At 60.6% G+C, this 56,329-nt stretch carries 58 protein-coding genes, 1 tRNA gene and 1 pseudogene (2 of these 60 only partly in view); 18 read left to right on the forward strand and 42 right to left on the reverse strand.

Going from position 1 to position 56,329, the window contains the following annotated elements:
• The 4 genes in view from HWX91_RS39040 to HWX91_RS39055 are tightly spaced (at most 24 nt apart) and all read left to right on the forward strand, a layout consistent with a single transcriptional unit that may run on beyond the window.
• Window positions 1–633, forward strand: partial view of a branched-chain amino acid ABC transporter substrate-binding protein gene (locus tag HWX91_RS39040; protein WP_028200581.1) — the 3' portion only. 567 nt of this gene lie to the left of the window's left edge; 633 of the gene's 1,200 nt are visible here — the last part of the coding sequence; its start codon lies beyond the left edge, outside the window; its stop codon occupies window positions 631–633.
• Between the two features lie 24 nt (window positions 634–657).
• A complete protein-coding gene (locus HWX91_RS39045) occupies window positions 658–1,557 on the forward strand; it encodes a branched-chain amino acid ABC transporter permease (RefSeq protein ID WP_028200580.1) in 900 nt (299 codons plus the stop codon).
• 3 nt (window positions 1,558–1,560) lie between these two features.
• Entirely contained in the window at window positions 1,561–3,363 is a 1,803-nt protein-coding gene (locus tag HWX91_RS39050) for a branched-chain amino acid ABC transporter ATP-binding protein/permease (RefSeq protein ID WP_028200579.1), read from the forward strand.
• On the forward strand, window positions 3,351–4,082 hold the full coding sequence (locus HWX91_RS39055) for an ABC transporter ATP-binding protein (protein ID WP_028200578.1): 732 nt from the start codon (window positions 3,351–3,353) through the stop codon (window positions 4,080–4,082). Before HWX91_RS39050 ends, HWX91_RS39055 begins: the two co-directional genes overlap by 13 nt.
• Before the next feature lie 255 nt (window positions 4,083–4,337).
• Here the strand turns inward: HWX91_RS39055 and HWX91_RS39060 are convergent.
• From HWX91_RS39060 to HWX91_RS39105, 10 genes and pseudogenes are all read right to left on the reverse strand, one after another.
• Window positions 4,338–4,541, reverse strand: a pseudogene (locus HWX91_RS39060) (PAAR domain-containing protein); the annotation flags it as partial.
• 147 nt (window positions 4,542–4,688) lie between these two features.
• The gene (locus HWX91_RS39065; protein ID WP_127837909.1) at window positions 4,689–5,045 is read right to left on the reverse strand and encodes a DUF2235 domain-containing protein; all 357 of its coding nucleotides are present in this window, start codon (window positions 5,043–5,045) and stop codon (window positions 4,689–4,691) included.
• Window positions 5,042–5,494 (reverse strand): DUF3304 domain-containing protein, encoded by a 453-nt coding sequence (locus tag HWX91_RS39070; RefSeq protein WP_081833271.1) that lies wholly within the window; start codon window positions 5,492–5,494, stop codon window positions 5,042–5,044. Before HWX91_RS39070 ends, HWX91_RS39065 begins: the two co-directional genes overlap by 4 nt.
• Before the next feature lie 546 nt (window positions 5,495–6,040).
• Window positions 6,041–6,520: a hypothetical protein gene (locus tag HWX91_RS39075; RefSeq protein WP_028200574.1), complete on the reverse strand. Its 480-nt coding sequence runs from the start codon at window positions 6,518–6,520 to the stop codon at window positions 6,041–6,043.
• A 20-nt stretch (window positions 6,521–6,540) separates the two neighbouring features.
• Window positions 6,541–7,701, reverse strand: a complete 1,161-nt coding sequence (locus HWX91_RS39080; RefSeq protein ID WP_028200573.1) for a glycoside hydrolase family 19 protein — start codon at window positions 7,699–7,701, stop codon at window positions 6,541–6,543.
• Between the two features lie 305 nt (window positions 7,702–8,006).
• Window positions 8,007–8,321, reverse strand: a complete 315-nt coding sequence (locus HWX91_RS39085) for a hypothetical protein (protein WP_127837908.1) — start codon at window positions 8,319–8,321, stop codon at window positions 8,007–8,009.
• Between the two features lie 135 nt (window positions 8,322–8,456).
• Entirely contained in the window at window positions 8,457–8,747 is a 291-nt protein-coding gene (locus tag HWX91_RS39090; protein ID WP_028200571.1) for a PAAR domain-containing protein, read from the reverse strand.
• Window positions 8,748–8,767: 20 nt separating this feature from the next.
• Window positions 8,768–10,075 (reverse strand): SEL1-like repeat protein, encoded by a 1,308-nt coding sequence (locus HWX91_RS39095; protein WP_028200570.1) that lies wholly within the window; start codon window positions 10,073–10,075, stop codon window positions 8,768–8,770.
• Window positions 10,076–10,077: 2 nt separating this feature from the next.
• The gene (locus tag HWX91_RS39100; RefSeq protein WP_028200569.1) at window positions 10,078–12,111 is read right to left on the reverse strand and encodes a phospholipase D-like domain-containing protein; all 2,034 of its coding nucleotides are present in this window, start codon (window positions 12,109–12,111) and stop codon (window positions 10,078–10,080) included.
• Window positions 12,108–14,966: a type VI secretion system Vgr family protein gene (locus HWX91_RS39105; RefSeq protein ID WP_102857320.1), complete on the reverse strand. Its 2,859-nt coding sequence runs from the start codon at window positions 14,964–14,966 to the stop codon at window positions 12,108–12,110. Before HWX91_RS39105 ends, HWX91_RS39100 begins: the two co-directional genes overlap by 4 nt.
• Before the next feature lie 471 nt (window positions 14,967–15,437).
• Between HWX91_RS39105 and HWX91_RS39110 the strand changes: the two genes are divergently transcribed.
• Entirely contained in the window at window positions 15,438–16,034 is a 597-nt protein-coding gene (locus tag HWX91_RS39110; protein ID WP_028200299.1) for a recombinase family protein, read from the forward strand.
• Between the two features lie 647 nt (window positions 16,035–16,681).
• On the opposite strand, the gene HWX91_RS39115 is transcribed toward HWX91_RS39110, so the two are convergent.
• The 14 genes from HWX91_RS39115 to acs all read right to left on the reverse strand — a co-directional run bounded on the left by HWX91_RS39115 (window position 16,682) and on the right by acs (window position 29,681).
• On the reverse strand, window positions 16,682–17,167 hold the full coding sequence (locus HWX91_RS39115; protein WP_028200300.1) for a hypothetical protein: 486 nt from the start codon (window positions 17,165–17,167) through the stop codon (window positions 16,682–16,684).
• A 39-nt stretch (window positions 17,168–17,206) separates the two neighbouring features.
• Entirely contained in the window at window positions 17,207–18,094 is an 888-nt protein-coding gene (locus tag HWX91_RS39120) for a DUF2971 domain-containing protein (RefSeq protein WP_028200301.1), read from the reverse strand.
• Window positions 18,095–18,227: 133 nt separating this feature from the next.
• A complete protein-coding gene (locus HWX91_RS39125) occupies window positions 18,228–18,803 on the reverse strand; it encodes a hypothetical protein (RefSeq protein ID WP_028200302.1) in 576 nt (191 codons plus the stop codon).
• 33 nt (window positions 18,804–18,836) lie between these two features.
• The gene (locus HWX91_RS39130) at window positions 18,837–20,123 is read right to left on the reverse strand and encodes a caspase family protein (protein WP_028200303.1); all 1,287 of its coding nucleotides are present in this window, start codon (window positions 20,121–20,123) and stop codon (window positions 18,837–18,839) included.
• The gene (locus HWX91_RS39135; RefSeq protein ID WP_028200304.1) at window positions 20,120–20,758 is read right to left on the reverse strand and encodes a hypothetical protein; all 639 of its coding nucleotides are present in this window, start codon (window positions 20,756–20,758) and stop codon (window positions 20,120–20,122) included. Before HWX91_RS39135 ends, HWX91_RS39130 begins: the two co-directional genes overlap by 4 nt.
• Before the next feature lie 61 nt (window positions 20,759–20,819).
• A complete protein-coding gene (locus HWX91_RS39140; RefSeq protein ID WP_028200305.1) occupies window positions 20,820–21,395 on the reverse strand; it encodes a recombinase family protein in 576 nt (191 codons plus the stop codon).
• 76 nt (window positions 21,396–21,471) lie between these two features.
• Window positions 21,472–22,155 carry a hypothetical protein gene (locus HWX91_RS39145; RefSeq protein ID WP_052660838.1) on the reverse strand — a complete coding sequence of 228 codons (684 nt, stop codon included), beginning with the start codon at window positions 22,153–22,155 and terminating at the stop codon, window positions 21,472–21,474.
• Between the two features lie 12 nt (window positions 22,156–22,167).
• Entirely contained in the window at window positions 22,168–23,013 is an 846-nt protein-coding gene (locus HWX91_RS39150) for an HAD family hydrolase (RefSeq protein ID WP_028200306.1), read from the reverse strand.
• A 182-nt stretch (window positions 23,014–23,195) separates the two neighbouring features.
• Window positions 23,196–24,140 (reverse strand): DUF4365 domain-containing protein, encoded by a 945-nt coding sequence (locus tag HWX91_RS39155; protein WP_028200307.1) that lies wholly within the window; start codon window positions 24,138–24,140, stop codon window positions 23,196–23,198.
• Window positions 24,141–24,184: 44 nt separating this feature from the next.
• Complete coding sequence (locus HWX91_RS39160; RefSeq protein ID WP_028200308.1) at window positions 24,185–24,811, reverse strand: hypothetical protein; 627 nt, start codon at window positions 24,809–24,811, stop codon at window positions 24,185–24,187.
• 172 nt (window positions 24,812–24,983) lie between these two features.
• Window positions 24,984–25,074: transfer RNA gene (locus tag HWX91_RS39165), tRNA-Ser, on the reverse strand.
• A gap of 60 nt (window positions 25,075–25,134) precedes the next feature.
• The gene (locus HWX91_RS39170) at window positions 25,135–27,153 is read right to left on the reverse strand and encodes a sodium:solute symporter family protein (protein ID WP_028200309.1); all 2,019 of its coding nucleotides are present in this window, start codon (window positions 27,151–27,153) and stop codon (window positions 25,135–25,137) included.
• Window positions 27,154–27,157: 4 nt separating this feature from the next.
• Window positions 27,158–27,550 (reverse strand): DUF4212 domain-containing protein, encoded by a 393-nt coding sequence (locus HWX91_RS39175; RefSeq protein ID WP_028200310.1) that lies wholly within the window; start codon window positions 27,548–27,550, stop codon window positions 27,158–27,160.
• A 148-nt stretch (window positions 27,551–27,698) separates the two neighbouring features.
• The gene (acs, locus tag HWX91_RS39180; protein WP_028200311.1) at window positions 27,699–29,681 is read right to left on the reverse strand and encodes an acetate--CoA ligase; all 1,983 of its coding nucleotides are present in this window, start codon (window positions 29,679–29,681) and stop codon (window positions 27,699–27,701) included.
• A gap of 665 nt (window positions 29,682–30,346) precedes the next feature.
• Between acs and HWX91_RS39185 the strand changes: the two genes are divergently transcribed.
• A complete protein-coding gene (locus tag HWX91_RS39185; RefSeq protein WP_028200312.1) occupies window positions 30,347–31,270 on the forward strand; it encodes a DUF1521 domain-containing protein in 924 nt (307 codons plus the stop codon).
• Between the two features lie 706 nt (window positions 31,271–31,976).
• Window positions 31,977–34,142 carry a hypothetical protein gene (locus HWX91_RS39190; RefSeq protein ID WP_127837907.1) on the forward strand — a complete coding sequence of 722 codons (2,166 nt, stop codon included), beginning with the start codon at window positions 31,977–31,979 and terminating at the stop codon, window positions 34,140–34,142.
• Window positions 34,143–34,176: 34 nt separating this feature from the next.
• Here HWX91_RS39190 and HWX91_RS39195 read toward each other — a convergent pair whose 3' ends face one another.
• The 18 genes from HWX91_RS39195 to HWX91_RS39280 are packed head-to-tail and all read right to left on the reverse strand — an operon-like array spanning window position 34,177 to window position 48,436.
• Complete coding sequence (locus HWX91_RS39195) at window positions 34,177–34,569, reverse strand: hypothetical protein (RefSeq protein ID WP_244144192.1); 393 nt, start codon at window positions 34,567–34,569, stop codon at window positions 34,177–34,179.
• Between the two features lie 35 nt (window positions 34,570–34,604).
• Complete coding sequence (locus HWX91_RS39200) at window positions 34,605–35,960, reverse strand: FliI/YscN family ATPase (RefSeq protein WP_081833259.1); 1,356 nt, start codon at window positions 35,958–35,960, stop codon at window positions 34,605–34,607.
• Window positions 35,957–38,035 (reverse strand): flagellar biosynthesis protein FlhA, encoded by a 2,079-nt coding sequence (locus tag HWX91_RS39205; protein ID WP_028200316.1) that lies wholly within the window; start codon window positions 38,033–38,035, stop codon window positions 35,957–35,959. The genes HWX91_RS39200 and HWX91_RS39205 overlap by 4 nt, the downstream gene beginning before the upstream one ends.
• Window position 38,036: 1 nt before the next feature.
• Window positions 38,037–38,777 (reverse strand): EscU/YscU/HrcU family type III secretion system export apparatus switch protein, encoded by a 741-nt coding sequence (locus HWX91_RS39210; protein ID WP_028200317.1) that lies wholly within the window; start codon window positions 38,775–38,777, stop codon window positions 38,037–38,039.
• A 15-nt stretch (window positions 38,778–38,792) separates the two neighbouring features.
• The gene (locus tag HWX91_RS39215) at window positions 38,793–39,518 is read right to left on the reverse strand and encodes an EscT/YscT/HrcT family type III secretion system export apparatus protein (RefSeq protein WP_042277296.1); all 726 of its coding nucleotides are present in this window, start codon (window positions 39,516–39,518) and stop codon (window positions 38,793–38,795) included.
• A 2-nt stretch (window positions 39,519–39,520) separates the two neighbouring features.
• Complete coding sequence (sctS, locus tag HWX91_RS39220; protein WP_028200319.1) at window positions 39,521–39,796, reverse strand: type III secretion system export apparatus subunit SctS; 276 nt, start codon at window positions 39,794–39,796, stop codon at window positions 39,521–39,523.
• Window positions 39,793–40,443, reverse strand: a complete 651-nt coding sequence (sctR, locus tag HWX91_RS39225; protein ID WP_042277301.1) for a type III secretion system export apparatus subunit SctR — start codon at window positions 40,441–40,443, stop codon at window positions 39,793–39,795. The genes sctS and sctR overlap by 4 nt, the downstream gene beginning before the upstream one ends.
• Entirely contained in the window at window positions 40,440–41,411 is a 972-nt protein-coding gene (locus HWX91_RS39230; RefSeq protein WP_028200321.1) for a FliM/FliN family flagellar motor switch protein, read from the reverse strand. Before HWX91_RS39230 ends, sctR begins: the two co-directional genes overlap by 4 nt.
• A complete protein-coding gene (locus tag HWX91_RS39235) occupies window positions 41,408–42,256 on the reverse strand; it encodes a FliH/SctL family protein (RefSeq protein ID WP_028200322.1) in 849 nt (282 codons plus the stop codon). Before HWX91_RS39235 ends, HWX91_RS39230 begins: the two co-directional genes overlap by 4 nt.
• Window positions 42,250–42,825 (reverse strand): hypothetical protein, encoded by a 576-nt coding sequence (locus HWX91_RS39240; RefSeq protein WP_028200323.1) that lies wholly within the window; start codon window positions 42,823–42,825, stop codon window positions 42,250–42,252. The genes HWX91_RS39235 and HWX91_RS39240 overlap by 7 nt, the downstream gene beginning before the upstream one ends.
• Window positions 42,822–43,775, reverse strand: a complete 954-nt coding sequence (gene sctJ / locus HWX91_RS39245; protein WP_081833260.1) for a type III secretion system inner membrane ring lipoprotein SctJ — start codon at window positions 43,773–43,775, stop codon at window positions 42,822–42,824. The genes HWX91_RS39240 and sctJ overlap by 4 nt, the downstream gene beginning before the upstream one ends.
• Complete coding sequence (locus HWX91_RS39250; RefSeq protein WP_052660839.1) at window positions 43,775–44,098, reverse strand: hypothetical protein; 324 nt, start codon at window positions 44,096–44,098, stop codon at window positions 43,775–43,777. Before HWX91_RS39250 ends, sctJ begins: the two co-directional genes overlap by 1 nt.
• 1 nt (window position 44,099) lies before the next feature.
• On the reverse strand, window positions 44,100–44,555 hold the full coding sequence (locus HWX91_RS39255; protein WP_028200325.1) for a tetratricopeptide repeat protein: 456 nt from the start codon (window positions 44,553–44,555) through the stop codon (window positions 44,100–44,102).
• 54 nt (window positions 44,556–44,609) lie between these two features.
• Window positions 44,610–44,939 carry a hypothetical protein gene (locus tag HWX91_RS39260; protein ID WP_025496410.1) on the reverse strand — a complete coding sequence of 110 codons (330 nt, stop codon included), beginning with the start codon at window positions 44,937–44,939 and terminating at the stop codon, window positions 44,610–44,612.
• Window positions 44,936–45,214, reverse strand: coding sequence for a hypothetical protein (locus HWX91_RS39265; protein ID WP_244144193.1), 279 nt, complete (start codon window positions 45,212–45,214; stop codon window positions 44,936–44,938). Before HWX91_RS39265 ends, HWX91_RS39260 begins: the two co-directional genes overlap by 4 nt.
• Entirely contained in the window at window positions 45,192–46,289 is a 1,098-nt protein-coding gene (locus HWX91_RS39270; protein WP_028200327.1) for an FHA domain-containing protein, read from the reverse strand. Before HWX91_RS39270 ends, HWX91_RS39265 begins: the two co-directional genes overlap by 23 nt.
• Window positions 46,279–48,264, reverse strand: a complete 1,986-nt coding sequence (sctC, locus tag HWX91_RS39275; protein WP_028200328.1) for a type III secretion system outer membrane ring subunit SctC — start codon at window positions 48,262–48,264, stop codon at window positions 46,279–46,281. The genes HWX91_RS39270 and sctC overlap by 11 nt, the downstream gene beginning before the upstream one ends.
• On the reverse strand, window positions 48,242–48,436 hold the full coding sequence (locus HWX91_RS39280) for a hypothetical protein (protein WP_049813602.1): 195 nt from the start codon (window positions 48,434–48,436) through the stop codon (window positions 48,242–48,244). Before HWX91_RS39280 ends, sctC begins: the two co-directional genes overlap by 23 nt.
• 240 nt (window positions 48,437–48,676) lie before the next feature.
• Between HWX91_RS39280 and HWX91_RS39285 the strand changes: the two genes are divergently transcribed.
• From HWX91_RS39285 to HWX91_RS39335, 11 genes are all read left to right on the forward strand, one after another.
• Window positions 48,677–48,997 (forward strand): ribbon-helix-helix domain-containing protein, encoded by a 321-nt coding sequence (locus HWX91_RS39285; RefSeq protein WP_244144194.1) that lies wholly within the window; start codon window positions 48,677–48,679, stop codon window positions 48,995–48,997.
• Window positions 48,998–49,179: 182 nt separating this feature from the next.
• The gene (locus HWX91_RS39290; RefSeq protein ID WP_127837906.1) at window positions 49,180–49,566 is read left to right on the forward strand and encodes a hypothetical protein; all 387 of its coding nucleotides are present in this window, start codon (window positions 49,180–49,182) and stop codon (window positions 49,564–49,566) included.
• Window positions 49,567–49,676: 110 nt separating this feature from the next.
• On the forward strand, window positions 49,677–49,877 hold the full coding sequence (locus HWX91_RS39295; RefSeq protein ID WP_127837905.1) for a hypothetical protein: 201 nt from the start codon (window positions 49,677–49,679) through the stop codon (window positions 49,875–49,877).
• Window positions 49,878–50,069: 192 nt separating this feature from the next.
• Window positions 50,070–50,636 carry a TIGR00645 family protein gene (locus tag HWX91_RS39300; protein WP_028200330.1) on the forward strand — a complete coding sequence of 189 codons (567 nt, stop codon included), beginning with the start codon at window positions 50,070–50,072 and terminating at the stop codon, window positions 50,634–50,636.
• Between the two features lie 54 nt (window positions 50,637–50,690).
• Window positions 50,691–52,214 (forward strand): fumarate hydratase, encoded by a 1,524-nt coding sequence (locus HWX91_RS39305; protein WP_028200331.1) that lies wholly within the window; start codon window positions 50,691–50,693, stop codon window positions 52,212–52,214.
• Window positions 52,215–52,404: 190 nt separating this feature from the next.
• The gene (bfr, locus tag HWX91_RS39310; protein WP_025496401.1) at window positions 52,405–52,884 is read left to right on the forward strand and encodes a bacterioferritin; all 480 of its coding nucleotides are present in this window, start codon (window positions 52,405–52,407) and stop codon (window positions 52,882–52,884) included.
• A gap of 193 nt (window positions 52,885–53,077) precedes the next feature.
• Window positions 53,078–53,965 (forward strand): glutamate racemase, encoded by an 888-nt coding sequence (gene murI, locus HWX91_RS39315; protein ID WP_028200332.1) that lies wholly within the window; start codon window positions 53,078–53,080, stop codon window positions 53,963–53,965.
• A 216-nt stretch (window positions 53,966–54,181) separates the two neighbouring features.
• Window positions 54,182–54,418, forward strand: a complete 237-nt coding sequence (locus tag HWX91_RS39320) for a (2Fe-2S)-binding protein (protein WP_028200333.1) — start codon at window positions 54,182–54,184, stop codon at window positions 54,416–54,418.
• A 247-nt stretch (window positions 54,419–54,665) separates the two neighbouring features.
• A complete protein-coding gene (locus HWX91_RS39325) occupies window positions 54,666–55,394 on the forward strand; it encodes an energy transducer TonB (protein WP_028200334.1) in 729 nt (242 codons plus the stop codon).
• Between the two features lie 28 nt (window positions 55,395–55,422).
• Window positions 55,423–56,154 carry a MotA/TolQ/ExbB proton channel family protein gene (locus HWX91_RS39330; protein ID WP_028200335.1) on the forward strand — a complete coding sequence of 244 codons (732 nt, stop codon included), beginning with the start codon at window positions 55,423–55,425 and terminating at the stop codon, window positions 56,152–56,154.
• A 16-nt stretch (window positions 56,155–56,170) separates the two neighbouring features.
• A protein-coding gene (locus HWX91_RS39335; protein WP_028200336.1) for an ExbD/TolR family protein crosses the window boundary here: on the forward strand, window positions 56,171–56,329 show its 5' portion. 261 nt of this gene lie beyond the right edge of the window; only the first 159 of its 420 coding nucleotides appear in the window; its start codon is at window positions 56,171–56,173; its stop codon lies off the right edge, out of view.

Consider the following 56,329-nt stretch of genomic DNA (forward strand, 5'->3'; position numbering starts at 1 on the left):
ACCTATTCCAAAGGTCTCGCCGATAACACGGTGGACGCATTGAAGAAGGACGGCGTCGATGTGGTCTACGACGACGCGATCACGCCCGGCCAGATGGACTATTCGCCGACGCTGACCCACGTTGCGGCACTGAAGCCAGACGTCATCTATTACACCGGCTATTTCGCCGAAGCGGGCTTGCTGGTGAAGGAAGCGCGGCAACTAGGCATGAAAATGACGCTGATGGGCGGCGACGCCACCAACGACCCCACGCTGATGAAAACAGCCGGCCCCGCCGCCGACGACATGCTCATCACCACGGCGCCGCTGGCGCAATTCCTGAGCGCCGCGCACGCCTACGTCGACGACTATACGAAGGCTTACGGGCAAGGCCCCGGCCCCTATTCCGTCTACGAATACGATGCCGTCGGCGTCACGGCAAAAGCGATCGCGAACGCGAAATCGACGACGCCCGCGGCGATCACTGCTGCCCTGCACAAAATCTCGGGCTATCAAGGCGTGACGGGAGCCATCAGCTTCAACGCCAAAGGTGATCGCAGCAACGCGGTGTATATCGTCATCACCGTGCGCGGCGGTAATTTCACGCCGTATCAGCGGCTCGATTCCGGCGGACACTGGGTGGCGATGAAGTAGGCCCGGCGCGCAACGGGCCACGCCATGAGCACCTTCTTCCAGTTCGTCATCGAAGGGCTGACGACGGGCTCTTTCTATGCCCTCGTCGCCCTCGGCTACACGATGGTCTACGGGATTATCCGGCTGATCAACTTCGCTCACGGCGACCTGTTCATGGTCGGTGCGTTCGTCGGCTGGACCGCTTTGACGGCGCTCGCCGCGGTGCACCTGCCGCTTGCTCTCGCGCTGCTGATTGCGCTCGTTGCTTCGATGGCCGTCACCGGCGCCCTGGGTCTTGCCATCGAGCGCCTCGCATATCAGCCGCTGTTGCGCGCGCCGCGGTTGTCGATCCTGATCACCGCGCTCGGCGTTTCGCTCGCGCTGGAGAACGGCGTGCTGCTGCTCTATGGCGCCGGCTTCGACACCTACCCGCATGTGCTCAGCCAGGCAGGACTCGACCTGCTCGGCGTGCGAGTCAGCTTCACGCAGATCGGCATCATCGTGGCGAGCCTCGCGCTGATGCTAGCGCTTTACTTCTTCGTCCATCACACCTTCCTCGGCACGGCCATGCGCGCGCTGGCGATCGATCAGGACGCGGCGCGTCTGATGGGCGTCAATGTCGAGCGGCTGATCCAGCTGACCTTTCTGCTTGGTTCGGTATTGGCCGCCGTCGCCGGCGTCATGGAAGGGCTCTACTACACGCAGATCAATTTCTTCATGGGCTTCGTGCTGGGCTTGCGTGCATTCACCGCCGCCGTTCTCGGCGGCATCGGCAACATTCCGGGCGCGATGGCCGGCGGCATTCTGATCGGCCTGCTCGAAGCATTCGGCGCCGGCTATGTTTCGTCGCAGTGGACCGATGTGCTGGTGTTCGGTGTACTGATCGGTGTGCTCGTGATCAAGCCGACGGGCTTGTTCGGCGAACGCGTCGTCGAGAGAATGTAGGCCATGGGCGCGACGTCAGCCTCAGCGCGTTGGCGCCGCCCGGCGGCAGGTGGCGCTCTTCTGCTCGCCGCCGTGGCGTTGCCGGCGGTCGCCAGCAGCTATATCGTCGACGTCGGCCTGACCATCGCCACCTATTCGATCCTCGGGCTCGGGCTGAATATCGTTGTCGGATATGCGGGGCTGCTGGATCTGGGCTATGCGGCCTTCTTCGCCATCGGTGCGTATACGACGGCGCTGCTGGAAACACTGCTGCACTTCTCGTTCTGGGAAACGCTGCCGTTCAGCCTCGCGTTCGCCGGTGTTTCCGGCATCGTCATCGGCTACCCCACTTTGCGTCTGCGCAGCGACTACCTGGCGATCGTCACGCTCGGGTTCGGCGAGATCACGCGTATCGTTGCCACCAATCTGCGGATTACGGGCGGCCCGAACGGTATCTACGGTATCGATAGTCCCAGCCTGTTCGGTTACGAAATCAGCTCGCCCCGCGCGGTGTACGAACTAGGCATTGCGTTCTTCCTGATAGTGCTCGTGTTCGCGATCCGGCTCGGTCAGTCACGGCTCGGCCGCGCCTGGACCAGCATCCGCGAGGACGAGTCGGCGGCCGAAGCCGTGGGCGTACCGACGCTGCGAGTCAAACTGCTTGCTTACGTGATGGGCGCGTTGATCGGCGGTTTTGGCGGCAGCCTGTTTGCTGCGCGCTTCGGGACGATCGACCCGACCGGCTTCACCTATCTGCAGTCCGTCACGATCCTCATCATTGTGGTGCTGGGCGGCCGAGGCAGTATTCCTGGCGTGATACTCGGCGCCATCATTGTTGCCGGGCTGCCCGAGGTACTGCGTTTCCTCAACCTGTGGCGCATTTTCGGCTTCGCGATCGGGCTGGTGATTCTGATGCTGCTCCGGCCGCAAGGCCTGTGGCCGGCGCCGCTGCGCCGGGTGGCGCCGCCACGTGAAGGTGACGGCGTAGCGAAGCCTGCGCACCGGGAGATCGTCGCCGATGAAATCCTGCTCGATGTGCGCGACATGCAGCGCAGCTTTGGCGGGGTGCGGGCCGTCGGCGGCGTCAGCTTCACGGTGCGCGGCGGCGAGATTCTCAGCCTGATCGGCCCGAACGGCGCCGGCAAGACCACGGTGTTCAATTGCCTCACCGGCGTGACCCGTCTGAGCGGCGGCCAGGTTCTCTGGCGCGGCGCGTCGCTGGCTGGCGGAGCACCGCATCGCATCGTTCATCGCGGCGTGGCGCGCACTTTCCAGGGCATCCGTCTGTTCGCCAATATGACGGCGTTCGAAAACGTGCTGATCGGCATGGACCACCGGCTTCACACCTCGTTGATCGCCGAGTTGCTTGCGCTCCCTTCCGCTCGCACCGAAGCGGCCGATCACGCGGCAGAGGGCCTCGGCTGGCTCAGCTTCGTCGGCCTCAGTGCCCGGGCAGGCGAACGCGCGGCCGATCTGCCTTATGGCGACCAACGCCTGCTGGAGATTGCTCGCGCGCTCGCCAGCAACCCGTATCTCCTGCTGTTGGACGAACCGGCTGCCGGGATGAATCCGACCGAGAAGCATGCGCTGATGGAATTGATCCGGCGTATCCGGGATCTGGGCGTGACGGTGTTGCTGATCGAACACGACATGATGCTGGTGATGGGCGTGTCGGACCGGATCATCGTCATGGATCATGGCGTGATCATCGCCGAAGGTTCGCCGGCCGAGATCCAGGCCGACCCACGTGTGATCGATGCCTATCTCGGTACAGCAGAAGAAACGGCCGACGATGCCGCTGGGGAGAAATCGCTGTGGGACTCCTAGAAATCCGCGATCTGCATGTGAGCTATGGGAATGTCGAAGTTCTGCACGGCATATCGCTCGATGTCGCGGAAGGTGAGATCGTGGCCTTGCTGGGCAGCAACGGCGCGGGCAAGACCACGACGCTGCGCACTATTTCCGGCCTGCTTCGCCCGCGTGCGGGACAGATCGCGATGGCCGGAGAGCCGCTCACCGGACTGCGGGCCCACCAGATCGTGGCGCGGGGTCTCGGCCATGTGCCGGAAGGCCGCCGCATGTTCGGAGCGTTGACGGTCGAGGAAAATCTGCGGCTCGGCGGTTATCTGATCCGGGCCGACGGCGCGTTGCTGGAACAGCGCATGGCCGAGGTCTATCAGACTTTCTCGCGGCTCGGCGAACGGCGCAGCCAGTTGGCGGGGACGCTTAGCGGCGGCGAACAGCAGATGCTGGCCATCGCTCGGGCGCTGATGCTGCGGCCTCGCGTCGTTCTGCTGGACGAGCCGTCCATGGGTTTGGCGCCGAAGCTGGTCCGGGTGATCTTCGGCATGATTGCGAATATCTGCAACGAAGGCACCTCGATTCTTCTGGTCGAGCAGAATGCGCGTCAGGCCCTGCGTATCGCGCATCGGGCCTACGTGCTGGAAAGCGGTCGGATCGCACTAGCCGGCCCCGCCAGGGAACTGGCGCAGGATAGCCGGGTTCGCGCCGCGTATCTGGGTGGGAGTGCTATTGCGACGGAGTGATGGTGGGGCGGCTGGATGGCGTGTCGGACCGGGGCAGGTACTTAGCGTGCAGGCGACCTACCAGACTGGCCTCAGACTGGGATGAAATATGCTAGTGGGCACAGCGAAACCCGTCCTGGCTCCATACGCCGCACCACTCCTTCTCAAGCAAGGTAAATGCCTTCGCTGCGAGACAGGCGCGAATCCTCGCAATACGATCATCACCAATTGCCATAGAGACGGAATGTCGTTACTGGTTATGGTGGGAATGGAACATCAGGCGTCGATCGACATCGACTGCTGCGAAGCAACGAGCTTCGGCAACGGATCGCACTTGCAGATGCAAAGATCGTCGCTTAAAGCAGCGTGCCGACCATCGGGCGCGGTCATCACCTGACGCAGACCATCGCATTTGATCTTGCCCGTCGTGTTGCATGTGGGACATTGCACCTCATCGCCCTCGTGGGCGACGTCACGACCTTCGAACTAAATCGCGATGGGTCTTCAATGCCTCGGCATAAGCCGGCGCCTCGATATCGATCGTCCCCCACATCGCATGCTTAACGGAGCTGTCGTTCAACGATTTTGGGCCGACGACCGCCTGATTCATACGGTCCTCGCCATCACTCAATCGGCGATCGCCTCCCGCGCCAAACGCGCCGCCCAAGACGGGGTCCTCAAACCAAACATCGGGTTTGTCGACCCAAGACGCTTCGCCGTTGAACGGTTGCCGACGCCGCTGACGTAGAAGCTATAAATTCCTTTGCCCGGGGCATTCATCGAAGCGTCGAACAATCTTGCGACATTGCTCCATCGTTGTCCTGCCGCGTCAGCGTCCCGGTTGTTTCCAGTCCCGTCAAAGAAGAACGCGAGGTGAACCATGTCGGAACAATCTTGTTTCGCCGCTGGAGGCGTTTTTGGAACGTCACGCGTCGTGGCCGCTATGGTCTGCATCAACGAAGGCGGTTGGGGAAGCGAACTCACTGCTTCTTTCCCTCCGGCTCCGGTCGTTCGTCAACATATTCCTTGGATGCCTCAGCAATTGCCGTTGCGTTCGGGTACACATGAACGGTGAGGACTTTGGAGTCGCCCGGCAATTCCTGTAGCACGGCAGTCGCGTGAATTCTTTCGCCCAATCTTGGAGCGCCTTGCCGGCCTCCCAGCGAATATTCGATTGATATCGGGCCCGGTTTGACTTTCACACAGCAAACAATTTTTCCGCCGGCGTTGCCCGGTTCATACGCCATGAACGCACCGCCTGCGTATTGACCGTTGACGGCAACATCGTAAATCGCACGAGGCCAGTAGTTGTAAACGGCGACATCGAGATTCATGGGCCTTTCCAGGCAGGCAGTGAGTGGCAATACGGACAATAACCCGACAATCAGGCGGCGGATCATGGAGTTGACCGCTGCTTCAGTTTTGGACTTCATTCTTGTTGTCTCTGGTGTTTCGCTCGACTTGAATGGTAAGCAGATCGCGAATGCCCGACATCAACCGTCGGGACATTCCGCGGAAAGTTCTTCATGAGATCGTCAAAAGTCAAGACCTTCGACTTCACCTGTTCGAGCAAAGCGGCGACTTCCGGCAAGGCGTTGAACGAATCCACGTAAGCAAGTGCGATACGGCAATAATTGACGAGATCGCCGGCACCTTACAGTCTATATTGCCGTGCATTCAAAATCTGCGAGCGTAAAAATGCGTACTGCGCCGAATCTGATAGCCGACGACTTCCACGGCAATGACGATGCTTCGCTGAGGCTGCTACCGCGCGAGCGCAGGCTCAGCTAGCCGTGCTTCAATACACTTTCTTCACTCGGCTGGATGTCAGCGAAATACTCTTCGACTTCAGCGTCGTGCTTTGCCAAATAAATCGTCATGCCACGAGAAATTACATCCGCCAATAGAGGAGACCCATCGCCTTGTTGCTAACTGAATGGCGGGGTAGTCCGCGGGGTTAGTAGACTCGCGAACAGCATTTAGTGCATATCAACTTTCGTCACAGGCGCTTCATTGACCCCGTCGAAAATCTTATTCGAAAAGCTTTTGTATCTTGAAGCTTGGCATTGCTGATCGAAAATTATCTTCCCATTTTTCGATACATAGACCTCGCCCGGCGAGATCGAGGACACGACATAAGTGTACGGCTCCTTCGAGAACTTCAAATGCAGGCCGCGAATGCTTCCTTCGGAGACGTCGGTGATCTTGATCGTCTTGGACGGCGAGGTATTTTCAGAAGGGAATGCGAAAGCATCGTCCTTGCTACCGTATCGGTATTGCACGTAGCCCCGATTAGGGGCGGTGTTGTTCTTTGCGCAAACGGAAACGGTCTTCCCGTTCTCCAGCGGACAACTAAAATAAACCTCCTCGCCTTCGCTGCAAAGCGTCTGTTCATCCTGCGACGACTGAGTCTGCGCATTCGCCACGTCATATTTGACGAGCGACAACACAACAACCATGAAAAATCCTGCCATACGTATCACTTCAATCCCTCCCAGTTATGAATCGAGGCGAAATTGTTCCGCCGGTCAACTATGTCGTTCATGTTCTCCTGGCTGATCGGGTGGCCAGGATGATGCGCAAAAAGCCCGGGATTGATCGCTCGGGTGATGTTGTCGACGTCGTCCTCGGTCGCCCCGTGATCGGCCGTTTCGTACATCCTGTTGTTGATCCAATATGCCGCTGCGGATCTCACTGCATACTTGACCTCGCCAACAAGCGCATAGTCGACCAGAAAGTCCAGATTCGCCTCGCTGGGCCAGCCCCCCGAGTTGTGCTGGTGCCATTCGGAAAATTTTTGGTACTGTGTTCGGCCTGTAATCTGGATCAAGCCTCTCCCACGGTATTTCCATCCATTCCCGCTCGCAATGTCTCCGTTGCCATTTCTATTCGCATACGCACGATTGGCGATGGCCTGTTCATTGGCAGGATGCTGGGAAGTGCGCCCGTACGATTCGGATTCGTCGGTATGTTGCTGGAAATACGAGAATTTTTGCCGCAACCTGTCAGGCGGATAGTTCAGGCTTTCGCCATCATGAACAGCCAAAGATGGGCCCGCCTCGCGCCGGATTTGCGCGAAGAAGTGCTCACGTCTGAGTGGTTTGTCGAGCTTGAATAAATTGATATTGGCGTTCAGTTCCGTGATGGCAGCTTGCAATGTCGCAACGTTTGCACTTGGGAAGATGTGCTGCAACATCGGCAACGTAAACTGGAAACCGTAGCGATAAAAATTGCCGACCAGTCCGACCGGATGTATATGATGGACGTTCGCGCTCGCTGGCGTTAAGCCGGCCGTGCCCGACCAGAACCTGAGCTCTTCAATCCGCTTTTTCTCCGCTTGCCACACAGGCAACCCCGCATGCATATGCGAGTCGAGTGCATCCCACTTGCTTATGTCGCCGCCCCACTCGGTTTCATACCGCACGATCAGATGAACGATGCGATCCGCCAACCATGGCTTGCCGAGCGCCAATTGCAGTTCGTGTGCCGTGATCTTTCCGTCCTTCAGTCCCTGATCATCTATTGCATCCTCAAGTTTCTTGATGGTTTCATCGGAGCGCGCTGTGTCGAATGAATCTTCGAAACGTGCAATCTCGTCGGGCGTGCCGTTATCTGCGATATATAACGCACGTTCGAACATGACCGACACCGACGCGTCGAGATTCGCGACGTCGAAACCCGGCCAGTCCCACGGGCTTTTAAGTTCGACGAGCGGATGTCCGTGATCGCATGCCCAACCATCGATCTGTGCGTTATTCTCGTCGGCGATGCTGACCGCGTACCACGTCTTGTTTTCTGCTTCGGCGCATTGCGGGGCCGATCCGGTGGCGACTACGCCTTAACGAAACCTGAACTCTTCTCATCTTGGTCGTATGCGTATCCGAAGTCCAGCTCATATCCTCGCAGTGAACATGGCTAATTGCGCCAAGAACGGGACGTCACAGATCAACCACGCGGGGCTAGGCTAACCATCAAAAGAAGCAACTTCCCAAGCACAACGCCGGTAATAAGCCAGCCAAACACGAGGTAGCCGATCTCGCTTTTACGTCCAGCATCGTACTTCCAGCACACAACGAAGAGTAAGGGGACGACGATTCCAGCAATGGCAAGCTCCTTGGGCCAATCGGCAAATGGTGCCAGCGGCCTAAGGGCGCTTGCCAGTAAGTACCAACACGGCAAGCCTGGCAGTAACAACAGTCCTCCCAGAGCTATCAATCCTAGCCGATTAGCTCCAGATTTTTGTTCAGTGGATTCATTCATATATCGAATCGCCATGTCATCCCACAATGGGGATATTCCGATTCATCCTTTGCGAGAAGGCGGTTCAACGTAGCGACGAGCAGGCGCCTGTCATAAATGGCAGGCGGTGATCCGTGCGCCTGCGACCACCAGACATCACACATCGACGGACATTGCCTGCTGCGAGGCGACGAGCTTCGGCGGTGGATCGCATTTGCAGATGCACAGATCGTCGCTCAGCGCCGTTGGGCGTCCGCCCGGACCCGGCATCGTGAGACGCGCGCCATCGCATTTAATCTTGCCGGTCGAATTACAGGCCGGACACGCTACGTCATCGCCTTCGTGTACGACGTGCCGACCACTAAATGACAGCGTCGTCGGCTGCGCTTGAACCGTTCCAGATACTGTCGTGTGATCGCCGTCGAGGATTAGATATCGCTTTGCCATCTATCTGCCTATTATCAGAATCACGTCTCATCGATGTACGCGACCAGTTCCCAGGCCACCTTCGCTACCTGCTGACGCGTGCCCATCATGCGGTCAAGGAATGCAAGCGTGCGCGGTTGATGTACGACCAGCGACGGTAACGTATCGCCCTTTAAGAAACGCCGCTGCGAATCACCCATCTGGCCCGCTTCGAGCTTCGCGTGCCAAACACCATCTTCGGGGCAGATATCGCCTGCGCTTGCGAGAGTGCCGAGCGGTACACGGGATGCGACCTTCGAGGGTTCGTCGGCCTGTGATGTCTTGTTCGACAACCCCGATAGCGGGAGGCCCGTAGCCGGATCAAGTTGCTTTGCCTTTGCCAGTTGATCGATGAGTTCATCGGACGGCTTCTGCGGCAGTGCTGCAGCATCCTGCTCTTTTTGCCACTGGAACGTACCGTCCCACGGTGGGAGTTTCGCCGGCGGCAACGGCACAATCTTGTCGATATCGGGAACCTTCGGGTTGCGACCGTCGTTACGATGAATAAACTGCCCGATTAATTCGTAACGATGAGATCGCTCCATGTCCCGCTTTACTCCGAGATAAGCTACCCGATCCGAGACAGATTCGGTTGCAAATCCAGCCTCAAGTGACAAAGCACTTTCAGCACTTCCGGCCTCAACGCCTCTTTGATACGCACTTTGCGCTTCGGCATATTTGCTGTCATTCTGTAGACTGATGCCAAGATAATTTGCCGATTCGGCATGACCTTGATCAGCCGCACACTGAAACATTTGACGTGCAATTTCCGGTGCCATATCGGCAGGATCAAGCAAGTTCCCGACGTAATACTGAGCATCGGCATTTCCGAGGTCCGCCGCCTTGCGAATGTACCGTCGGGCTGCATCATCATCGCGCTGGAGGCCATAGCCATTCAGCAGGTAATGACCGATATCGTAATAGCCGCTCGGAACTCCCGCTTTGATGAGTTGCTCGGCAAGATCGACACTTTCTTTTTGGGGATTGGGCGACGACGCGGCTCCTGACGAGATCAGGATTTGCAGATTGTGGTTCGCCTTGTAGTGCCCATACGCTGCCGCTATCCGATAGTAACGCGCAACATCGTTGAAGTCCTTCGGTCCGGCCTTTTTTTCAAGGAAGCGGCCATACTGGAAAAGCTTGTCCGCTTCAGGATCGACAGGCGGCAAATGGTCCACTTCCCGGGCACACGTGAAGGCGAGCTTCAGGCGCACGGCGCTAACATCGGGCAACGGGTTCATTGCGTTCTCGTTCTTCGAACAGGCCGACAACAGACTCACAACTGACAGCACAATGAGCGTTTTGCGCATAGTCAATCGAGCGTGCTTCGCTTTGTTGTAGCAGTGAGAAATCCGACTAGCGATGCAACAGGTGATTGCTTTTTCGAATTTTTCAGACTTTTGTTTTTATCCATCAACTGCTTCCAGGCAGAATATGCTTTTTCCATATTGTCTCCAATGGAATTCGAATAAATAATATTATTGCCTGAGTCCGAGGCCACTCCAGCCTGTTGTGACTGTGCGGCCTTCGTATGAATAGCCCATAACCGCTTCCGGAGCGTCTTCGTCACGGCACCGTGCTCATGGCAGATGTTCAGTTCGCTATCGACCTCCATGCTACGCGTGTTGATGTTAGCCGAGCCGTGCGTGAGGAACACATCATCGATGACCATGATCTTGCTATGTACATAGGTGTTCATCCAGTTTCCTGCCGGAGAGTCAGGCGCAACCAACGTGCAGATTAGCGTTTTCAGTCCGTTGATATCGCTCGGAACCACTGGCCCACTCTTATTGGCGTCGATCTTGCCGTTTACAGCATCCAATTGCTGTTGCAAGTCCTTTTTGCGCGCTTCGCTCTTGGCAAAAAACGGCGCATTCTGTGCCGCCGTGCCGGTTCCGTAAACTCTCACGGTCTGCTCACTGCTATCGATGTCGTCTATCTGCGACTGAAGACTGCTTTGCTGTTGTTGCAGTGCGTCGTTGCGTTCCGCTTTCGTCACACTTGGCATCGTATCCGCATGCCCAAGCGACTCCATCATGCGGTACGTCGAAACCTGTCCGTTTTCCAGCGCATCGTCGCTGGAATTGGTCACGACAAACAGATAGAGCGTCCCATCCCTGCCGGTGTCCCGTCCCCATGCAAGTTGTTTATTGACGGCGGCCTTGATCTGATCGACCAGCGGTGGCCAGCGAAAATACTGGTTCTCGATATACATGAAGCGGGACGTATTGTTCGTCACCTGCTTGTACATCGACCGGATATCCCGGCGATTCTCGGCTTTCTGCGACTGTGTGCGCAGGATTTGCGCCATCACAGGAGTGCCCTTGTCCTGTCGGACGGTGAGCCGCGATGCCAGCGCCTTGCGCGACGTAGTCAGGTCGACTTTCGTGGTGTGCTGCCACGCACGACAGAAGTTCACATTCAGATGTTCGAGGATCGGACCAGTGACGCACGCGGACATGTCCTGCCTAGGCGTCGCGCCATTGCGTCCAAAGCGCGGATGCATCCGTGCAAACGAATGTTTATCGTCGTCCCAATAGGCGTCGAGCGTGTTGTGCCCCATCACGAAGCCCACCGCATGTTCCGGCGCGTCGTAGTCCACCATCACCATTTTCTGGTGATGTGACGGTTCGCCACCAAAGCCGACCGTGACCGCTTCCTCGTTGAGGCTTTTGTCGTCGCGAAAACGGGATTCCCGCCACATGATTTCCCAACGGTCCTTCAACGAGAAATCCCGCGTCGCCATTTCCACGCACGGGAACCCCTGCAAGGCAACGACGTGGGCCGGATCAGGTGGCGGCAATCCCGCCGTGTGTCGCGCCCGCAATTCCGCTGCCCACTTGTTCCTCGCTTCCTCCCATTGAGGTCCGATACCCGGGGCTGTCGCATGCCGATACCACTCGCGGTCATATTCCCGCTCCGTGTTGTTCTCGTTCTGCGTGAAGAAGTGTCTCCACCAGGTCAGGCCCGGAGTCGAATTCTCGGACATCTGCGCGATACCAAGGGAATCCGCCCAACACAGAACCCGGACCCGCACGCCTTGCAAGCCCTTTGTGATGAGCAGATCACCGATATTCATCGACGCGCCGCCATCGCCGCGCTTGAAGTACATCGATGGCTGAAAGCCCCAACAGATGATATCGACACTAAATCTTGCTGAATTAATAGCGTCGTAGACGGCACCGAATGCTTCCTCACCGTTCACCAGCGGCTTGTAGGAGCATGGCAGCGGGTGAAATTCGACGGGCCTGTTCTCGTCGGTAAAGTCCACGAACCAGGGTGAGCATACTGCCGCAGTCGATGTCTGGTTCTGTGCAAGCGGTGTCGTGATCGGCGCGCCGGTCATGCGTCGTCTCCTGATGGCGGATTGAGCAGGTCGCTGTAGCGTTGTCGATGCTGAGCACGGTCGCCGGGTGGGGTGACATCCGTCGCGCTGCCATTCTCGTGAAACTGGAATCCCTGATTCGCGAGCGCCCCATTGCCCGCATCCCGGTAATCGGCCGGTACGGGAATTTCGTGCTTGACGCCGCTCGCCATCTCAAGCGTATATTTCTGCGTCGTCACGTGATGGTCGATCGGCAACTGCCCGGTGTTGTCAAACACGCCCTGTTTGATGAGCGCCCCATCTGCATAAAGTTTATACGGCATGCCTGCAGGCACGACATTCGTTGCAGAAGGCGAAGCCATCGTGTTCAGCGCCAGTCGCCGCGTCGGCATATCCTTGAACGCCGGGTTCGTCACGTCCATCCGCGTCGGTCCGCTGAACGGGAAGTTCGCGCCCTTGAAGTCGATCGTGCCCGGTGCGTGAATCTCGATGTTGCCATCCTTGATGCGGATATACGCACCACCTGATGTCAACAGGATTTCCTGCTGCGCAGCGGCCTGAATCTTTTCCGTGGCGGATACAAGTAGCAGCGATTTCTGCGCCGTCAATTCAACATTGTCGGCATGCGCCTGCACTTCAATCTTTCCTTTCGCGGCAAACAGCTTCATCCCTGCGTTTTGCACGAACAGGCTCAGCTTCTGCGTTACACTTGCGACCAACGATTTACCCGTTGCGATGTGCGTGCTCTGCCCGCTTACCAGATTGATGTGCTGGTCCGTCGCGACATGCGCCGACTTCTGCGTCGACAGCGCGATACCCGCAGGCGCAGCGAACAGCATCACGGGTTGCGTAAAGGCATTCGCGTTCCCTGTTCCGCCGCCAGCCGTGTTGCCACCACCGCCTGTTGCGCCCGCTTCGCTGTGCTGTGTCGCATCGGTGAAAGCCTTCAGCGCAGCGTGTCCGTCCTTCAGGCTTTCCGCCTGCGACGTTTCGCTCGCCTGCGATGCCGCCTCGAGCACGCCCTCTGAACTGACAAGCTGGTTGCTGGCGACTCGCGCATCGAGCGGCTGACTGGCGACAGGATGCGTCGACACGTACAGCCCGCGCCCGGCACGTAGTGCGCCGTAGGCTTCGGAACTCAGATCGAAGCCACTGCCGAGAAAGTTGCCGCGCGTGTTGCCGGTGTGATCGATCAGATAACCGAGGTGAAGTTGAGCATTCGTGCTCGAACTATATAGCTGCACTCGGTTCTGAGCGGTCGCATCATCCATCACCATCTGATTGAAGCCGCTGCCCGAGAATTCTTTCGAGCGGAAACCCGAGAGCAGCCCGTTCGAGTGACATTGTGGCTTCGCTGCGCCGTTATAGACCCGGTGCAATGCGATCGGCCGGTCGATGTCGTTGCCGATATAGCCGATTATCAGTTCTTCACCCGCCCGCGGCATATGCACACCACCATAACCATTCCCGGTATCGGACTGCGCGACGCGCACCCAGCACGATGCCCGCTCATCGCCCTCATTGATCCGGTCCCACACGAACAGCACCTTGACCCGGTTCAGTTCGTCGGTATATGCCTCCTGACCTTTCGGACCGACTACAATGGCCGACTCCAATTGCGCTTCGGGCTTGCGGTGTTCGAACGGGCTGCGGTACGGCACACCCGTACGCTGCGCTTCGACGGAAACCCGGTAAAACCCTGTGGAGCCGTCACCATGGGCAACACTGAACAGCTTGCCCGGATCGTCGGCGCGAGCCTGCGTGAGTTGATTGCTCAGGCTGTGCGGGTAATTCGTTTCGTGTCCGGAAAGCGGGAGATTGTTCTCGATGGCCCATTCAACCTCGATGGCCGCAAATTCACGCTGATCGTCCGAATCCTGATCGTGTACAGGATGACCGGCTATCATAAAACGCCGCCCTGCGTCGATTGCGCGCAAACCGCCTGCGCCATGAAAGCGCTTCGCCTGCGACTCCCATTCCTGCATGCGGATTGTCGACAAGTGATCGCCGCGCTCCTGTTCCCGATAGGTATAGCCGCCCGTATATTCGTAGACTTCAGTCTGTGCTGGCAGCACCCCCTGATTCGCCATCGTGGGAATCGCTGTCGCCTTCGGATTGAACGGCGTCGGCGGATTCTTGTAGTCGAACGTGCGTGTCGACAACAGAACAGATTGCAGCGTCCGCGTGCCCGACCACTGCATCAGTGCATCGGCCTCGCTGTTCACGCCCGCACGATAGAACCCGACCGTCCGCGGCGAGAGCGGTTCGAGCGTCTGGAGGCGGTCGGTAATCACCAGCGTATGCGATTTGCCGTCACTCGCCTGCTGCCAGATACCGTAAAGCCCCTCTGACTCCAGCAGCCGGTGCACGAAATTCCAGTCGCTCTCGCCCTGCCGGCAGTACGAGCGGGTGGGCAGCGGCTTCGATAGTACAAAGCGGAACATCCCGCGCGCCTGCGGGTGCTCGTTGAACACGTCCGAAATGATCGCGTCGGCGCTTTTATCCTGCCAGTGCTTCTGGTCGCGCCGGAACTTCAGGAAATGCATCCATGACGAAAAGGCCAGTTGGTAGGTGGTCAGACTGCCTTCGCTGCCTAACCGACGCGCCATGTGTACGTAGCCGTGGTGTGGGAGATACGTGCTGTCCGTCTGCTGTATCCACAGCGTGACAGCTTGCGCGATTAACGTCTTGAGCTGGACATCGCCCGACGTAGATACGCAGTCGAGCATGAACAGATAATCACGGCCAATGCGCGATTGGCCAATGACCCGATGCGGCAGCAGGACATTATTGCCTGCCGGTGTATCCAGTTTCAGAAGGCGGTCCTGCTGTGACAGCCCGCCTTTTATAGCCCCGATTGCCTCCCGCGCGCCCATTACTGCCTCTCATTATTCCCGCTGGTTCGCGCGATTTTACGTATGACGATAGTATGAAGGCAATCGGACAAGTGTGAGAATTTGCAAAAAGGATACCAGTTTGATGCGACATGAATATTCGGGTGAATGCCGAATCGGCAACGCATTAATTCCGCATATTCTAGCGCCCTTGCTCTGCCAATTATTCGCCGCCTGCCATTGCGTGAATCGTGTTGAGCAGTTGCATCGGCTTGATCACAGCGCCCATCCACGCTAACTGCCGGTACATAGTCGAGATCAGCACCGGAGATATCAAAGCATTTACCCAAACCGGACTGAAGACACGTGTACGGGTGGTGGCACTGCTATAGCTCATATGGGTACACCGTAACGAGCCAGTATCTCGGGCGCTGGCGCTTGGATCAACAGGATCAACCGTCAATTTGAGCGATGCTATAATTGATCCATACATCCTACTGATCCATGCAAATTATGCGGAAGCTCTACTACGGTCGGATTTCCACCACGGACGGCCAGTCCTCGGCGAGCCAGTACGACGACGCCAAAGCCCACGGCGTGCAGGACAAGGACGTCTTCATTGACGAGGGCGTGAGCGGCTACCACGTCGCCCCTGACGAGCGGGAGCAGTGGCGCAAAGCGGAGCACGATCTCCGGCATGGCGGCGTCCTCATCGTGCGCTGGCTCGACCGGATCAGCCGCCGCTATGACGAACTACACCGAACGATGCGCCGCTTAATGGACCTCGGCGTTCGCGTCGAATGCACACTCAACGGGATGGCTTTTGACGGGAAAGCCAAAGACCCCATCGAGAAAGCGACCCGAGATGCCGTGCTGGCATTCATGGCGGCACAGGGCGAAGCGGACTACCGCAATCGAGCCGAGATGCAGCGCCGGGGCATCGCAATTGCCAAGGTCGAAGGAAAGTACAAGGGGCGAGCACGGTCGCAGGACTACGCGGCGATCAAGGCATGGCGGGCGGAGAACGGCGCAAGCATCCGCCAGACCGCCGAGAAATTCGGGGTTGGCACCGCCACCGTCAAACGCGCTTGCGCTGAAATCACGCCTTGACGGCGAGCCAAGCGAGCGACACCTCTCACGCACCCCGTGTCTTGCCCGCAAGAGAGCGAAACCAACGAGTATATTTAGCCGAGCTCCTTGGGTCCTAGGAGACCGTCGTTCACAATGTGCCCTCGCAGACGTTGGTCCCACCGTTAATCTGGTTAGAATGTAGCTTCCACGACTTGGGGAGACGGGTATGACTAGAAGGCAGATCGAATCGTCCTACCGTACCGTGATGGAGGACGACTACAGAGATAATCTGGTACGCGTTGTGGCCGGATATGAAATCCGCTCAGACAGATGGTCTTTCATGTCTTCGTCGGGCGTACCAAAGAAGAGATGGTGAAAATCAAGGATGTTGGCGTAGCGCTTTCCATGAATGATGCAATCGATGTTGGATTCGCCATGGCCGAGGATCACATCGATGAGGCAGCGGGCACATAGAAAGAAACTGCTCGCCCGGATTCCGTCGCGTCGCGCTGTTAATGTGCTTGCTGGGCGATGCGGCGGCTCACGACTTTCCCCTTGCCTCTGCGCATATCGGAGCTAGCAACCCGCCGTGATCGCACAGCGGCAACCACGCCTGCAGGATCAGCGTGCTTCCCCAATCTTTACGTGCGAACGCTGACTAAACAGTCAATCTCTCGCGATTGACCTCATTCGATACAACTGTAGTAGCCAAGCGTCGTCAGTTGGATCGTCCGTAACAATGGATACTGTTCCGGTATAGCGTTGTTTGCCATCTTTCCACATCCCGCGATCTTCTTTTTTACCTCAAACACGAATTCGTCCACCGAGACGATCTTCGCGCCACACAATTCATCTCGACCTTTGGGATGCGAAACAAGAACCGCAATTCGCTCTACCGGCGTTGATTGGTCAAGCCACGGAAACACACTCGAAAACATGTGCCTTTCACCAGATTCGAATTTTTTCCGGAACCTTTTCTGGCGCATCTCCCATGAGTGAGCGTCGATCGACGGTTCAATGTGAATCAAATGCTTCGTTTGAGGATGAAATGCGACGACGTCCAGCTCCATCTCCCAGCCGCCATGTGCAAGTCTTCCGACTTTAAGGTTCCGCTTGACCAGATAGCCCGACCAATCGTAAAACTCACTAATCAAATCTTCGAGATGGGACATGATGACGCCCGTTGGTTGAATCGTCTATCGTTTATCCCGCTATCCCCGATATGGCGACTTTGAATGGATTACTTCTGCTGAATAACCCCTAGCCTGCAGGAATGTCTCAAGCAGGCGCTCTGAAGCTTGAGGTGTGTGATCGATATGATCCGGGTTGACAGGTCCCAGCCAAACCTGCGTTAGAGCCCCCTTCGCGAACGGGAATGCAAAGTAGGACGTTACGCCATGCCGTACAGTACGCCACTTCATCTCCATTAATGGCTGCAAATGCAACGTTCCATCGCTGCCCTTCGGCATAATGACTGTGCCGTTGCCAAGAAGAGGGGTGAACACCAGCCGCTGTTCCTTCTCGTGCTTGAACGAAACGTCCTTGCAGATGCTTGCTGTATCAAGGATTAGATCGGTGATGCCGACGGAGAGATTAACGCCTTTCGCTGCGCCAATAATTGAATCAACTTTGCCAAGGAGGTGCTCTTCCTCTCTCGGGCCAAAGTAAAGGACATTGGTTAGCGCGAGCATGTTTTCAACTGGTGACGCACGACGAGGGGAATAAAATGGTCCGGCATGTCCCAGCCTCCATGATGACCTACTGTTCCTCCACAAAGCCTTAGCGTCAAATCCCAAGGCGAAGCCTCGCCCTTGATCTGCGTAGCTCTTCCACTGGATAGTTGAATCAGCTTCTCTGGAAAACGAGCAAACAAAAGCGTTAGCCTTATTGAGCTCGTAGTCGATGCGAATTTCCTGCTCCATCTCGGACGAGATATCGCCGTTCTTCGCGTGCTGCCCGACCCGGCCCAATACCACCTCCTCCACAAGCAGTACCTCCGAAACGTCGTTCATCTTGCGTGTGTTGGAAAGCCAGAGCTCTGCCTTATCAATGATGGAAATGAACGCGGTCGCATCACAATAGTGATAGATGATCGTCATCACAATGCTCCTCAAGGTAGCCTTCCGTGGACTGATGACAGGGCGAGTTGTGCGCCCATGATTTTCCAAGATATCGGTCACCGTCTGCAACCAAGCGAGGCGCCAAGTGCCTCGGTCGCACTCGCAGCTTTGGCTATTCGAGGACAGCAGCATCCCTCGTAGGTAGACCATCCATGCAGAACCACGGAACTCGGTCGGGATACAGGAGTGAAGCCAATACCGCAGCGGCACCTATCGTATTCGATTGCGGCTTTGGGGGGGACTGCGGCCAAGATCGGCGCAAATCGGCTACACGGAAAATGTCGTGACCGATCGTCCAGGCCAAGTTTTGTCCGGAGCTCATCATATCTTCACCATATTCAAGAAATACAGGATTGATATAAGCGGCAAATGGTACGCCATCGAGTTTCCATAAGTCATGGTCGAAGACATCGCCGAGCTCGGTTTCCTGAGCGGTCCTCATCAATACTGTCAACGTTTCGTTGGGGCGCTCGATAAGGTCAGACACCGTCGAATAGTCATTTTCGCGCCGAGCGAGCAAGTAATCGAGCGTCGATTCCGGTGAAATATCCCAGCGCGCAAGACGCGCTCGACACGCAACAACGGAATTGAACAGCAGCCCCACCAGTTCGTCAGCTTGGTCGTCCAAGCGAAGATGCGCGGCACGGGACAACGCGACGGCCCAATAAGGAGCTTGAGCGTCGCTCATCGTAACTATCGAGCCTTTGTAATGCTCAAGTAGCTACTGTAAAAGCGCGGAAAAAAGCGCTTCGGCGGTCCCACGTCGAGGATCATCAGTCTCATACAGCCTCGGTGCAGCCCCCATCCAACCCAGCACCTTTGCTACTCGTAGCGGCAGATAGAAGAGCTCCGCAAGCCCCCCTCCCCGATTGGCGAGAAGCGCATAGCGATCGCGGTTCAAATCGTCCAGCAATTTCGAACCGGCGGCAGTTAGTAGGTCTCCCGTTGTCTCCAGGAATCGTACAGTCGCACGCTCCAGCGATTCCGTACGGAGATGCGGTAGCAGGCAAACTGCAAGCGCCGCACTTACTTGCGCCTTCCTGAATGCGTCGTCGGAATATTCGGCGCGTGCAAGTGCTGCGTCAGCAAAGCGTTCGGCAAACCCGACAAGTAGTTCTGGCGTTGGGGCAAGCGGCGACAAGGCCGCGGCCACCACGTTCGCGAACGATCGTGGGAGCCATTCCTCACTCACAGAGGCGTATGCGCGCCAAAGATCGTCATAGCGTTCCTGAACTGCCGCTGCTCCATCACCCGGCCACAACTGAACGAGCTCACGCAGCGGCTTTGCCGGGTCCTTACCGTAGTGTGGGTTGCGACAAAACCTTGGGGGACCGTAAAGATTCAGTCCCCAAACCACTGGGGTTTGATCCTTGGTCCGGAGTCGATTCGAAACGCACCGCCCTATTTCGACAAGGTCTAGGATACTCGCGGTGTCTTGGACGAAGTCCCGACCTTCAATGCAATCCAAAATTGCATTCGTACCAAAGCCGCCCGAGTTGGTTTCCCCCGAAAACTGATTCTGGGCCGACGTTGCGACCAGCGTAACGCCAGGCGTTCCTGCATCACCGAGCATGTCCGCCTTGAGCAAAACACCGAGATCAGCAATCAAGCCTCCACTTTCACACGCGTCGATGATGATATTGCTTTGCGCTGGCGCAGCTTCATTAATGCTGCGGAAAACGTCCGAAAGAGAAAGAGCAGTAATCGATTGTGCCTCGGACTGCGTATCCCGAACCCACATGTAAAAACTTCCCGCTCGCACACCACCATGACCGGCGAAGAATAATGTAAAGGTGTCAATGGTTCCGTTCGAAAAGAGTGCTTCTCGCAGAGCCTTACGGACAGCATCTACGGATGGTGAAAGTATCAGTTGCGAACGGGACTGATCGTAGTCCCCGATGTCAGGGCGAACAAGTGCGTCGAACATCCTGCGAGCGTCGGCCTCAGCGCCCTCGAGGGTGTTTGCATGGTCGTAAGCATTGCACCCGATCGAAAGGAGAATTCTCATGTGTTTTCCCCATAGCGAGCAAATTTTGCTTTGCGTTCCGCTTCGCGGGCGACGGCTTCGTGAGTCTTTCGATGAAGAATTTCGTCAAAGCGCTGCTTGAACTCGGGCGAGACGGTGCTCAAAGCATCGGCCATACGAGCGGCAGCCTCTGGACCAGCGTGAATTTGAGGGAGCGTGACTTCGCCGTTTCGATTCGCGACCAACTCAATTTTCTCCATCATCTCGAGCAGGGCATTTTCCACCGATCCCGCCGCCTGCGCATCAACCGTATTGCCCGTTTGTTCACAGGCAGATGACACTGTGGAGTAAAGCATCGCAGCGAACTGTTGATGCATAGCATCAAGCAGCTCTCGGACATTGCGATCAATAGCATTGAGGTTGTTATCGACCAAATCCTGAAACTGCGTCTCGACCGTCGATGAATGTTGCCGAGGTTGATTGACGACTGCGTCCGGTGCGCCCGGGTGTACCCAGCCACCGCGGTGGCGTAAGCGAAATGAATTCTCGGCTGACATGTACTGCGCAACCATTTTCTTTTGTTGCTCCGCTACCAGTCGCAGAAAAGCTTCGTCGAAGGCTTTGGCACCCGCTTTGTCGAAAAAGTAGTCGTGATCGCTTACTGGCTTATCTTCCATATATGTTGCCTCAGCGTGTTCAATTGCAGGAACCGGTATGTCGCAAACTATACAACTCCGGTTAGCCTCGTTGCGCCACTTTGAGGATGGTCGGGTGCGAAACGGCATACTCCCTTGCCAGTCCACGGGCCGAAGCGCCTGCCACCAGTTTCTGCCGAATCACGGCCTTTTGTTCTGGCGTCAGGGCGTCCTTGCGCCCCAACTTCTTGCCCTCGGCCTTCGCACGTGCCAGCCCGGCGTGTGTGCGCTCGATGAGCAAGTCGCGTTCGAACTGCGAAACGGCGGCGAGCACCGTCATGTGTAGCTTGCCGGATGCGCTGGTCAGATCGACTCCTTTGAGCGCCAGGCAATGCACACGGACACCCAGCACGGCCAGCCGATCAATGGTTGCGACCACGTCGGTCGTATTGCGACCCAGCCGGTCCAGCTTGGTTACAACCAGCGTGTCGCCCTCGTCCAACCGTTCCAGCAGCTTTGAGAAGCCGGGGCGCTCCGCAGCGGGCACGCTGCCCGAAATCGTCTCCGCGACCGTATGGCGCGGAAGGACGGCAATCCCGGCCGCTTTGGTTTCGAGTAGCTGATTGTCGGTGGTCTGCTCGGCCGTGGACACGCGAGCATAGAGGAACGTGCGGGGCATGGCTTCCTCACGGTAAACAAACGTGAAAATCTATCTAAGCCAGCTGATACCCAGACACTCGGGGTAGCCACAGTCTTCAATGACTTGTTGAGGCGGTAGCGGGAACGGACGCATTATTCGAATCTGGTTGCAGACATGTGGCGGGGGCTGCCGGTAACCCATGAGCAGAGGAATGTGGCGCTTGCACGTCGCCATCAACGCGTGCGCCGTTGGTAGCAAAGTACGCAACGCCACTCATAACGAGCAGGACGATAAATATACCGCCGTAAAACACGTGCTCCTTGCCAGAACTATGAAGCTCCCAGCGACCTAGCAGCTTAACCGGGCTATTCTCGCCGATGGTAGCCGTCAGTGACGCGGCGTCCAACCGTTTGTCGCCTTCGCTATCGGTAAGTCCGGCCGCCGCTAACCGCTTGGATAGAAGCTTCTCCACCGTCAGCCCGTGTTTCACGGCTCCTAGTAGGAGCGGATGGTACCAATAGCGATCCATGAAATAAAACGCACTCCAGATGAACGCACCGGCGAGAAAAATTATAGACGTCACTGCTATGTGATGACCAAACGCAGTGATTTGATAATTTTCCTTGATCGAGACACCTACCCCTCCGACAAACGCAGACAGGAGCAAGATGGAGAAATTCCGGATACGCAGCTGGATATCGTTGAAATGCATCTGCACATCGATCGTCTTCTCCCATATCGTCAGCAAGGCGTCGTAGTTATTCCCAGCCGTCATTTGTTGTTCTTGCGTTTGCGCCATTGTGAGGAACTCTCAAAAAAATTGGAGTATCTGTGAATAAGTGGTAATCGTATGAAACGCAGATGTATTCAGTTCTGTTCGATTCTCCGCCATCGCGCGCTCCGCTTCCACCTCCTCCGGGGTCCAATGTGTCACCCGCCTAAGCAAGTTGTACGATTTGACAGCGGATTTGACATGGTCAGCGCCCGCCGAGAACCAGGCGCAATCAACGCCAGCATCGAGAGCCATACGAATATCTTTGGTTTTGCTATCGCCGACATAAAAACAGTCTCTAGGCAAGAGGTCCAATTCGGCGATAATTTGATGCAACGTTTCAGCGCGCGGCTTCTTGAAGCGAGCGGGGAGTTCTATGGTCTGAGTGTGCAGCAAATTGTGACTGTGCGAATAACCAACCGGCAGCTCGTGATCAACAGGACAGTAAAGCCGGTCTATCAAACCGTCTAATCCGAGTTGAACGATGCGATAGCTGGAGTAATACAGCTTAGACTCGGAAAAACCGATCACAAGTATCCCGCGTTCCTTAAGTAGAGTAAGGGTATCAAGGACATGCGGATATAGCTGCAGAGTTCTGCCGCGCGCCAAGCGATACGCCTCAATGGCGGGTGCCATAGTGGACCTCAACTTCTCGCCCTCTCCGAACTTGGCCCTCAGCGAGGGCAACGACTCAAGCAAGAAGGCGTACTCCGAAGTACCGTGCTGCTGGTGTATTGCTCGCGCTTCTCTCATCAGTTGACCAGGCGAAACACCGGAGATTTCAATGACCTCACACATCATCGCGGTGAAGGACTGGTACCACATCGCAAACCAGTCGAATATCGTATTGTCGATGTCTGTGATTAGTGCTCGTTTGATGCTCATTCGTCTGTCCTGTCGGGAAAAGGGCCGTAAGCAACTCGCTCACAGAGCGACACAGGTACAAGTCTATTGCCATTGCGAGCAATGCGTGCGAGGATGCCGCCATCGGCGCGGGAGACAGGCACTGCGCGTTGTAGCCCTCGTGGTTTGTGCGCGGAATGTCTCTCGTTGCTGATGCGCGTCCCCTAAGCGTTGCCAAGGATGTCTTTGCGTCGTCTAGGTTCATACACGGTATGGAAGCTATATTTCGCTAAACCTCCATTCCCGGCATGCCTGCGCAAGATGACTTTGACTACCCCCGTTTGCCTGAACGAAAAACTCACTACCGCGATAGCGTAAACATATTCGACGGGGTCGCCTTTTGCAGGGCGAATTTCTTTGAGGTCTTTCTCTTCGGTAGACGAGATGATTCGTTTGGCCACGCCCAGTAGCTGGAAGGATTGAAGAACGACCAATCGTTTGCGCTGCGGACGTGTGATGTGCCGCCAACCATCTCGCGAAAACTGAACCAACGGACCGCCTTTCGCAAGCCCAACCCCCAAAGCAAGTTCGCCAGTGTAGTACTGCCGAGCTGCTCGCTGAACGTGGAGTTCCTGAGGGCTTTTCTTTCCGGCCACGGAAACGCGCTCGGTGAGATACGAAAAGTCTGTCGCCTTCGCGACCAAGCGACGCATCAGCATGTCGCGATACAGCGTACCGCAAAGGGCCGCAACTTTCTTTCGCGCAGAAGCATTAAACAATTGCTCGCTTGGAACCACCGCCTGCGCTTTAGTCAAAACTCCCGGCGCGCGAAGATCGACCCAAGTCGCTACAAGAGTTTTTGCGTGCACATGCACCATGATTGCTGCTCCAACAACCCTTCGCCACCGCTCGAAATTCATCTTCAACTTCTCGGCCGCAATGGGAACTGAGGTTTTGCCGCCCACCCCAGGATTTTTGCTAGTGCATTTCACTTGAACGAAGACGATCTGGCCAGTAGGAACGCCGCCGGACTCGAGAAAAATCAGCCCGTCAACGCCGTCATCATGTTGACTTTCAAGCTGCTGCCAACGACCTCTCCATTCTTGCAATACCACGCGCTCGACAACGTTAATGCCCAACTGCCCCGTTCTTTGGGTTTCCATGCTCATCGTTGTTATATCCCCGCGATAGTGTCCGACCGGTACCTAAAGAACTAACGCCCGGACGCCAAACCCAATTGGACTTCGGGCATCTCCGGCAGCCTCGACCGGTAGCGGGCGTTGAGATTACGTATACGCATGAAGTCAACGTTCGAATACGTATTCGGTAGCATCGCTTGTCCGGTCCAAGGTGAGCGGCGCAACGGCATCATGTCCTTGACCAGCTTGGGCGTCGAATAGCGGCCCGCCCAGGTGGCAAAAATCTCCAGTTGTTCGCAAAGAGTCGCCTCATCGCCTGTCAGTTCGACGCCCGCGAGTACAGCAATGTCACTCAGTCGATGACTCCAGAGCCGCTTGGCAATAGCTTTGTCCTCGCTCTCCAAGCTCTCTTGGACTTCCTTCCGAGAGAGTGCGATACCCTTAAAGAGCACCTCCGTCGCAAGCGCACCGAGCATCATTGCGTTTGCTCCAATTTCCGGGATACGCGGCACAGGAGCGCCCGCGCTTTTCACAGCCCGCCTGATGTTATCCCCGAGATCGCGAGTATGTTGTTCCGCAAGGATATTGAACGAGCGCATGAGGGAGTCCGAATCGGCGGCCCACACGCGTGGGTCAACCTTAAGCAGCTCGAACTGCTGACTCCAGTACTCCACCGACTCGTCTTTTTCGTCGTCGAACATAGTAGACACTCCAATTCCAAATCGTTTTGGTCACCGCAGCGACCGCTAGAGCGCTGCCGATCAAGCCCGGGTTCGCGCTCCGTCAGCTTAAATGATTTGATAGTCGTTTCGTGAGCTGGAAAAACAAAAAGCCGCTGAATCCTTTTAGATTCAACGGCTTATCATTCATATCTGGCGGAGAGACGGGGATTCGAACCCCGGATAGGTTATTAACCTATACACGCTTTCCAGGCGTGCGACTTAAACCGCTCATCCATCTCTCCGGCGGGGAGCCGAATTATAGCAAACTTCGCGCCCTGCGCCACACCCATGCGCAAACCCGCCTAAGGATGCCGGATGTAGTCCACCAGCGCCCTCGTATAAGCGTCCGGTTTCCGGTCGATCAGACTCACACCGATCGCCACCAGAAACCCTGCCGGCACGCCGAACACGCCGGAGCTGATCGGCTCGATCCCAAACCACCGCGCGCCGGCAAAGCCAGTCATCTGCGTAAAGAACGGATACGTCGAGACGATGTAGTAAATGCACACCACCAGCCCCGCCACCATGCCCGCCACGGCCCCAAGCCGCGTGGTGCGTTTCCAGAACACGCCCAGCACCAGCACCGGAAACAGACTCGAAGCCGCCAGCGAAAACGCCGCGCCCACCAGAAACAGAATATTCCCCGTATTCAGCGAAGCCACATACGACGCGAACAGCGCCACCCCCAGCAACAGAATCTTCGAGATCGTCACGCGCCGCTGGCTCGATGCCGCCGGATCGATCATGTGATAGTAGACGTCGTGCGACAACGCATTGGCGATCGTCAGCAGCAAACCATCGGCGGTCGAGAGCGCCGCGGCCAGCGCACCGGCCGCGATCAGCCCCGACATCACATACGGCAGCCCGGCGATCTCGGGCGCGGCGAGCACCACCATATCCGGCTGCATCTGAATCTCGCTCCAGCGCACCATGCCGTCGCCATTCGTATCGGCGAGGCTGATCAGACTCGGTTCGACCTTGCGCCACTGCGTAAGCCACTGCGGCAAATCGGCAAAGTGGTGACCCACCAGATTAGTCAATATCTCGTACTTGATCAGCACGGCCAGCACAGGCGCCGTCAGATAAAACAGCGCGACGAAGAACAACGTCCAGCCGACCGAGCGTCGCGCGGAAGCCACCGAAGTCGTGGTGTTGTAGCGCGTCAGGATGTGCGGCAGGCTCGCCGTGCCAAGTGACAGGCACAGCAGCAGCGACAGGAAATTGCGCTCATGGGTGCGCCGGTCCTCTTCGCTCGAAGCGGGAAACGGCTCGTGCATCGGCACCGGCGCGGCCGCGCGCGTCAGCATCTCGTCGCGGCGCTGAGTCCAGACGATCTGCGCAGCGGCGGCGTCGCGTGGAAACTGCTCGAGCGATCTTTCACGCTCCTTGATCTCGCGTAATGGACCATTGTGGCGACGCAAGTCCGCGACTTCCTGCATGAGGCGCAGTTTCTCGTCAACGAACGATTGCGGCAGCGTATCGAGCCGCATCTGCATCAGATCGGCACGCCGCCGATAGTCGTCGCGTACGGTCTGCTCGAGCGGCGCCTCGCGCACCTGCTTCTCGAGACCTTCGACGCGCGCCATCAAGCGCCCGTAGTTGAACTGCGGCACCCAGCCGAGGCCATCCTTATGCGCGATCATCGACACGGGAATCAGAATCGCCGCGATCAGGATGATGTATTGCGCGACCTGAGTCCACGTCACGGCACGCATGCCACCCAGAAACGAGCACACGAGAATCCCCGCGAGCCCGCAGAAAATGCCGACCGCGAAATCCACGCCGATAAAACGCGTCGCAATCAGGCCGACACCCTGAATCTGCGCAACCAGGTAAACGAACGAGCACAGGATCGCCGCTAACGCAGCGAGTCCGCGCACCGCGTTGCTCGAAAAGCGCGTGCCGAGAAAGTCGGGAATCGTGTAGCGCGCGAGCTTGCGCACGTACGGTGCGAGCAGAAATGCGACGAGGCAATAGCCGCCGGTCCAACCCATCAGGTACGCGAGACCGTCGTAGCCGGTCGCATAGAGGGACCCGGCAAGGCCAATGAACGACGCCGCGGATAACCAGTCAGCCGCAGTCGCCATGCCGTTGAAGAAGGACGGTACGCGCCGCCCGGCCACGTAGTATTCGACGAGGTCGGAGGTGCGCGACAGCAAGCCTATCACCGCATACACCGCGATCGGCACGAACAGGAACACATAGCCAATCCATACGCCAGGCCCGGTCGTCCGCTCGATACGCCACATCACGTAGATGAAAAGCAGGAAGCCGAGCGTATAAAGCGCGTAGGAGCGGATCAGGCGGTTCGTGAGCTTCATCGGCTCAGCTTCCGCGCGCGGTGGGCGCACGGGAATCGGCACCGGTGCTGCCTGGGTTGCTGGCACTCGCATCCGCATCGAAAGCGCGTTGCAGACGGCGGTCGGCGCGCTGCATGAGCACGATATACACGACGATCAACGCGACGTAGATCAGAATCGCCCCTTGCGCACCGAAATAGAACGGCAATCTGAAACCGATGAAGCGCACCTGATCCAACGCCGGCGCCACCAGCGGCAAAACGAACGACACCACAAAGCCGACCGTCATCAACGCCGCGATCAACGCAAGATTGAAGCGCCAGTACTTCTGATGCGCGCGCGCCATCGCAGCCGAGACCGCAGGCGGTTCGGGTACGGGATTGATCGTAGCGTGAGAGGTGTGGTGCGGCACGGCCATGCGCCTATGTATCAAAAAGCCACCGGGCAGGCAATCGGGATTGTCCGCGCAGTGGCTTTGACGGCCTGACGTGAGTGGTCGACACCTGGGTTCAGACAAAGGCGCATCGTTCGACACACCCTTGCTGCACACCCTGGCAAACCTCAGCTCAGAGCGACTCGCCGAGCTGATCGAGAATCGCCGGGTTCTCCAGCGTCGAGACGTCCTGAGTGATTTCCTCGCCCTTCGCAAGCGAGCGCAACAGGCGGCGCATGATCTTGCCCGAACGCGTCTTCGGCAGGTTCTCGCCGAAGCGGATGTCCTTCGGCTTGGCAATCGGACCGATTTCCTTAGCAACCCAGGCACGCAGTTCGTTGGCGAGCTTCACCGCTTCCTCGCCTTCAGGACGCGCGCGCTTGAGCACCACGAAGGCACACACGGCTTCGCCGGTCGTCGCATCGGGACGGCCCACCACGGCCGCTTCCGCCACGATCGGGTTCGACACCAGCGCCGATTCGATCTCCATCGTGCCGAGACGGTGGCCGGACACGTTGAGCACATCGTCGATGCGGCCCATGATCGTGAAGTAGCCGGTCTCCTTGTCCCGCACCGCGCCGTCGCCGGCGAGATAGAGCTTGCCGCCGAGCTCTTCGGGGAAATAGCTCTTCTGGTAGCGGTCCGGATCGCCCCACACATTGCGCAGCATCGACGGCCATGGACGCTTCACCACCAGAATGCCGCCCTGCCCGTTCGGCACGTCCTGCCCGGTTTCATCGACTACCGCCGCCATGATGCCCGGCAGCGGCAGCGTGCACGAACCCGGCACCAGGGGCGTGGCCCCCGGCAGCGGCGTGATCATGTGACCGCCGGTTTCGGTTTGCCACCACGTATCGACGATCGGGCAACGGCCGCCGCCGACGTTCTCGTGATACCACACCCATGCTTCCGGATTGATCGGCTCGCCGACCGTGCCGATAATGCGCAGCGTCGACAGGTCGTAGCTCTTCGGATGAACTTTCTCGTCCGCTTCTGCGGCCTTGATCAGCGAGCGGATCGCCGTGGGCGCGGTATAGAACAGCGTGACCTTGTGCTTCGCGATCATGTCCCAGAAGCGGCCGGCGTTCGGATAGGTCGGCACGCCTTCGAACACGACCTGGGTGCCGCCGAGCGTCAACGGTCCATACGTGATGTAGCTGTGGCCAGTAATCCAGCCGATGTCGGCGGTACACCAGAACACGTCCGTCGGCTTCCAGTCGAAGGTCCACTTCATGGTCTGCGCGGCCCACAGCAGATAGCCGCCGGTGCTGTGCTGCACACCCTTCGGCTTGCCGGTCGAGCCCGACGTGTACAGAATGAAAAGCGGATGCTCGGCGCCGACCCATTCAGGCGCGCATTGATCCGATTCGGCCTGCGTGAGCTCGTGCATCCACAGATCGCGGCTGTCGTCCCACGCGATCTTGCCACCGGTACGCTTGTAGACGATCACGCTCTTCACCGCATCGCAGCCGCCCATGGCGATGGCTTCGTCGGCGATGTTTTTCAGCGGCAATGCTTTGCCGCCGCGCATCTGTTCGTCGGACGTGACGAGCGCCACCGCGCCCACGTCCACCAGCCGCTCATTGAGCGACTTCGACGAGAAGCCGCCGAACACCACCGAATGCGTCGCGCCGATCCGTGCGCAGGCCTGCATCGCGACAATGCCTTCGATCGACATCGGCATATAGATCACGACGCGATCGCCCTTCTTCACGCCGCGCTTCTTCAACGCATTCGCAAAACGCGACACGCGTTGCAGCAGATCGTTATAGGTGACGTTGGTGACAGTGCCGTCGTCGGCTTCGAAGACGATCGCAACGCGCTCGCCATTGCCGGCTTCGACATGACGGTCGATGCTGTTATACGACGCGTTCAACTGGCCGTCTTCGAACCAGGTATAGAAAGGCGCCTTCGATTCGTCGAGCACCTTGCTGAAGGGTTTGTTCCAGCTTAGCGTCTCGCGAGCGAGGCGCCCCCAGAAACCCTCGTAATCGCGTTCCGCTTCGGCGGCCAGCGCCCGGTACGCATCCATGCCGGAGATCGTCGCACCAGCCGCTGCTTCAGCGGAGGGCGGGAAAACACGGCGTTCCTGAAGAACCGATTCAATCGCAGACATCGACAACCCCTTGGTGAAGATGAAACGTAAAACCTGTGCCGGCGCGCCCGTGGCGCGCCGTAGTCGCTCAACGATATGCCCGCGGTCTCGCGCATTTGTCTCGCGCGCCCGGTACGGACTGACGATGGGATGGCAAATGCCGCACCGCATCATGCGCGACCGGATGCTGATCTCCGTCCAGGATAAATGCGTCAACTTACCCGTCACTTACGGCGAGCGTTGATCACACCTGGCGTTTGCACTAGCCATGTGCGTTAGCGCCGATGCCGCCATGTTAGCTGAAGCGCCTGGGCACTGTCATCGACGTCGCCACGCGAATCGCCAGGAACCGGCAATGCGCGAATGCGATACCAGGGTAATACCGGAGGCGGATCGAATCCAGGCAAGCCTCGGACGAACGTTCATATCTGGCCAATCAGATGGCGTTGCTCGCGCCTTTAGTCGATGTCGCACGTGCGCCACCCACGACCCACCACTCGCATTTACCGCTCCGGCTGTCCTCAGGTCCGGTTCCGGAAACAATATTTTCGACCCTATACATAAGTAGCTCGGTTCACATTTCGAACTCCCTACTATTTCATCAGCGGAGCCGCTCCCCAATACGTCGGCAACGCGGCTCCGGCTCACCAGTCAAGCCGACTCTTTTAATTCAGGAAATCATCGACATGCAAGCAGCAATGCAAATCAATGCCTCGTTCAATCCGCACGTTGCCAACGCGGCCGCTACGACGCGCAACGCGCAATGGCAGCAGCCGGCCGCCACGCCGTTCAACAACGGGCGCAATGCCTTGGGCCAGATGTCGAATATGGCAAGCGGCTTCTCGAAGGCATCGTTCTCGGTGTACGGTCAAAGCACTGGCAACGGCCAGACGAGCACCTTCTACGCGCAGGCGAATTTCAGCAATCCCGGCCGCTCCGCGAACCAGCAGCCGGCGAGCCGCGGCGGCTACAACAACCAACCAGTCAACCGTCATGACACCGGCTCGCGCGGCAACACCAGCGCGCCGTCGCGCAACAACTGCCCGGAGCGCACGCCACCGCGCAACGATTGCGGCTGCCCGTCGAAAGGCCGCACGGAACAAACGCAATGGACCGCCACGCCAGTCACCAACAACAAGGCGAGCATCGATCTGGGCAACTACAAGCTCGACTTCAACAAGTCCGATTCGTCGATGACAATGACCAGCAAGAGCTCCGGCGACACCACCAAGATATGGGGCGATCCGCACCTCACCCAGCACGCCAATGGCGCCAACTCGAGTACGGCAATGTTCAACGGTCCGATGACGTTCCAGTTGCCGGACAACACCAAGGTCACGGTCGGCACGCAGGCGGACAAGAACAACAAATCCGTCTCGTACGCGGACTCAGTGACGATCACCCACGGCAACGACGCCTATCAGGTCACCGGCCTGAGCCAGCAGAACAGCACCGGCCTCTCGGTGCAGAAGAGCCACGATGGCCGCGCGCTCGACGCCGCCACGCCAGACGGTTACACGCTGGTCGCCAACCGCAACGGCAGTGGCTTCGTCGATCCGAAGACAGGCAAGCAGCCGACTGAGGACCAAATCAGGAAAGCGAACACCTGAGCAAGCCGCACAACACGGGGACAAAGGCGCCGTCCGTTTGTACCCGTGGATGTCGCACACACGCCTGACGAGCGTGTGTGCGACATCGAACCAGCCCTCATCGATGCCCCAGCAGTCTTGCGTCGGACCTGTCCGTGAATCCACTGCCTGCTTCCGCGCCACGGGAACAGGTCAGCCGGATGAACGGTCGCAGCGCCGGCCTCGACCGGCGCCCAAACGAGATGGTCCGCATTAGTGAACGCGCGGCCTGGAACGCCGCACCAACCAGGAAAATCAGATGGCAAGCACAATCGGCAGCAATTCTTCGAGTTACGCCACTCAAACCCAGATCGTCGACACGAACGACGCCAGCCAGCTCGTGCCACTCCCCCCGCCGGAACGCCAGGCGCCAATGAGTTACGACACGTCACGCGACAACCGTGGTAATCGCGGCGGTCTCCACGACGCGCACGGCAAGGCCTTCGACACACACGTTCCGCAGGCACCGCATGGCCCCGGAACCGGCAACGATCGCCCGGCCACCGCGAACGCGCGAGCCGCCCACTTCGCGCTCGCCAAAGACGCGCTGCAAACCGCGGCCGCGTCGAAGACCTCACCCGCCCCATCCAGCACCAGCCTGCAGCAGATCGCCGACCGCTACGACGGCGGTCCGGGTATCCAGCGCAACTACACGGCGGACCAGCAGAACGGCGCGCGTCTGCGCGATATGTTCGAGTCGTCGCTGGCCGGCTATCCGCCTGACTACCGGAAAAACTACGGCGATCTGATCGGGCTCGCCCCCGACCTGGCCGAGTTGGACGGCGACGCGCAGCAGAAATACGCGGCGCGCGCGAAGCAGGTCCTGCAGACGCCGCTGGCGCAGCAACGCCCCGCGATCGATGCGCTAAAACTCGATGTCTCACAGGATCGGCAAAAAGCCATGCAGGATCCGGCTCGACGTCTCGCCGGGATCTTCCATGCGCCGGTCGGTAGCGAATTGCTGCCCGACGGCGGCAAGGCGGAGCAAGCGCAGTTGGGCGAACGGTACAAACGCGTGGTGAACCCCGACACCAGCCCCGCAGAGCGCGACAAAGCCTTGCAGGATGCGTCGCAAATCAAGGCGAAGATGCAGGCGGATATTGCCGGCCGCCTCGACAGCAAGTTGCAGGAACAGGAGAAACTGCACACGGCGTCCATGCAGCGGATCAACAATTTCATGGACAAGGCCGAAAACCTGAACGGACACGAATTTGCCCTGCGTCGTAATAGCGAGGATGCCGACTGGAACGACGAGGCGCGCTCCCTCTCCGCGAAAGCGCATCCGCTCGAGGCGTTAGCGGAGCAACTCGTGTCGGAGGATGGCCGTTCGCAACAGGAACGCGAGACGACCCCTGGCGCGATCCAGCCGACGATGCGCACGCCGGAAGAAATACAGCGCGATCTGCTGAATTTCCAGGATGGTATGAACACGCCGGATTCCGACATCTACAAACGGGTTCAGGCAATGGAGAAACAGGCGACCGACACGCTCACGCACAACGACCGGCCCAACTTTTACAACGTCGGCGCACCGTCGACCTTTACTTCCATCACGAGCAACCTGCCTGATCCCGGCGGCAATTACACGCAGAACCTCGCCAACAAATACGTGGATCTTGCCCAGGACAATCACGACAAGATTCTGGACATGGTAGGGCAGAAACCGGGGCTGGGCGAGCAGATAATCTACGGTGCGCGCAGAGTCGTCGCTGGTCAGATGCCGCCAGGACTGAGCGACTTTATGAATGCGCTAAACGACGCAGAATATCCGGACCACGCCGGTCTTACACAGGATCAGATCAAAGACATCGATCTGGGGGATGCGCTGAGCGGCCTTCTCCCGGGCGGGCGGGAAAGGGGCCCCCATCTGGAGGAAGGCATTCCAGCGGAGCGCGGCGCGACACTACGCGAAGGCAAACCGCCCGAGGTCAATCCTACCGGGGCGCCGATGATAACGGGCGCGAGCGGTACGCTGCCGCTGGACAAGGGCTTGTCCGGACCGTCGTCGGAATTTGCGCCGGACCCCCTGCGCAAGGCGTTGGATCGAACAGCGCCGGCCGCCGAAACGCAGCTCGGTCCCGACGCGCACCGCGCAGGGCCAACTGGCAACCTTGCACCCAACGCCGGCGTGTCGACAAACGGCAGGGGGTTCGACGTTCCCGCGGCCTACAGTCGGGAGCCGATCGGGAGCCTGCTGCCCGACCCGCACGCATGCGGTGTCTACCGCGATGAAAAAGGGATGCCCTATGTCATGGCGAACCGGCTGCCCTTTCCGGTCACGTTCGATAAGGACAATCAGACCTGGCGCGTGGCCCGGCCAGATAATCCGGCGGGATACAAGTATCCGATCCATCTCGAACAGGGCAACTGGCAAGTTCATGGAGACGTTGGTCTCCCGGCGGGCAACAAACCGGACCCCGACACCTCGGGCAATAGCCTCGCCAACCGGGACCGGCTCGAATCCGTACTGGAACAGTCGCCCACCTACGATCGGCCGGGCTCGTATCCAAGCTCTGTCAGTGTCGTGAACCGGATGTTGAAGCACTACGGCATCAACCTGTCGGACCGCTCCACTGAAACGATCATTGCCAACGTGCGCCGGGTCGATGCGGGCGACCTCTCCCATGCCGGCGCATCGGCCGCCGAGGTCTGGACCTTCCGCAACGACCTCATGAACGACAAATTGCCATTGAAGGACCGCGCCGCGGCAGCGGTCGGCATCTTTCTGAATGCGATTGGCGGCCCGACCTACATGGCTGATTTCGATCTGCAGAACTATCACTTCGGCAGGGACCAGTCAACCAATCTGCGCAACGCGATGCACCTGTATTCCCAGTTCGACCCGAGGGAATAACCGGTCTGAGTCGGCATTGAGCGGGCGAGCGGCGCTAGTCATGTTCGCGGCCCTCCGAGGCCACGCGGGCGAGCGCCGCCCGCCCGCGCGCTTTCGCGTCATCGTGCCGAGCGCCCTCGATCTGCCACGCCCGTAGCGCCTCGCCGGCCTGCCGGCGTGCCAGTTCGTGCGCCTGCCGCGCGTCGTTCAAGCGCTGCTGCAACACAGGCGTCATGGCGTCGTGCGCACGCAGCGTGGCATACCACTGTCCGCCCGCGCGTTGCTCGTGCCGGCAGAACACAAGCACACGCGCGCGCTCCTCCCCATGACGCGCCAGTGCCGCAACCTCTGCCTGCACGACAGCGGCCGCGCGCCGCTCCTGACGACGTGCGTCGGCCAGCGCATGCAGCTTGCGGCGCACCCGCAAACCACGCACTTTCGCAAGCACCCGCCAAAACTCTGCTTCCCTTGCCGCGCCGCACGTCATACAGTGCCTGGCGCCACAGCCGCGCTCGCGCACAACGCGCGCAGCGACGCCAACGTATCCGCCCACGGACTACTGCGGTCGTACGGTTGACACAGAAAGCGCTGGATCGCGGGACGCTGGTCGATCGCGCGGTCCGTTTCGGGGTCATGACCGCGCTCGTACTCGCCGATCTGCAGCAGCATTTCGATCTCTTCGTAACGCGCGAGCCAGTCGCGCACACGGCTGGCGTCCGCGCGATGCGCCGCGCCCGCCACGCGATTCATCAGGCGGCTGCGGCTGCGCAAAATATCGATGGCCGGGTAATGGCCGGCCGCGCCAAGCTTCGTCGAAAGCTGGATATGGCCGTCGAGCAGCGAACGCGCTTCTTCCGCGACCGGGTCCGACATATCGGCCTCGTCGGCGAGCACGGTGTAGAACGCGGTAATGCTGCCCTGCGCCGTCGCGCCCGCGCTTTCGATCAGGCGCGGCAACTGGGCGAACACGCTCGGCGGAAAGCCGCCGCGCAATGGCGGTTCGCCGACGGCGAGACCCAGTTCGCGCAACGCGCGCGCGTAGCGGGTCAGTGAGTCGAACAACAGCAACACGTTGCGGCCCGTCGCGCGCAGTCCCACCGCCACGCGCGCGGCCAGTTCCGCCGCCTTGATGCGCTCGGCGGCGGGACGCTCAGAGGTGGCGGCGATCACCACCGTCGATTCACGCCGCTGTGCCAGGTGATCGTGGATGAACTCGGCCACCTCGCGGCCGCGTTCGCCGATCAGCGCGACCACGACCGCATCGGTGGCCGCGCCATTCGCGATCATGCCCATGATGGTGCTCTTGCCGCCGCCCGCTGGCGCGAAAATGCCGGTGCGTTGTCCGACGCCACAGGTCAGCATGGCGTCGATCGCGCGCACGCCGGTGGCGAATGGCGTGGAAATCAACGGACGCTCGAGCGGGTTGAGCGTAGCGGCCGCGCTTTCAGGCTGGGTTGCATCGAATGAGGACGGCGACGGCGGCAGCGCCCTGCCGTCGAGCGGATTGCCGAGTCCGTCCACCACGCGGCCGAGCAGTCCAATCGCCTCCACACTGCTCCAGGTGGCGCCGCAGCCCTGCACCTCCGTGATGTCGGACAGCCCGATAAGCCCCGCGAGCGGCATGACAAGCGCGCCGTCGTGCGCGAAGCCCACCACCTCGCCGAACTGGGCTTCGAGCGTATCGGGCCGTACCAGCCGCACCTTTTCGCCGATGCGCAACGACACGCCCACCACACGAGCGATCACGCCGCGCGCTTCCACGACGCGGCCATGCAGCGTGGGCGTGGAAATCAGCGTCGGCGCGCCGCCTCGCGCCCCACGTGGCAGATCGAAAGTCATGCCGCCCCCAGAGTGGCGACGGTCCGCACGCGATAGATGTCGAGTGGAATTTCCTCGATCGCCAGCACGTCGATGCGTCGGCCAAAATCGTGCAGCAGACGCATCAGATGCGGACGCAACACGGCATTCGTGACGATCAGTCCGATGCCCGACAGGTCGCCGGTCAGGATGTGCTGCGTGCGCGCCATTTCGTCGGCGGACAGCACGCATTGTGGCTCGCCATCCACGCCACCCCGGATCTGCGCTTCCAGGCTCGCTTCCCAGCCGGGGTCCAGCACTGCTGCACTGATCGTCCACGTTTCGAGGTCGGCGTAGACGCGCGCGATCTGCCGCCCTAACTGGATGCGCGCCTCGCGCAGCATGCGGTCGGTGGTACGCTCGCCGGCGGGCACCCGCACGATCGCCTCCAGGATCGCACGCAGATTGCGGATCGGCACCCGCTGCTGCAGCAATTGCCGCAGCACACCCGCGAGTTGCACCGTGCTCACCGCCTGCGCCGCCTGGGCAACCAGTTCGCGGAATTCGATCGCCAACTGATCGAGCAGGAAGCGTGTTTCCTGGGTGCCGAGAATGTCGGCGGCCGAACGCTCGCACGCCTCCGCCAGATGATCGCAGAGCGCCTCTTCCACCGTCGCCTTGTGCAGTTGCGGATCGCCAAGCGACGCCGCCGTCGCGGCCGCCACCCAGACCGCTTTTTCCGCGCGCGGCCGATAGCCTTCCACGCCTTCGAACGTGACCTGTGCCGCGTCGCCGCTCACCAGCATGTGCCCTGCCACCAGCGTGCCGCTAGCGAACGGCACGTCCTCGATATCGACGATGTACCGTTCCGGTGACAGCCGTTGGTCGCGCAACAACGCGAGCCCCGGAAACGGCACGCCGAGATCGGTCATCAGATTGCGGCGCAACTGGCCGAGCGAGCGATTCAGCGCCTCGGGCCGCAACGCATCGAACGCCTTCAGACCGACCCGCAAACGCAGCGTCGCGCTCGTACCCAGTTCAACGTCGTCGAGAATGCGTGGCACGTAGTTGCCGCCGTCGCGCGTCATGCCGGGCATCAGCGCGCGCTGCGAGTTCGCCGCCAGCGATGCGTTGCGCAACAGCGTGATGGCGAGCGTGAGCAGGAGGCCGGCCGCCGCCACAAACTGGATGTGCGGAAAACCAGGGATCGCGGCCAGCGCCATGCAGGCGGCCCCGGCCATGCCGATCGCCTTCGGATGCACCGTGAGCTGCCTGTAGATGTCGCCGCCCAGATGCGCGTCGGCGCCCTCGCCCGCGCTCACGCGCGTCACCAGAATGCCCGCCGCCACCGAGACGATCAGCGACGGAATCTGCGAGACGAGGCCGTCGCCCACGGTGAGAATCGTGTAGGCCTGCAGCGCGTCGGCGAACGACATGCCACGTTGCGCGATCCCCACCGTCAGGCCGCCGACGATGTTCACCAGCGCCACCACGAGGCCCGCCACCGCGTCGCCCTTGACGAACTTCATCGCGCCGTCGAGTGAGCCGTAGAAATACGTTTCGCGCTCCAGCGACGCGCGCATGCGACTTGCCTGCACCGCCGAGACCACGCCGTTGCGCAGATCGGCGTCGATACTCATCTGCCGCCCGGGAATACCGTCGAGCGTGAAGCGCGCCGCCACTTCCGCGACGCGGTCCGCGCCCTTCGCGACCACGATGAACTGGATCGCCGCCAGCACGATGAACACCACCAGCCCCACGGCCACGTTGCCGCCCACCACCAGCGCGCCGAACGCGCCGATGATCTGGCCGGCGTGCGCATGCAGCAGAATCATCTTGGTCGAAGCGATCGCGAGTGCGAGGCGCAGCAAGGTGGTCAGCAGCAGCAAGGAGGGAAAGCTCGCCAGTTCCGCCGACTTCGACACGTACAGCGTGGTGGTCAGCATCATCAGGCTGGCCGCGAAGCTCACGCAGATGAATAGATCGAGCACGAACGGCGGCACTGGGACGATCAGCAGCGTGAGCACCGCCAGAATGCCGATCCCGACGGCGAGATCGGCATGCCGCGCGAAGAGCGCCGAGAGATCGTAGCGGCCGAGAAACGAAGGGTTCGACATGTTATTGACCAAGCTCCCGATGAAGTGCGCGACGACGGCTTTTCACATAGGGGTCGCCCTCGTCGTCGCGGAATTCGCGTTTGATTTCGTTCTTGTCCATGCGCAGTCCGCGCATCCACAAGAAGCGTTGAATGAGATAGTCGGCCGCGCCGGGCACGATCTGCGACGCCGCCATCCACGCCAACAGATGCGAATGCGAGATCGCCGTGTAGCCCAGCAGCACCGGCAGTGAAAACGTATAGGCGGGTGCGAGCTGGCGCAGCCATGTCTGGATCGCCATCGCGAAGAGAATCAGCAGAATCGCGAACTGTATGATCGTCAGCACCGAATCCCACACCAGTCGGAGGCTGAACATCTGCATGAGTCCGTTGAGCGGATTGAGCCGCTTGAAGTCGGGCTTCACCCGCTTCAACGCGAGCAGGCCGCGCGTTTGCGCCAACTCCGGAATCAGCACCGCGAGCGCGCCCACGCCGAGTGTCGTCAGGAACGGCATCGTGAACACCTGACAGGCGGCGAAGGTCGTAGCGAACTGGTCGTCGAAAGCGCGTGAGGCGTCGAGCGTCGTCACGCGCACGACCAACTGGCAAGCCAGCGCGTAGAGATGCGGCGCCTCAATGACGAGATACAGCCACCAGCACAGGCCGCTGAACGCGACGCTGACGTGCGTACTTCTGGCGACCTCGCCGTCGTCGCGCGCGCGGCGGATACGTTTGGGGGTTGGTGCTTCGGTTTTGTTGCTCATGGTTCGCCCGGTGGCTTACGGAATCAGATGAATCACGTGCTGGAAGACGAGGTGCAATTGCGCAAACAGCGCGGGCACGCTCAACACCACCGCCAGAGAAAGCACCAGCGCCTTGACGGTGCGCGCCGTCGCAAACGGGTTGAGGCGCTTCGCGTGGCGCGACATCAGTCCGAACGCGATGTCCACCATCAGCACGAGACCGAGCAGCGGGCTTGCGAGCCGCACGCCGTCGATAAACGTGTCCGTGATATTGCGTAGCGCGAGTTGCCGGAAGACGTCGACCAGATCGGTGCGCCAGCGTCCCGGTGGCCATAACACCCAGGCGTCGGCAAAAAAGCCGAACAGCAACGGCAAGCCGGGCCCGGTGAAGAGCGTCAACGCGGCGAACTGCAGGAACAATGTTTCGAACAGCGCCGCGTCCTGCTGGAAGTTCGGGTCGTACATCGCGGCGCTCGCGTAGCCGCCCTGCTGGTCGAGAATCGCGCCGGCGGCGGCGGCGGCATGAAAAATCGTGCTGAGCAGCAAGCCCAGCGCGATGCCGGTGGCCACCTCGAGACCGGCGCCCGCCAGCAGATGCGGCGGCCAGCCGACCTGCTGCGGCAGCATGGCGAGCGCCAGCAGCACCGGCAGGCGCAGCGCGATACCCAGCGAGCCGCTCTGCCCGAATGGAATCAGAAAGAGCGCCACGGCGGGGCGGATCGCGCAGAAGGCGAAGCCCTCCAGATAGTCGACGTGGTTCATGTTCAGTGCAGGCGCCCCGCCGCGATGAACGTGAAGACGTGCGCGAGAAAACGCGCCAGTTCGCGACTGGCCCACGGTCCGGTGAGCATCAGCACGAAGCCCACGCAGATGATCTTCACGCCGTACGGCAGGCTCTGATCCTGAACCTGCGTGATCGATTGCAGGAGGCCGATCACGAGACCCACGGCAGTGGCGACCGCGAGCGCCGGCAAGGAGAGCCAGAACACCAGTAGCAACGCGTCGCTGGACAAGGTGGCGAGAGTCGGCACGCTGCTCATTTGGCGTAGCCGACAATGAGGCCGTGCATCAGCCTGGACATGCCCGATACCGATACGAAGACGAACAGCTTCAACGGAATCGATACCGTGCTCGGCGACAGCATCATCATGCCCATCGCCGTCAGTACGTTGGCCACCACGAGATCCACTACCAGGAACGCGATATACAGCAGGAAACCCGCTTCGAAGCCGCTTGAAATCTCGCTGATCAGAAACGCGGGAATCAGAAGCGGCATATCGGTTTCGCGCGCGTCGCGGGCGGGGTCGATCCGCTTCGCGGCCGTGACGAGAAACTGCCGCTCGGCGGGGCGCGAATGCTTCATCATGAAATCGCCAAGCGGGCCGCGCACCGCCTGCAGCAACTCGGCGGGGCGCGGCAGGGCGCCGGTGCTTTCAGCGCCCTGCCCGTCGTCGAGAGCCGACTGGATGGCGGCAATCGTCGGCGCCATCACGACCAGCGTCGCCGCGAGCGCGAGGCCCGAGATCACGAGATTGCTCGGCGCCTGCTGCACACCGAGCGCGGAACGCAGCAAGGTCAGAACGATGCTGAACTTCGTGAACGAGGTGGTCATCACGACCGCGAGCGGTAGCAGGCCCATCATGAAAAACAGACTGACGACCTGCAACTGGTCGAGTTGGGCGATCATGCCGGCAGATCTCCGTGCGTCAATCGCGTGACGCGCACGCCGAGCGATCCCTCGATATCGATCAGTTCGCCACGCGCGAACGGAATCCCTTGACATAGCAACGTTACCTTCCGTTCGCGCGTCGGCAAGCGAAATGCGACGATCGATCCCTCGCGCAAATGCGCCAGTTCGGCAACCGACAACGACAGCGTGCCGAGCACGGCGTCGAACGGAAAAGTCAGGGCGTCGATGGGCAGCAGTTCGCTGCTCACTTCGAGGGGTGTTGCGGCTTCGGTCAAGACTTGGTCAATCATGGTGTGCTCCTCAGTAAACTTCAACAAAACCCTGCCCGTACCCATTCGCATAGGCACACGCAGGCAACAGGAATGACGGTCGAATAGCAGTGCGTCGCCCACTGCGATCTTGCGCAGGCGCGGCAGCGTTAAAGACGGACCGCTCACGCAAACAGGCAGGCGCACGTGAAGACGTGCGAGCAGCGCCTCGCGGCCGACCGGGGGCGGCGGCCGCTGGCGCAGCCAGGCGTCGACGGCCGGACTGCGAAACGAAAAATGTGCTGTGCGACCGCTCGCGGTGTGCGTCACGGCGACGCCGTAGGCGCCGGTCGGCGCGAGCGCATCGAAGGCAACACCGTTCACATCGAAGGTGAAACCAAACAGACCTTCGAGCGCACACAGCCAGTCGCTCAGGGCGTCGGTGATATGCGTGAGGGCCGCGTCGCCGCGCGCGCCGAGCACCGGCGTGGCGAGTTCGGGCAGCAGCGCGCCGGCGTCGCACGCCACGCTGAACGGCGATTGCGCGGCAACGCCCGAGAGCAACAGCGGATAGCGCTCGCGGCACGCTTCGAATTGCAGCGTGAAGCGCCGCGCGCCGACCTGCACCGCGAGCGGGAAACCAAAATGCCGGATCGCCAGGTTGTGGCGCTCCACGTCCTCCAGCGCGAGCGTCTCCATGTCGGGCCAGAGCGTCATGCCGCCTCCCGGATATACGGGCGACGCACGATGCGCACGACGTTCGGCGGCAGGGCCGGCGGCAACGGTGGCAGAGACGGTGGCAACGGTGGCGAAGGCGGCGGCGGCGAAGGCGAAGGCGAAGGCGGCGGCGGCGCGATCGTCACGGGCGCCGACAAGGCGGTCAACGCGTCGCGCACGCCGTGCTCGATCGCCGCCAGCGTCGTGCGGCCGGCCCGATCCGGGAAGTCGTATTGGTGCAGCATCGCAGCCACGCCGTCGCGCATGCCCTGCTCCAGCGCGCGCAACTGCAACTTGAGGCCGCCGTCGATCACGCCCGCCTCTGTTTCGATCACGCATGAGTGTGCCGGCAGACCCGCATCGGCAAGCACTGTGCATAGCGGCGCGCCCAGTTCGCGTTCAACCGTGCCGATCAGTTGCTTCGCCTCGTCGAACACCTGAGGGGCGACGCGCACCGAGACCAGCCGCTGTGATTGCGCAACGATGACCGAGCGGCGCAACTGATTCGCGAGCGCCGCCGAGGGCGGCAATTCGCCCACGATGTCCGTCACGGCCTCGAGCACCATGCGCATGAGCCGCTCCTCGAGACGATGCGCCGCGTACGCCGCCGCAGCCGTGCGCGCGACCTGCTCGCGCAACGCGGCGGCGACGCCGGACGCGTGCCCGCGCCGCCACGCCCGCCGCTTGAGCTCACGGGCGAGCGTCACGAGCCGACTGCGCTCGCGGGCGGTTTCAGCAGCGCGCTCCGCCTCGACGGCGCGCAAGCCATCGAGCGACAGCTGCTCACGTATGCTCAGATGCCCGTCGCATTCAATTCGCCACGGGCCAATTCGGCAGATCAGCATGGCTTGCCCTCCAACAGACGTCGCGCGGCGGCGACCAGCTCGCGCGCGTCGGCGGCGGTGAATTCGTGCACCTGGTAATGCGACGCGGCTTCTGAAATCCCGCGCGGCAACCTCAGGCTCCACCAGAACGCGTAGCGCGAATCTGCGGCAGCTTCGAGCGCCAATGCGAGGCCGACCGCCGTCATCTCGCGGCGGCTGAACAGCGGCGGCATGGGTTCGATCCGCAGATCGGCAACGGCCGCGCGTGGGTGACGCTGGATCGCGCCGAGCATGCGCGGCGCGACGCCCATCGCGAAGGCGGTGCGCGCCTGCGCGGCGACCACGCGGCGCAGCGAACGGGCGAACGCGAGCGCGGCAACGATGCGGCACAGGCGAGCGCACGCGGGACGCGGCCAGATCGGCAGCGCGGGCGGCACGTCGGAAAGCGCCACCTGAACCAATTGCGGGTAGCGGCCAAACAGCGCCGCATGTGCATTGCGCGCGGCGCGTTCGTTGCGGATCGGACGGCCGTCCTCGAGCCAGCTGTGATGCGCCCAGTCCGCCGGCGCGCAGGTATAGGCGTGCTTCATGCGTCTTCTCCGGGATGCTCCGTCGGGCCGCCCGCTTCTCCTGCTTCTCCTGCTTCTCCTGCTTCTTTCGCTTCGCCGGCTGCGCGTGGCTTGTCGCCCGCCATCGGCTCGCGGCGCCCGTCTGACGCGCCTGCCGGCTTGCGGCCGTCGCGCGGCTCGCGTTCGAACCGCGTGCGCAGACCCGAGCGCCATAGCCAGACCGATCCCGACACCAGCAACACCAGCGCAGCCAGCGCACCGAGCACGGTGGTGGCACGCGACGGCATGCGCGCCCTGGCTTCGGTACAGGTCGTCACGCTGACCGCGCCTGCGGCGCTGGCCACATCGTTTCCGCCGGCGATGTCGTGATCGTTGTCGCAACCACCAGGAAAACTCAGCACCGGCGTGACCGGCACGAGCGTCAAGGCCACGCGCTCGGGCATCAGTCCCTCGACCCCACCCGCCACCAGCGCGCGAATCCGGTCACGCATCGGTTCAAGATTGGTGTCGCCCCGGTAGCGCATCATCACGGAGGCCGACGGCAGCGTGTCGTGCGTCGGGTCCATCGGATCCTTCTCCGGCAGCACGATATGCACGCGCGCCAGCAACACGCCGTCCATCTTTTCGAGCGTTTCGGAGAGTTCCTGCGACAGGCCGAACACGTAGCGAATCCGGTCCTCCTCCGGACTTGAGATCAAACCCTGGCGGCTGAACAGGTCGCCGAGGTTGGCGTGGCCGCCGCGCGGCAGCGCATAAGCGCTCGCGAGTTCGGTGGCGACCACCGCGTCTGCGTCGTCGACGGAAATGTTCCAGCTCCGGTCGGCGTTGCGTTCCTTGTAGCCATTGATGCCGTGATGGCTCAACGCGGCGACGATCCGGTTCGCCTGGTCCTCGTCCAGGCCTTCGAATAGCGAGGTTCTGCAGCCGGCAAGGAGGAGCAGCATCGGCAGCAGGATCAGAACGCGGCGCATCAGCTTCGCTGCGACAGCGTCTGGATCGCGCGACCGGCTTCGTCGGCGACGCGCACCGTCATCTGCACTCGCACCGCGAACGCGCCCATGTCCGCCTGGAGACGCAACATGTCCGAGGTCGAAATGCGGCCGGAGTCGAGCTGCTCCATGTGCGTGTTCAGTTGCTGTGCCGACGCGTCCTGCGCGTCCTGGGCGCGCGCCAGCAGACGTTCGATCAGGGAGCCGTCGGCAGCCGCGTCAGCTGGCTGGCCGATGGTCTGGGCGCCGACGGTGGACCAAGGATCGGCCGGCGGCGGCGCGGTAATAACAGGGGGTTGCAACATATCAATGTCCGCTTCGGATAGTCAGTCGTTCATTGGTGGATAGAAAGACCGCAGGGCTCGCGGTCTGGGTCGCGCTGGCGGCTCGCGCGTAGGGCACGCACTCGGGCAGACCGAGAAAGGCCGCCGCCATGGAACTGGCGCCGGGCTCGTCGGCTGTGACGCTCATCAACATCCGCACGCCGGCCGCGTAGCGCTGCTCGAGCACCAGACACACGCCGAGCCAGGCGCGCGCGAGCATGCTGGCGGGCGCGACGTCCATCGCCCGGCCAAACAACAGCGAGGCGCCGCGATAGTTGGCGCGGTCCAGTTCGACAAGACCAAGGCCGAGATACGGAAAAGCGCGCTGCGGATACAGCAACGCCAGTCGCTCGAACAGATAGCGCGCCTCGTCGAAGCGTCGGTAGACGCGGGCGTAATGGCCGATCGAAATCAGCAGTTCCAGGGTATCGTCCTGCATCGATGAAGCTCCCGAAGACACCCGAAGGTGTCTCCGTCCGGTTAGGAAAAAACGTTAGTGGGAAGCGCGAGCGGTTTCCTTCTGCGCGTCAGTCAGGCCCTGGATACAGGACGTCGCGACGCTCTGGGTCGTGTTGACCGCGCCCATGGCCTGCTGCACTTTCATCATCGCGACGTTCTGCTGTTTGTCGTCCGCGCCTTCGGCCTGTTGCAGCTTGTTGTCGAAGTCCTTGTTCTGCTTCTCGAGGATCTTCGCCAGCACTTCCGACACTTTCTGCGCGGAGATGCCGCCGGTCGCGCCGACCGTGGAACCGCCATCGCCGCCGCCAAAGCCGCCGAAGCCGTTGGCCCCGGTGTTCGGAGCTACTGTGTTGACCTGATTCATGATCTGGATTCCTTTCTGTTGTCACGCGCGTTTGTGAAGTTGGCACTTCGTTCCACCACTTGCCGAGCCGCGCGCAAACACTCGACAAGCAGAATCAGTTCTCTTTGCAGGGCCGGCGCCGCGCTTTGCAGCACCTGGCTCAGGGCGGCGATTTCGTCCGTCAGTTGCGCAACGATGGCCGCGCAACCCGCGCCGCCGCCTTCGGCGAGCCGCTGTTCCAGCAGCAGATCGGCGCAGGCGCCAAGGGTGCTTTTAACGGCAGTTTCTGGGGGCATGGCTCGCCTCCATGAAAAATTCGTATACCGAACCATCGTCGTCGCGCGTCACTTCCGCGGCGCACGCCGAGATGCGTGTAATCCGGCCCACCGGCAGCCGCGCCCCGACGAAATAACGCGTCCCTTGGGCGTCCGTGAGCCAGAGCGCATGTTTTCCAACCAGCAGATTCATGCCGAGCGCGTCGAGGGGCACCCGCACGCGGCCCGCGCCCGGCGCATGGCCTGGGAAGGCAAGGCCGCGCAAGCCGTTGATTTCGCCGCGCGCCAGCCGCTCGACGCGGCCGTAGTCCCACGATTCGGGCGACACGAAGCCACGTCCATCGGGCAGCGTCACGCTGAACGCACCGGGTTCGGCGGCACGCACCTCGGCGCCGCGGTAATAGCGGGCGAGGAACTCCCGGACCGCGTCCTGCAACTGGTCGAGCACGATCACCCGCATGACCGGCGCGCGTTGCCGCGACCACGCGCTCGCGCTCAGCGCGGCGAGATCGGTTTGCGTACGTACGTAGCCCTCGTAGACGAGCGCGCCGGACTTCGGATCGACATGGGTCTTGACGAGCCGAAAGGTCTCGCTGGTTCGAGATGAACGCGGCGGGTCCACCAGATGGTTCGACGCGAACCACGGAAGAAGCGCCAGCGCGCACGGCGTGGCGACCACGCAGGCCCTCAGGATCGGCGAAGCGTCCGACCAGCGTCTCGCCACGTAAGCGAGCGGCGCATGGCGCAGCAGATAGGCCCGCTCGGCGTCGCGCGCCATCGTCGTGGTGGGCGCATCGCGTCCGCTGAAACGGAATTTGACCGGCCCCGCCGAGAACCACGCACCACGCCGCAACAGCACGCGACGCCCTGGCGCCAGGCTTCGCCCGAACACCGCGACGCCAGCCCGATGCGCGGTCAACGCGAGGCGCGCGTCCTGCAGCTGGACACTCAGATGGCGCGCGTGGACCCCTTCGTCGATCACCATCAGATCGGCCTCGCTGTTGCTGCCGATCTGCAGTAACCGACCCGGCTGCAGCACCACGCTCGCGCCGGTGTGCACGCCGTCCGTCACCTGGATTTGCGCATCAGCGGTCACGGCGGTTCTCCCACGGCATCCGGTTCACCGGCTCGAGCGCTGACGGAGCCGATTGCATCGATTGGCCTGACGGTTTCGCTTGCGTCGCCTGGCCAGCCGGCAGCAACGCCGCGCCGACCTGCGACGGCACGGCCATGGCCGTAGCAGGCGCCACCGCCGACGCGCGCGCCAGTTGGCTCGTCAAATCCGGCGCTACGTCGCCGCCCGACGCGCGCTTCATGCGCGGCGTGATGAGAATCAGCCGCACGAGCCGCTCGTGAGTGGTCCCGGTGGAACGGAACAGCGCACCGACATACGGCACATCGCCTAGCCACGGCACCTTCGAGGTGCTGCTCTCGCTGCGTTCGTATTGATAGCCGCCGATCAGCAGACTTTCGCCGTCGCGCACCACGGCCTGTGTCACGATCGAATGGTTGTCGACCTTTGGAATCCCATCCACCGACATCGTCGAGTTGAAGCCGCCGTCCTCGATCTGGATATTCAGGCGGATGCTGCTGCGCGCGTCGCCGGTCGCTTCGACACTCGGCGTCACTTTCAGCGTGAGCCCCACGTCGATATTGAACAGATCGACGTCCTGATTGCCCGCGACCCGTACGTACACCGAACTGCGCGAGGTCAACACTGCCTCGGTGTTGTTCAGCGTCAGCACCTGCGGACGTGAGAGCACGCGCGCCTTGCCGGCGTCCTCGAGGGCGTGGAGCTGGGCGAACAGGTACTGCGCCGAATTGCCGACGAGCGTCGCGAGATTCAACCCGCTGGCGGCGCTGGCGGGAGTCAGCAACCCCGGATTGCCGAAGCTCACCGGCGCGTTCATGGTCCCGGAGGCACCATTGACGCGCCCGCTCGCGCCGCCCCACTGCATTCCGAGCGAACGCGCCGCGCTGGACGACACGTCGATCACTACCGCATCGATCTCGACCAGCTCCTGCGGCTGATCCAGCATCGCGATCGCGCGCTCGTAATTCGGCATCATCGAAGCAAGGTCGTTGACGACCACCGAATTGGTGCGCGGATCGGCAAGGATGTTGCGCCGCGCGGGCGTCGCCGCCGGCGGCGCAGTCTGGGCATTCTGCGCGCCCGGCAGCGGCGGCGCGCTGTGGGTATCACTGTCGTCATTGCTGTCGGAACTGGACGGCGTGCCGGCGAGACCCAGGCCGCGCAAGCTCGGCAGCGGCGGCGGCGCGCCGCGCGCGTTGCGCACCTCGGCGCGCGAGCGAGTCACGGCGGGCACGCTTGCCTGCCACGTGTCGTTCATCAGACGGCGCAGCAGCGAGGCCACGCCCGGCACCACCTGATCTTGCGAACGCACCGTGTAGTGAATGTCTTCCGCCTGCGCGTAACGCAGCGGAAAAATCCGGATCACGGTCTGATCGAACGAAGGCTCGACCGTCGCCTGGCGTTGCGCCTTGTCGATGGCCTCAGCCACCGCGTCGACGAAAATCGCAGGACCGGCCACGCGCGCGGTGGTCGGCGAGTAGCGGACCGGCAGACGGGCATCGTCGAGATCGAGGTTGCGCAGCAACGAAGCGACCGCGTCGCGGGTCAACGGCGCGAACGGGATGACACGACTGCGCACGCCGGCCGCGCTTGTGACGTGCATCGCCCTGCCGTCGAAATACCAGACCAGACCGTAGGCCTCGACCAGTTGCGCGAACACATTGCCCGGCGTGTCGTCGAAACGGCCGTTGACGACGCCCTTGACGTCGCGGCCAATGTCCGCGGTCAGCCCTTCCACGGCGAGTACGTCGCGCAGCACGTCGGGCAACGGCGCGCCGTTCACCGCGTAGTGCATGGTGGCGCCTCGCCATACGGGCGTGGCGGCAGGGGCTGCCGACACCAGCAACGCCGCCAGAACCGCCGCTCCCGCAAGCTGGCCGGCGAGATGACGCACGGCTCGCGCTGCGGGCAGCGGCGAGCAGGCAGGTCGGCCACCGCCTTTCCTTCTGGTCGAATCATTGCGCAACATCATATGCATTTGAAAATTCCTGGCCACGTTTATTGACTACGTCAGCCATGAATTTAATAGCCCCGACAAAATCGCGGTCATATACATGTACGACAAAGAGCGGCAACACAGCGAAATTCCGGCCGATTAAATTTTCATTGATCGAAAACAAAAAAGCCTCTTGAAAGGCCTTTAAATTCATTTCGCATATCCAGAAAATAAGACATTCATCGATTTATTAACGTCGTATCCCTGTATGACCCATCAGGCACTCCATAAGATGAAGATTGGCGAACTGCCACTCACTTCATCCAGACATGCGAAACATCCGGTTCTATTTATCTCGTCAATTTAGCGACACCAATAAAAGCCTTGCGGCAGGAGTTGGCTTCATCGCATTACCTGTCGTCGCGTGTTCATGCATTCCTACACGCGAACGCCTATGCGGATGACAGAGTATTGCAACTTCACTCCCGCGCTGGCACGGCCACGGCTGCGCTCCGTTCGTATCAACGGACTCGCAACCTGTCTGCGGCTGGAAGAAGTCTATTGGCGAATCATTGAAGAAATTGCCCGCCAGAAATCCATGTCGGTGGGGAAACTGATTTCTCAATGGGCACGCGAAATTGATTTGACGCAGGAGACGGTCTGCAACTTCACCGGCCTGATACGCATTATTTGCGTCACTCAATTACTTGACAAAAAACATCCAATCAATCTGGAAGCAATCGATCCCGATGCCTTGCGGAATCCGCCTCAATAATCAAGAAGGAGATTTATCGAAAAATTGAAACAGACTGATCCGTTAGCTTTATAAAGTCTTTATCCGGCGGCTGACGCGCTATTTGCGCTTCACGAAATCGCCGCACGGCTTTTTCTGGCTCGACAATGGGCCAACACGAGGATATGAGTATGACGAATGCAATTGGTGACGGTGGCAACGGTATGGCTTTCGATATGGGCGCCAGCATGCCTTTCGATTTGGGCGGCGGTCCGGGCGCGCTGCAAGGCGGTATGCAGGCCGACGCGAATGTCGGCGCCACGCAAATGTTCGCTCCTCCCGACGACGGCGGCGTTGGTGATATGGGCGCAGTCGGCCAGGTCGCCCGGCACGCGCCTGCGCAACAGGCCGGCGTCGCCGAGGACAATGGCGCGGCCCAAGGCGCGGGCGGCAAGAGCGGCGGCGGAGCGGACATGGCCCAGGGAATCGGCCAGATCATGGACATCATTAAGCAAGCGCTCTCCGCCGCGACGCAACTGATCTCGCCGATCCTCGGCATGATCACGTCCATGATGGGCAAGGCCGGTGGCGCCGGCGGCGGCGGCGCCTGAGCGGGACGCTCAACGCGAGCTTGACTCGCGCTGAACGCAGCCGGCCGCCGCACGGGTCGCCGGGTCATCCAATAAACCAGTCGGCTGCGCCGCTCTGACCGGACCTCCGCTTGAACCACTACGTCCGGTTTCTCATTACCTTGATGTTGCGGGGCGGCAGCAATGCTGGAGTCGGCAAGTCCATTGTCGAATTCGCTCCCGCCCCGCTGTTCACGCTACCGCGCTTCGCAATCGCCATCGCGGCGTGGCCCGTGCTGCGCCTCGCGAAGGTGCGCCGCGCCGCAGCAATTTCATCCAACGCTGTACAATAGCGCGCCTGACGCGAGCTTCTCCGGCCTCCCTGGCCGCGTACTGCGCCGTCTGCGCCCTGGTTTGCGTGCTCGATCGCGCGTTTGATTTGCGCGTCGGGACAGCGCATTTGGTCCGTGTTCCGTCACCTGCGTTTCATCTGACTCTTATCTATGTCCGCTTCGCGACCCGACTCCGCCCGTCAGCGCCGCCCGATGCGCCCGCTGCCCGTCATCATCTTCATGAGCCGCTGGCTGCAGGTGCCGCTGTACCTGGGGCTGATCGTCGCCCAGGCAGTCTACGTCGTCCTGTTCCTGAAAGAGGTCTGGCATCTGGTCAGCGCGTCCATGACGCTCGACGAAACCAACATCATGCTGGTGGTACTCGGCCTGATCGACGTGGTGATGATCTCGAACCTGCTGATCATGGTGATCATCGGCGGCTATGAAACCTTTGTGTCACGCCTCGGTGTGGAAGGTCATCCGGACGAACCGGAATGGCTCGACCACGTGAACGCCGGCGTGCTGAAGGTCAAACTGTCGATGGCGCTGATCAGCATCTCGTCGATCCATCTGTTGAAGACCTTCATCAGCCCCGACCAGAATTCGACGCACGCCATCATGTGGCAAGTGATCATTCACGTCGCGTTCCTCGTCTCGGCGTTGGTAATGGCACTGGTCGACCGCCTCACCACGCATACGCACCCGAAACATTTTCAGGAGCCCACGGCGCTGCATGTCGTGAGCTCGCACGATTCCACTCCCCTGAAGGCGCACGACTGACGCACTGCCCCGCGCGTCGGAATAACAAGCGCCATTGTCCCTACTGAGCTAGCCATGACCGTCATCAAACAGGAAGATCTGATTCAGAGCATCGCTGATTCGCTTCAGTACATCAGCTATTACCATCCGCTCGACTATATCCAGGCCTTAGGCCGCGCGTACGAGCTCGAAGAGAGCCCGGCCGCGAAGGATGCAATCGCGCAGATTCTCACCAACAGCCGCATGTGCGCCGAAGGCAAGCGCCCGATCTGCCAGGACACCGGCATCGTCACGGTGTTCGTGAAGGTCGGCATGGACGTGCGTTGGGACGGTGCGACGATGGGCGTCACCGAGATGATCAACGAAGGCGTGCGCCGCGGTTATCTGAACCCGGACAACGTGCTGCGCGCGTCGATCGTGAGCCCGCCGGAAGGCGCTCGCAAGAATACGAAAGACAACACGCCGGCCGTGATCCACTACGAGATCGTGCCGGGCGACAAGGTCGACGTGCAGGTGGCGGCCAAGGGCGGTGGCTCGGAGAACAAGTCGAAGTTCGCGATGCTGAACCCGTCGGACTCGATCGTCGACTGGATTCTGAAGACCGTGCCGACCATGGGCGCGGGCTGGTGCCCGCCGGGTATGCTCGGCATCGGCATTGGCGGCACCGCTGAAAAAGCGATGGTGATGGCGAAGGAATCGCTGATGGATCCGATCGATATTCAGGACGTGATCGCACGCGGCCCGAAAGACTGGATCGAAGAACTGCGAGTGGAACTGCACGAGAAGGTCAACGCGCTCGGCATCGGCGCACAAGGTCTTGGCGGTCTTGCCACCGTGCTCGATGTGAAGATCATGGCCGCACCGACGCACGCGGCGAGCAAGCCGATTGCGATCATCCCGAACTGCGCGGCGACCCGTCACGCGCATTTCACGCTCGATGGCTCGGGCGTCGCGAAGCTCGAAGCGCCGTCGCTCGACGCATGGCCGAAGGTGCAGTGGGAACCGGACACGGAAAAGAGCCAGCGCGTCGATCTGAACACGCTGACGCCGGAACAAGTCGCCTCGTGGAAGCCGGGCCAGACTCTGCTGCTGTCGGGCAAGATGTTGACGGGCCGCGACGCCGCGCACAAGCGCATCGCCGACATGCTCGCCAAGGGCGAAAAACTGCCGGTCGATTTCACGAACCGCGTGATCTATTACGTCGGGCCGGTCGATCCGGTGCGCGACGAGGCAGTCGGCCCGGCAGGCCCGACCACCGCCACGCGCATGGACAAATTCACCGAGACCATGTTGTCGCAAACCGGCCTCATTTCGATGATCGGCAAGGCCGAGCGCGGCCCGGTTGCAATCGAGGCAATCAAGAAGCACAAGGCCGCGTACCTGATGGCCGTAGGCGGTGCGGCTTACCTCGTGTCGAAAGCGATTCGCAGCGCGAAGGTTCTCGCGTTCGAAGACCTCGGCATGGAAGCGATCTACGAATTCGACGTGCAGGACATGCCGGTGACGGTTGCCGTCGATTCGAACGGTACCTCGGTGCACCAGACCGGCCCGAAGGAATGGCAAGCAAAGATCGGCAAAATTCCGGTCGCGACGGTTTGATCGCTATTGACATCCTCTGAATAATTTAAAGCCGGGGCCCGAAACCCCGGCTTTTTTATGATGAAATGAGAACGGTACGCATCACGCGAAAAACCCTCTGAAATCAGGCCAGAATCTGATTTTTTGCCTTGGCTTTTCGCGTTTCGACGTTTATTGTTCTGGGAAAATCAAATCCCTATAAGGACACATCATGCAAGGCGACAAGAAGGTCATCGAATATCTCAACTCACAGTTGAAAAACGAACTGACCGCGATCAACCAGTACTTCCTGCACGCGCGGATGTACAAGCACTGGGGTCTCGAGAAACTCGGCAAGCATGAATACGACGAATCGATCGGCGAGATGAAGCACGCCGACTGGCTGATCGAGCGCATTTTCATGCTCGACGGCCTGCCGAACCTGCAAGACCTGCACAAGCTGCTGATCGGAGAGGAAACCAAAGAAATCCTCGCTTGCGATCTGAAGCTCGAACAGATTTCACAGAGCACCTGTAAAGAAGCGATCGTGTATTGCGAATCGGTTCGTGATTTCATCTCGCGCGAAATCTTCGTGAAGATTCTCGACGATACGGAAGAGCACATCGACTGGCTCGAAACGCAACTCGACCTGATCGACAAGGTCGGCATCCAGAACTACCAGCAAACCGCAATGGGCTCGATCGAGTCCTGATCGAACCGAGGCACGTAGAACCCGCGCGCCGGCTCATGGGTCTGCTCATACGCGATCCCGCCTGGCTGGTGATCAGCCGGCAAGCGAGTCGGCCCGTTTGCCAAAGCAGGCGCCGTGCGGGCGATATACTTGCGCACTTCCCCGTTTTCGTGAGTTTCCCGTGACCGGTGCGCCGCGCGTCTCCTTATCGCCTATGTCCACAGAATCGCCGTCTTCGAGTGTCGGAATTGCCAACTCCGGTGACAATTCACGAGCGCCGGTCGGCATTTTCGATTCGGGTCTGGGCGGTTTGTCGGTGTTGCGGGCGGTTCGGGCGCAACTGCCCAACGAGGCGCTCATCTACGTTGCCGACTCGCTCTACGCCCCCTACGGCGAACGCGACGACGACTTCATCGCCGATCGCACCCTCGCAATCGGAGAATGGCTCGCCAAACAAGGCGCGAAAGCGCTGGTGGTCGCGTGCAACACGGCGACCGCACAGTCGATCGCGCTGGTCCGTGAAAAGCTGGCGATCCCGCTGGTAGGCGTCGAACCGGGCATCAAACCCGCCGCGCTGCAGTCGAAAACACGTGTTGCCGGCGTACTCGCCACTCAGGTGACGTTGCGCAGCGCGCGCTTCCAGGCCTTGCTCGAGCGCTACGCCAGTGACTGCCGTTTTCTTTGCCAACCGGGCCACGGGCTCGTGCAGGCGGTGGAACGCTGCGACGTCGGGTCCGCTGAACTGCGCGCCCTGCTGCGCAGCTACCTGGAGCCCATGCTCGACGCCGGCGCCGACACTCTGGTGCTCGGTTGCACCCACTATCCGTTTCTCGACGCGGCGATCCGCGATATCGTCGGCGACCGGCTGATGCTGATCGACACGAGCGTGGCCATCGCGCGTCAGCTGGAACGGGTACTCGATCAGCATGGGCTGCGCGCCATGGCGGCAAGCCCCGGCTCTGTTCCGGCCCGCTTTTATTCGACCGACGACGGCGCGCATCAGCAGCAACTTGCCGCGACCCTGCTGCATATCGACGCAACGGTCGACCGGGTCGTGATCCCATCGCGCCGCACGGCCGCGCCGGATTCCCAAGCCGCATAAAGACTCTCGCCCGCCGTGCTTCGGGCCGCCAGACGGCCTTTTCGCATGGTTTTCGGACGTTTCTGCCCTCTTCCCGCCACCCGCGCCCCAGCCGCTCCGTTAGACGAAACCCTTCTAAGAGTCTGGTTTTGTTACAAAAAATGATGCAGGAGGCTTGCCAAACCGGCCAATCAAAATGATAATAGTTCGCATTAACGTTAGCTATGACGCCCTGCCATGATTGTCTGTGTCTGCAAGTCTGTTTCTGACCGAAAGATCCGTGCCTCGATCGCGGAAGGCGTCGATTCGTTCGACGAACTCCAGTTCGAACTCGGCGTCGCTAGCTGCTGTGGCAAGTGCGCGGATTCCGTGCGCGACGTCATGATGGAAAGCGGCGTGTGCGCGAGCCGTTGCGGCTTCGACCATCACTCGCAACCCGTGCCGCTGACGTTTTACGAACGCAAGGCCGCCTGAGTCCATTTTCAGGGCGTGGCCCATGCCGCGCCCCGGGGCTTGCCGCCCCACTGCTTCACGCGTTATCCCACTGCCGTCAGCAAGCCAGTATCCGTACCAGCCAGCTACCCCGCTCATCCGTTAAAAGGAGTTCGAGATGGAATTGCTGATAGGTTTCGTGACCACTTTGTTCATTTCGCTGCTGATCTTCCGAAAATGACGATGTCTTGTCTGACGTGCCGCATCGACTGCACGCCTCCACGCTAACATGCAGGCCTCGCATACCGTTTCAGCCCGCACCACGCCGGCTTCGTCCCTCAGAATGAACTCCCGTGCCTTGAGCGCGACTGCCGCGGTCGCGGCGATTCATGTCGCTTTGCTCGCCGTGATCCTGACGCTGCGTCATGACCCCACGCCACCGGCAATCGAATCGCGCGTCATGACCGCCCAGTTGCTGCCGCCGGCGCCAGTGGCCGCGCCCGTCGCGTTGCAATCGATCGCGCCGCCACCGCCCAAGCCGACGCCGCCGGTCCATACCAAAGCCAAAGTCCAGCCAAAGCCGACACCGACGCCCAAACCAGCGCCTACGCCGCTACCCGAGGCTGCCGCGCCGTCGCCCACGCCTGTCGCGGCGCCTGATCCGACGCCGCCCGCGCCGGCCGCACCGCCCGTTCAGGCGGCGCCGGCGGTCGGCCGGCCGACGATGGAAATCACCGCGCCGAAAAACGTTTCGCACATCGACTGCAACATGGTCACGCCAGAGTACCCATCGCTGTCCAAACGGCGTGGTGAAACCGGCACGGCCTATGTGAAGTTCGTGGTCGGACTGACGGGCAAGCTCGAGAACATCGAACTGAAAAAGAGCAGCGGCTTCAACCGTCTGGACGATGCCGCGCTTGCCGCGGCGCACGCGAGTGCCTGCAAACCCTATCTCGAGAACGGCCAGCCGGTTCGGGCCGCGTACACCCAGCCTTACAACTTCAATCTGAACGATTGAGGCGGATTTCAAAAAAGAAGGAATAGCAATGCAAAACTACGGACTGGCGCACGTGTGGGCGCAAGGGGATTTCGTGACGCGTGGTATCGCGCTCGCGCTGTTGATCATGTCGGTGATGTCGTGGAGCGTGATCGCCATCAAGGGCTGGAATGTGATGCGGCTGAACCGTCTCACGAAGAACGCCGAGCAGCAGTTCTGGCATTCGGACGATCTCGCCGACGGCGTGAAGAAACTCGGCGGCGGTTCGTCGACGCCGCAGGACAATCCTTTCCTCGCGCTCGCGCTGTCGGGCCAGGAAGCCGCCGATCACCATCACCAAACCCAGCCGCATCTGCATGATCGTATGGACGTGTCGGACTGGGTGACACGCTGCCTGAAAGACACGATGGATGACAGCGTCGCGCGCATGCAAAGCGGTCTGGCGATTCTCGCCTCGATCGGCAGCACGGCGCCGTTCGTCGGTCTGTTCGGTACGGTGTGGGGCATCTATCACGCCCTGCTGGCAATCGGCGCAAGCGGCCAGTCGTCGATCGATCAGGTCGCGGGCCCGGTCGGCGAAGCGCTGATCATGACCGCGTTCGGCCTGTTCGTCGCGATTCCGGCCGTGCTCGGCTACAACGCGCTGACGCGCGCCAACAAGGCGATCGTCGCCAAGCTGAGCCGTTTTGCGCACGGCCTGCATGCGTTCTTCGTGACGGGCGCCCGTCTGTCGTCGTCCAAGCGCGGCGACGGTTTGCGTCTCGCCACGCGCGCTCACTGATCGACGAGGTATTCCGATGGCAATGAGCCCCTTCGCCAGCGACGATGACGACGGCCTGATGAACGAAATCAACATGACGCCGCTCGTCGACGTGATGTTGGTTCTCCTGATCGTCTTCATGGTGACGATTCCGGTGATTCGTCACGCGGTCAAAATCGATCTGCCGCATGCAAGC

This window comes from Paraburkholderia fungorum (assembly GCF_902833645.1).
GTDB classification, from domain to species: domain Bacteria; phylum Pseudomonadota; class Gammaproteobacteria; order Burkholderiales; family Burkholderiaceae; genus Paraburkholderia; species Paraburkholderia fungorum.

What these genes read in the sequence shown, in the direction of transcription:
- HWX91_RS39235 (WP_028200322.1), bottom strand. Translation starts at nt 42,256, where the DNA reads ATGCTGATCTGCCGAATTGGCCCGTGGCGAATTGAATGCGACGGGCAT.
- HWX91_RS39125 (WP_028200302.1), bottom strand. Translation starts at nt 18,803, where the DNA reads ATGAGCGACGCTCAAGCTCCTTATTGGGCCGTCGCGTTGTCCCGTGCC.
- HWX91_RS39255 (WP_028200325.1), bottom strand. Translation starts at nt 44,555, where the DNA reads ATGCAGGACGATACCCTGGAACTGCTGATTTCGATCGGCCATTACGCC.
- HWX91_RS39215 (WP_042277296.1), bottom strand. Translation starts at nt 39,518, where the DNA reads ATGAACCACGTCGACTATCTGGAGGGCTTCGCCTTCTGCGCGATCCGC.
- HWX91_RS39325 (WP_028200334.1), top strand. Translation starts at nt 54,666, where the DNA reads ATGCAGGCCTCGCATACCGTTTCAGCCCGCACCACGCCGGCTTCGTCC.
- HWX91_RS39120 (WP_028200301.1), bottom strand. Translation starts at nt 18,094, where the DNA reads ATGACGATCATCTATCACTATTGTGATGCGACCGCGTTCATTTCCATC.
- acs (WP_028200311.1), bottom strand. Translation starts at nt 29,681, where the DNA reads ATGTCTGCGATTGAATCGGTTCTTCAGGAACGCCGTGTTTTCCCGCCC.
- HWX91_RS39140 (WP_028200305.1), bottom strand. Translation starts at nt 21,395, where the DNA reads ATGCCCCGCACGTTCCTCTATGCTCGCGTGTCCACGGCCGAGCAGACC.
- HWX91_RS39250 (WP_052660839.1), bottom strand. Translation starts at nt 44,098, where the DNA reads ATGTTGCAACCCCCTGTTATTACCGCGCCGCCGCCGGCCGATCCTTGG.
- HWX91_RS39100 (WP_028200569.1), bottom strand. Translation starts at nt 12,111, where the DNA reads ATGACCGGCGCGCCGATCACGACACCGCTTGCACAGAACCAGACATCG.
- HWX91_RS39115 (WP_028200300.1), bottom strand. Translation starts at nt 17,167, where the DNA reads ATGTCCCATCTCGAAGATTTGATTAGTGAGTTTTACGATTGGTCGGGC.
- HWX91_RS39110 (WP_028200299.1), top strand. Translation starts at nt 15,438, where the DNA reads ATGCGGAAGCTCTACTACGGTCGGATTTCCACCACGGACGGCCAGTCC.
- murI (WP_028200332.1), top strand. Translation starts at nt 53,078, where the DNA reads ATGTCCACAGAATCGCCGTCTTCGAGTGTCGGAATTGCCAACTCCGGT.
- HWX91_RS39300 (WP_028200330.1), top strand. Translation starts at nt 50,070, where the DNA reads ATGCGCCCGCTGCCCGTCATCATCTTCATGAGCCGCTGGCTGCAGGTG.
- HWX91_RS39210 (WP_028200317.1), bottom strand. Translation starts at nt 38,777, where the DNA reads ATGAGCAACAAAACCGAAGCACCAACCCCCAAACGTATCCGCCGCGCG.
- HWX91_RS39070 (WP_081833271.1), bottom strand. Translation starts at nt 5,494, where the DNA reads ATGAAGTCCAAAACTGAAGCAGCGGTCAACTCCATGATCCGCCGCCTG.
- HWX91_RS39080 (WP_028200573.1), bottom strand. Translation starts at nt 7,701, where the DNA reads ATGTTCGAACGTGCGTTATATATCGCAGATAACGGCACGCCCGACGAG.
- HWX91_RS39330 (WP_028200335.1), top strand. Translation starts at nt 55,423, where the DNA reads ATGCAAAACTACGGACTGGCGCACGTGTGGGCGCAAGGGGATTTCGTG.
- sctC (WP_028200328.1), bottom strand. Translation starts at nt 48,264, where the DNA reads ATGCATATGATGTTGCGCAATGATTCGACCAGAAGGAAAGGCGGTGGC.
- HWX91_RS39155 (WP_028200307.1), bottom strand. Translation starts at nt 24,140, where the DNA reads ATGAGCATGGAAACCCAAAGAACGGGGCAGTTGGGCATTAACGTTGTC.
- HWX91_RS39170 (WP_028200309.1), bottom strand. Translation starts at nt 27,153, where the DNA reads ATGAAGCTCACGAACCGCCTGATCCGCTCCTACGCGCTTTATACGCTC.
- sctR (WP_042277301.1), bottom strand. Translation starts at nt 40,443, where the DNA reads ATGATCGCCCAACTCGACCAGTTGCAGGTCGTCAGTCTGTTTTTCATG.
- HWX91_RS39280 (WP_049813602.1), bottom strand. Translation starts at nt 48,436, where the DNA reads ATGAATTTAAAGGCCTTTCAAGAGGCTTTTTTGTTTTCGATCAATGAA.
- HWX91_RS39290 (WP_127837906.1), top strand. Translation starts at nt 49,180, where the DNA reads ATGGCTTTCGATATGGGCGCCAGCATGCCTTTCGATTTGGGCGGCGGT.
- HWX91_RS39175 (WP_028200310.1), bottom strand. Translation starts at nt 27,550, where the DNA reads ATGGCCGTGCCGCACCACACCTCTCACGCTACGATCAATCCCGTACCC.
- HWX91_RS39075 (WP_028200574.1), bottom strand. Translation starts at nt 6,520, where the DNA reads ATGGTTGTTGTGTTGTCGCTCGTCAAATATGACGTGGCGAATGCGCAG.
- HWX91_RS39265 (WP_244144193.1), bottom strand. Translation starts at nt 45,214, where the DNA reads ATGCCCCCAGAAACTGCCGTTAAAAGCACCCTTGGCGCCTGCGCCGAT.
- HWX91_RS39185 (WP_028200312.1), top strand. Translation starts at nt 30,347, where the DNA reads ATGCAAGCAGCAATGCAAATCAATGCCTCGTTCAATCCGCACGTTGCC.
- HWX91_RS39135 (WP_028200304.1), bottom strand. Translation starts at nt 20,758, where the DNA reads ATGGAAGATAAGCCAGTAAGCGATCACGACTACTTTTTCGACAAAGCG.
- HWX91_RS39085 (WP_127837908.1), bottom strand. Translation starts at nt 8,321, where the DNA reads ATGAATGAATCCACTGAACAAAAATCTGGAGCTAATCGGCTAGGATTG.
- HWX91_RS39285 (WP_244144194.1), top strand. Translation starts at nt 48,677, where the DNA reads ATGCGGATGACAGAGTATTGCAACTTCACTCCCGCGCTGGCACGGCCA.
- HWX91_RS39145 (WP_052660838.1), bottom strand. Translation starts at nt 22,155, where the DNA reads ATGGCGCAAACGCAAGAACAACAAATGACGGCTGGGAATAACTACGAC.
- HWX91_RS39045 (WP_028200580.1), top strand. Translation starts at nt 658, where the DNA reads ATGAGCACCTTCTTCCAGTTCGTCATCGAAGGGCTGACGACGGGCTCT.
- HWX91_RS39190 (WP_127837907.1), top strand. Translation starts at nt 31,977, where the DNA reads ATGTTCGAGTCGTCGCTGGCCGGCTATCCGCCTGACTACCGGAAAAAC.
- HWX91_RS39200 (WP_081833259.1), bottom strand. Translation starts at nt 35,960, where the DNA reads ATGACTTTCGATCTGCCACGTGGGGCGCGAGGCGGCGCGCCGACGCTG.
- HWX91_RS39105 (WP_102857320.1), bottom strand. Translation starts at nt 14,966, where the DNA reads ATGGGCGCGCGGGAGGCAATCGGGGCTATAAAAGGCGGGCTGTCACAG.
- HWX91_RS39150 (WP_028200306.1), bottom strand. Translation starts at nt 23,013, where the DNA reads ATGAGCATCAAACGAGCACTAATCACAGACATCGACAATACGATATTC.
- HWX91_RS39090 (WP_028200571.1), bottom strand. Translation starts at nt 8,747, where the DNA reads ATGGCAAAGCGATATCTAATCCTCGACGGCGATCACACGACAGTATCT.
- HWX91_RS39305 (WP_028200331.1), top strand. Translation starts at nt 50,691, where the DNA reads ATGACCGTCATCAAACAGGAAGATCTGATTCAGAGCATCGCTGATTCG.
- sctJ (WP_081833260.1), bottom strand. Translation starts at nt 43,775, where the DNA reads ATGCGCCGCGTTCTGATCCTGCTGCCGATGCTGCTCCTCCTTGCCGGC.
- HWX91_RS39260 (WP_025496410.1), bottom strand. Translation starts at nt 44,939, where the DNA reads ATGAATCAGGTCAACACAGTAGCTCCGAACACCGGGGCCAACGGCTTC.
- HWX91_RS39050 (WP_028200579.1), top strand. Translation starts at nt 1,561, where the DNA reads ATGGGCGCGACGTCAGCCTCAGCGCGTTGGCGCCGCCCGGCGGCAGGT.
- HWX91_RS39160 (WP_028200308.1), bottom strand. Translation starts at nt 24,811, where the DNA reads ATGTTCGACGACGAAAAAGACGAGTCGGTGGAGTACTGGAGTCAGCAG.
- HWX91_RS39095 (WP_028200570.1), bottom strand. Translation starts at nt 10,075, where the DNA reads ATGCGCAAAACGCTCATTGTGCTGTCAGTTGTGAGTCTGTTGTCGGCC.
- bfr (WP_025496401.1), top strand. Translation starts at nt 52,405, where the DNA reads ATGCAAGGCGACAAGAAGGTCATCGAATATCTCAACTCACAGTTGAAA.
- HWX91_RS39320 (WP_028200333.1), top strand. Translation starts at nt 54,182, where the DNA reads ATGATTGTCTGTGTCTGCAAGTCTGTTTCTGACCGAAAGATCCGTGCC.
- HWX91_RS39240 (WP_028200323.1), bottom strand. Translation starts at nt 42,825, where the DNA reads ATGAAGCACGCCTATACCTGCGCGCCGGCGGACTGGGCGCATCACAGC.
- HWX91_RS39230 (WP_028200321.1), bottom strand. Translation starts at nt 41,411, where the DNA reads ATGACGCTCTGGCCCGACATGGAGACGCTCGCGCTGGAGGACGTGGAG.
- HWX91_RS39205 (WP_028200316.1), bottom strand. Translation starts at nt 38,035, where the DNA reads ATGTCGAACCCTTCGTTTCTCGGCCGCTACGATCTCTCGGCGCTCTTC.
- HWX91_RS39130 (WP_028200303.1), bottom strand. Translation starts at nt 20,123, where the DNA reads ATGAGAATTCTCCTTTCGATCGGGTGCAATGCTTACGACCATGCAAAC.
- sctS (WP_028200319.1), bottom strand. Translation starts at nt 39,796, where the DNA reads ATGAGCAGCGTGCCGACTCTCGCCACCTTGTCCAGCGACGCGTTGCTA.